Source organism: Pseudoflavonifractor sp. (assembly GCF_050943825.1).
GTDB lineage: Bacteria > Bacillota > Clostridia > Oscillospirales > Oscillospiraceae > Pseudoflavonifractor.
The window spans coordinates 110,274-167,944 of the sequence record NZ_JBMNPX010000004.1; the positions used below are offsets into that span (position 1 = coordinate 110,274).

Below are 57,671 nucleotides of genomic sequence, written 5' to 3' on the forward strand. Positions count from 1 at the left end.
GAAGCTGAAGGACGCCGCCGCCCGTGGCATGGCCCTGACCAACACGGTCATTCTCTTCTTTGACCTGGTCATGCTGCTCTCTACCGCCCTGCTGTTCCAGGCTGGGCTGGTGGGCTTTGACGGGGTGCTTATCCCCCTGGTGGCCCTTATGAGCTCCTTCGGCCCGGTGGTGGCTCTGGCCAACCTGGGCAGCACCCTCCAGAATACCCTGGCGGCCGGCGGCCGGGTGCTGGACCTGCTGGACGAGGCTCCCCTGGTGGAGGAGGTGGATGGCAAGGCCCCTGTGTCCTTCTCCGGCGGCAGCTGTGAGCACGTCACTTTCTCCTATGGTGATGAGACCATCCTCTCCGACCTGAGCCTAGATGTCCGCAAGGGCGAGATTCTGGGCATCATCGGCCCCAGCGGCAGCGGAAAATCCACCCTGCTGCGGCTGCTCATGCGGTTCTGGGACGTAAATCGCGGCTCCGTAAAGCTGTCCAATACCGACGTGAAGGACATCAACACCGCCAACCTGCGGCAGATGGAGGCCCTGGTGACCCAGGACACCCACCTGTTCCACGACAGCATCGCCAACAACCTGCGCATCGCCAAGCCGGATGCCACCCAGGAAGAGCTGGAGGACGCCTGCCGCAAGGCTTCGGTCCACGACTTCATCCTCTCCCTGCCCAAGGGATACGACACCCCGGTGGGCGAGCTGGGGGACACCCTGTCCGGCGGCGAACGGCAGCGGCTGGGTCTGGCCCGTGCCTTTCTCCACGGCGCGCCCCTGCTGCTGCTGGATGAGCCCACCAGCAACCTGGACAGCCTGAATGAAGCGGTTATCCTCAAGGCTCTGAAAGAGGAGCAGGGAAACCGGACCGTGGTGCTGGTGTCCCACCGGGCTTCCACCATGGGCATCGCCCACCGGGTGTGCCGGGTGGCCAACGGGAGAGTGAGCTGATGGGCGCTGACATCGAGGCCAAGCGGCAGCGGGAAAAGGCCATAGTCAACGAGATGATCGCCCTCTACTGCCGGAAGAAGCACGGCACAAGAGGCGGCCTGTGTCCCGACTGCGCCGCTCTGGCGGCCTACGCCCAGCAGCGGAGCGACCGCTGTCCCTTTATGGAGACCAAGACCTTCTGTTCCAACTGCTCTGTCCACTGCTACAAGCCGGAGATGCGGGAGAAAATCCGGGATGTGATGCGCTTTTCCGGCCCCCGGATGCTCTTTGTCCACCCTGTGGCCGCCATCCGGCACGTCATGGAAACCAAACGAGAAAAACGACGACTGGAGGAACTGGGATGAAAAAAGTTCTGTATGTCATTCTGGGCTGTATCGGCCTGGGCCTGGGCGCCCTGGGCGCCGCTCTGCCCCTGCTGCCCGCCTTTCCCTTCCTGATGCTCTCCGCCTTCTGCTTTGCCCGCAGCTCGGAGCGGCTCCACAGCTGGTTCACCTCCACCAGGCTCTACAAGAACAACCTGGAGAGCTTTGTCCGGGGCAAGGGCATGACCTGGCGTACCAAGCTGCGGATCATGGGCGTGGTCACCCTGACCATGGCCTTCGGCTTTGCCATGATGGGCCGGGTGCCGGTGGGCCGGATCATTCTGGCCATCGTGTGGGTGTGCCACATTCTGTACTTCATCTTCGGCATCCGCACCATCCCCGCCACTCAGGTCACGGAGGAGTCTGAAGAGGATATCTGGCAGGATGAGAACGCGGCGTGACAGGACCTTTTCCGGTCAACCTCCCCTGCATTAGGAATTTCGGTTGAGAATCCTTCCCATTTATCCTACTGTTTTATATGGTTTTCCGATTGACTTCTTTCCTGCCCTTTCTTATACTTTGGTATGAGAAAAATTGGGCGGCCCGGAGATTGCTGCATGCCGCCCCAGATAAAAAGGAGCGATTGCTATGGGTACCATTCAACTGGCCGAGCACCTCTACTCCGTGGGCGTGCTGAATCCCGGCCTGCGTATTTTTGACATCATTATGCCCGCCCCCTACGGCACCAGCTACAACGCCTATCTCCTCACCGGCGAGAAGAATGTGCTGATTGAGACCGTTCACGCCGACTACTGGGACGAGTACCGCTCCAACATCGAGCAGGTGCTCCCCCTGGAGAAGATCGACTATCTGGTTATGAACCACAACGAGCCCGACCACTCGGGCAGCGTGGCCAAGCTGCTGGAGGCCTGCCCCAACCTTACCATCCTGTGCACTGCCGCCGGCAAGAAGCACCTGACCGACATCACCAACAGCACTGCCCTGCCCTTCCAGGTGGTGAAGCAGGGTGACAGCGTGGACCTGGGCGGCGGCCGCACCCTGGAGTTCCTGCCCTCCGCCATGCTCCACTGGGCCGACTCCATGTTCACCTGGTGCCCCCAGGACAAGGTGCTCTTCACCTGCGACTTCCTGGGCGCCCACTACTGCGAGCCCACCATGCTGGACCGCAACGTCCACGACCAGCACGCCTATCTGGAGATGGTGCGCCACTACTACAACTGCATCTTCGGGCCCTTCAAGCCCCATGTGCTGGCTGGCCTGGAGAAGATTAAGCCTCTGAATCCCGCCATCATCTGCCCCAGCCACGGTCCCTGCCTCACCGACCGCATGGGCGACATTGAAGAGCTCTACCGGCTGTGGAGCACTCCCGCTGCCAAGACCGAGAAGCTGGCCGCCGTGCTCTACTGCTCCGCCTATGGCTGCACCGCCGCCCTGGCCAGCGCTGCCGCTGAGGCCCTCCGCCAGGCTGGAGTGCATGTAGAGGTCCGGGATGTGGCCACCACGCCCTTGAGCGAGACCGCCACCCTGGCCAACGAGTGTGACCTGCTGGCTGTGGGTGCCCCCACCATCAACCGCGACGCTCCCAAGCCCATCTGGGACGTGCTCACCTCTATCGACGCCATCAACTGCGCCAAGAAGCCCGCCTTTGTCTTTGGCTCCTACGGCTGGAGCGGCGAGGGCCCCGAGATGCTGCGCACCCGCCTCTCTCAGCTGCGGTTCAGCGTGCCCGACGCTGCCTTCCGCTGCACCTTCACCCCCGCCCAGGCTGACCTGGACGCCGTGACTGCCCTGGCCAATGAGGCCGCCGCCAAGCTGGGTTGAGCGCTTACTCCCACTTGAACAAAAAACGGACGGAATTGCTTTCGGCAATTCCGTCCGTTTGCTTTTACACCGGAATAAAAAACGCCGCCGGCATTGCCGGCGGCGTCTGATGTTCTGCAATTAGTCCAGCAGGTTCTTCTCGGTGGAGGGGTCAAAGAGGTGCACCAGCGCCTCGGGGAAGGTGAAGTTGACCTCAGCGCCGAAGGGGATACCGGCCCGGTGCTGGGCGGGCAGGTCGGTGGAGGGAATGCGGAGCACGACCTCCTTCTCGCCGGCCACCACGTGCAGGTGGACCTCGCTGCCCATCATCTCGGACACATCCACATGGGCGGTGACAGTGCCCTCGCCGGTGGAGTGCTTCAGGATGAGGTGCTCGGGGCGGCAGCCCAGAATCACGTCCATGGACTCACGGCCCTTGGCAGCCAGACCGTCCTGGATGTCCTTGGCCAGGTTGACCCGGGTACCGGCATAGTCCACATAGTAGCCGCTGCCGTCCTTGACCAGCTTGGCGTCAAAGAAGTTCATCTGAGGCGTACCGATGAAGCCGGCCACGAAGACATTGGCGGGGTGATCAAAGACCTGCTGAGGCGTGCCGATCTGCTGGATGAAGCCGTCCTTCATGATGACGATACGGTCGCCCAGAGTCATAGCCTCGGTCTGGTCGTGGGTAACATAGATAAAGGTGGTGTCGATGCGCTGACGGAGCTTGATGATCTCAGCGCGCATCTGGTTACGCAGCTTGGCGTCCAGGTTGGACAGAGGCTCATCCATCAGGAACACCTGGGGCTCACGGACGATGGCGCGGCCGATGGCCACACGCTGACGCTGGCCGCCGGACAGAGCCTTGGGCTTACGCTCCAGGTACTGGGTGATGTCCAGAATCTCGGCAGCCTCGCGGACGCGGCGGTCGATCTCGTCCTTGGGCATCTTGCGCAGCTTGAGGGCGAAGGCCATATTCTCGTACACGGTCATGTGGGGATAGAGCGCGTAGTTCTGGAAGACCATGGCGATGTCGCGGTCCTTGGGCTCCACGTCGTTGACGCGGCGCTCACCGATGAACAGATCGCCCTCGGAGATGTCCTCCAGGCCGGCGATCATACGCAGGGTAGTGGACTTGCCGCAGCCGGAGGGGCCGACCAGGACGATGAATTCCTTGTCTGCGATCTCCAGGTTGAAGTCGTGGACAGCCACCACGTTCTTGTCGTAGATCTTCTTTACGTTCTTCAGGCTCAAAGTTGCCATGTACACAGGCCGTGACTGCAATGCCTCCGCAAATACAGCCTTGCACCCGGGGAGCGAAACCCCGCATGCTTTACGGCAGGTCTCCACACTGCCGCACCGCCGGCCCGGCGGATTTTGGTCTCCTCCTTTTTTACGGGGAGACGGGCCTATATTAAATTATGTAATTTAAAATTGGAGTAGTCCCGCCTCGCCTGATTGAATATGCAGGCCGCAGTGCAACCCGATCATGGACAGTTTAGCACAAAAGCAGCAGCCAGACAATCTCGATAAATCGGCCAAATTTTCCGATTTGTTTTTGGGCAAAATACCATTTCTTCCTCTTTTGTCTCCGGCGCAAAGCCTCCGTCCCTTGACAGCGCCGCCCTTCTCTGGTATTCTGTCAGTGCGCTATATGACTGACGGAAGTGGGCTGACCACGTGGAGTATAGCGGACATGAGCCGACCGTCTGGGCACGCTGCGCTTTCGCGCGGTGTGCCCTTTTTGCATCCCGAAAACAGGAAGAGAGATTTTAAGGAGGCGCGGTTAGAGATGAAAACCGACATTGAGATTGCCCAAGCGTGCACCATGCTGCCCATCACCCAGGTGGCCGAGGAGCTGGGCGTGAGCCAGGAGGTGCTGGAGCCCTACGGCCGCTACAAGGCCAAGCTGGACCCGGCGGCCATCAGCGCCCTGCCCCGGAAGGGACGGCTGATTCTGGTCACCGCCATCAACCCCACCCCCGCCGGCGAGGGCAAGACCACCACCAGCGTGGGTCTGGCCGACGCACTCCACCGGCTGGGCAAGAAGGCTGTGCTGGCCCTGCGTGAGCCCTCCCTGGGCCCCGTGTTCGGCATCAAGGGCGGCGCCGCCGGCGGCGGCTACGCCCAGGTGGTGCCCATGGAGGACATCAACCTCCACTTCACCGGCGATTTCCACGCCATCGGCGCGGCCAACAACCTGCTCTCCGCTATGCTGGACAACCACATCCAGCAGGGCAACGCCCTGGACATCGACGTGCGCAAGATCACCTGGAAGCGCTGCGTGGACATGAACGACCGCCAGCTGCGCAATATCGTCTGCGGCCTGGGCGGCAAGGTCAACGGCGTGCCCCGTGAGGACGGCTTCGACATCACCGTGGCCAGCGAGGTCATGGCGGTACTCTGCCTGGCCACCGGCCTGAAGGACCTGAAGGAGCGGCTGGGCCGCATGGTGGTGGCCTACACCCGGGACGACAAGCCCGTCACCGCCCGTGACCTGAAGGCGGACGGCGCCATGACCGCCCTGCTGAAGGACGCCATCAAGCCCAATCTGGTCCAGACTCTGGAGCACACCCCCGCCCTCATCCACGGCGGCCCCTTCGCCAACATCGCCCACGGCTGCAACTCCATCACCGCCACTGACGCCGCACTCCGGCTGGGCGACTACGCCGTCACCGAGGCCGGCTTCGGCGCCGACCTGGGCGCTGAGAAGTTCCTGGACATCAAGTGCCGCTACGGCGGCCTGACTCCCTCCGCTGTGGTTGTGGTAGCCACCGTCCGTGCCCTCAAGCACCACGGCGGCGCGGCCAAGAGCGAGCTGGGCACCGAGAACCTGGCTGCCCTGGAGAAGGGCCTGCCCAATCTGCTCCAGCATGTGGAGAACATCACCCAGGTGTACGGCCTGCCCTGCGTGGTGGCCATCAACCGCTTCCCCACTGACACCGAGGCCGAGCTGGCCCTGGTGGAGGAGAAGTGCCGGGCCCTGGGCGTCAATGTGGCCCTCAGCGAGGTGTGGGCCAAGGGCGGCGAAGGCGGCGAGGCCCTGGCCAAGGAGGTCATGCGCCTGTGCGAGACCCCCGGCAACTTCCGCTTCTGCTACGACGCGGACAGCTCCATTGAGGAGAAGCTGGATGCCATCGCCCGGAAGATCTACCACGCCGACGGCGTGGACCTGACCTCCAACGCCCGCAAGCAGCTGAAACAGCTCACCGACCTGGGTTATGACAAGCTGCCCATCTGCATGGCCAAGACCCAGTACTCCTTCTCCGATGACGCCGCCCTGCTGGGCGCTCCCCGCAGCTTCCGCATCACCGTGCGGAATCTGAAGGTGGCTGCCGGTGCCGGCTTCCTGGTGGCCCTCACCGGAGACATCATGACCATGCCTGGGTTGCCCAAGATGCCTGCTGCCGAGAATATCGACGTGGACGAGAACGGCAGAATTACCGGTCTGTTCTAATCAAGAAACCGTATATCACAAACGGCTGTGCCGGCGCAATGCGCCGGCACAGCCGTTTTGTCTTTTCATTTACCGGATGCGTGCCGTGCTGCCGCGGACCTTCAGAATCGGGGTGAGCTGGGAAATGGGCTTCTTCCCCTTCGGATTCTGGAGCAGCTGAAGCATTCCGTCCACCGCGTGCTCTGCAATTTCACAGATAGGCTGCGCCACAGTGGTGAGCGGCGGGTCAATGATATCGGAAAAGGCGATGTCATCCACTCCCACCACAGACAGGTCCCGGGGAATGGACAGATTATAGCTGCGGCACTCCTTATAGACGCCGTAGGCAATCATATCGTTAAAGGCAAAAATCGCCGTGACATTCTGTCCCAGCAGGCAGGGCAGTGCTCTGTTGCCGCACTCGATGGACAGCGTATCGCAGAAGAGCAGCTCCGTGTCCACCGGAATTCCGTACTCTGCAAAGGCTTTGCGGTATCCCGCGTAGCGCTGCACGTTTACGTTCAGGGTAATGGGCCCGGAGGCACAGCCGATCCGCCGGTGGCCCAGCTCCAACAGATGCTTGGTGGCCAGATAGCCGATTTGCGTCTGGTCCACTGCCACCGTGACATGGTTTCCGTCATCCGTGACACGGTCCACGTACACCACCGGGATATCAATATCCTTCAGCAGCTCCTGACACTTCACGGTCTCCTCTGCGTCCTCAAAGTCCAGCTGAGCCAGCACAATCCCGTCTACCCGGCGGTCGGAGAAAATGCGCAGGTACTCCCGCGTGATCTTGGGATCGCCGCCGGTATTGCCGATAATGACATTCAGATTTTCATGGCGCAGCCGCATTTCAATCTGATTGGAGAGCGCCGCAAAGAACGGGTTATTGGAGTCGGGCAGAATAAGTCCGATGGTATTGGTTGTCTTTGTCACCAGGCCCACCGCCAGCTGATTGGGCCTGTAACGCAGCTCCTTCACCGCCCGGAGCACCTTTTCCCTGGTATCGTGAGAGATGGAGACCGGCTTCTCATTCAAAATCAGGGAGACAGTGGAGGGAGATACTCCCGCGGCCCTTGCCACATCTTTGATTGTTGTCCGCATTCCGCTCATCCTTCCTGCGACACTTCTCTTTTTGTACTGTACAACAATGTTATTGTTAAAACGATTTTAGTCTATCTATTCAAAACAGTCAAGCCAAAACTATACAAAGTGTCGAAAAATATGGATTTTGAACAATTACAATTGACACAGTTCGTACAATTATGATACCATGCAGGCAGACAAAAGTCGAAAAACCGCAGACCAAGGTGGCATTTTATTTTTTTGGCTATTAAAACGTTTTAATAGTTGAAAAAGCAGCAAGCAAAGGAAACGGAATACTATAAACATGGAGGGTCACAAATGAAAAAGAACAGTATCAAGCGTCTCGTCTGCCTGCTCCTGGCTGCCATGCTGCTGGCCGTTATGGCCGGATGCAGCGACTCCCCTTCCGGCGATAACGGCGGAAGCGATGATGGAAAGACCAAAATCGTTCTGCTCCTGAACGGCTACCTGGGCGACCTTGCCTGGTACGACTGCTCCGCTGCCGGCATCCAGGCCATCCAGGACAAGTACCCCGACGAGGTGGAGACCAAGGTCATCGAGATGACCACCGACAAGTCCAAGTACGACTCCATCATCGCCGACACCCTCAGCGAGGACTGGGACATTGTCATCGCCGGCTCCTGGACCATGATGGAGTACATCGAGGCCGCTGCCGCCGACTACCCCGAGATGGAGTTCTGGTTCTTTGACGAGCCCATCGAGGGCATCGACAACGTGTACAGCATGTCCTACAACGCCAACGAGGGCGCCTTCCTGGCCGGTATGGCCGCCGCCAGCGTGTCTGAGACCGGCGTCATCGGCTTCATCGGCGGCGAGGACTCCACCGTGGTCAACGACTCCCTGGTGGGCTATCTGGAGGGTGCCGCCTACGTCAACCCCGACATCAAGGCCATCGTGTCCTACACCGGCAACTGGGACGACTCCGCCAAGGGTAAGGAGCTGGCTCTGGTGCAGTACAACGCCGGCGCCGACGTGGTGTTCCAGCTGGCCTCCAACGCCGGTGTGGGCGTGTTTGAGGCCGCCAAGGAGACCGGCAACCTGGCCATCGGCTCCGATACCGATCAGTCTCTGATCTTCGCCGAGAGCGATCCCGACAAGGCCGCCACCATCCTCACCAGCTCCCTCAAGCGGGTGGATACCTCCCTGCTGCGGGCCTATGAGCTCTACAAGAGCGGCGAGGTCCCCTACGGCACCTGCGAGCGCCTGGGTCTGGACAAGGAGTGCGTGGGCATCGTGGAGAACGACAACTACCTGGCCCACGTGGATGAGGAGTCTGCCGCCGCCATTGCCCAGGCCAAGCAGGACATCATTGACGGCAAGATCACCGTCTCCTCCGCCTACGGCATGACCACCGAGGAGCTGGCTGAGTTCAAGGCCCAGTACATCAAGTAAGAACCGATAAGCTATCAGATGCAAGTCTGCCGCCTGTTGGAAGAGAGTCATTCTCCGGAGTGACTCTCTTCCGGCCCTTAGGCGTCTAAACCTACAACAGCAGAAAGAGGGTGACCTTCTCCGATGAGTGAAATCTTGCGGGTCGAGCATTTGATGAAGGTATACGGAAATGGTGTCATGGCAAACAAGGACATCAATTTTTCCGCTGAAAAAGGCGAAATTCACGCCATCTGCGGCGAGAATGGCGCCGGAAAGTCCACACTGATGAAGATGCTCTACGGCATCGAGCAGCCCAGCGAGGGCGACATCTATGTCAAGGGTGAAAAGGTCCATCTCACCTCCTCCGCCAAGGCCATTGAGCACAGCATCGGCATGGTGCACCAGCACTTCATGCTGGTGCCCTCCCTGACGGTGGCGGAGAACGTGGTGCTGGGCGTGGAGCCCAAGCGGGGCCTCAGCTTTGATGCCAAGAAGGCCATCCAGATGACCGAGGAAATCGCCCAGAAGTACAATCTGCCCGTCCCCGCCCGGGAGAAGGTGGAGAACATCTCGGTGGGTCTGAAGCAGCGGGTGGAGATCATCAAGGCCCTGCTCAAGGGCGCGGAGATCCTCATTCTGGACGAGCCCACCACCGTCCTCACCCCCCAGGAGACCGAGGAGCTCTTTGTGGAGCTCAAGCACCTGCGGGACCAGGGCCACACCATTCTCTTCATCTCCCACAAGCTCTACGAGGTGAAAAAGCTGTGCGACCGGGTCACCGTCATGCGCAACGGCCGGATGATTGGCACCCGGAACATTGCCGACGTCACCGAGGCCGACATCTCCAGAATGATGGTGGGCCGCGACGTGGTGGAGGTCATTGAGAAGGACAAGGCCAAGCCGGGCGAGACGGTGCTCAAGCTCCGTGGCGTCACCTGCCACAACAGTACCACCGGCCGGAAGCTGCTGGACAACGTGTCCCTGGACGTGAAGAAGGGCATGATTCTGGGTCTGGCGGGCGTGGAAGGCAACGGCCAGCACGAGCTGCTGGAGGCCATCGCCGGCGTGGAGCGTCTCTCCTCCGGCACCATCACCCTCAACGGCAAGGACCTGACCAACCACTCCATCCGGGAAATCCGCGAGGCGGGCATCTCCCATATCCCCGAGGACCGCATGGCGGAGGGCACGGCCAAAAAGCTGAGCATCTCCAACAACATCCTGGCCGGACGCCACCGCAAGGCCCCCTTTACCGGCAAGATCCTCTTCAACACCAAGGAGATTAAAAAAGAGGCCGACCACCTGATCGAAGAGTACCACGTCAAGTGCAGCGGCAGGGACCAGGAGATCGGCATGCTCTCCGGCGGCAACATCCAGAAGGTTGTCGTGGCCCGTGAGTTCTCTGTGGAGCCCGAGGTCATCCTGGTGGACCAGCCCACCCGGGGCATCGACATCGGCGCGGCCACCTTCATCCGCAACCGTCTGGTTCAGCTCCGGGACGAGGGCAAGGCCATTCTGGTCAACTCGGCGGATTTGAACGAGGTGCTGGGCCTGTCCGACAGCCTGGCCGTGTTCCACAACGGCCGTATCTCCGGCTACTTTGAGGACTCCTCCACCCTGACCGAGGAGGAGCTGGGCCTGTACATGCTGGGTGTGAAAGAACAGTCTGCGGAAGAGATAGAGGAGAAATTCCATGGATAAACTGAAACAAAAGCTCCACAAGCCGGGGATGACCCAGGAGGCGCTGGAGCGGCGCTTCTCCCTCATGCGGACCTCGCTGGCCATCGCCATCGGCATTCTGCTCTCCATTGTTATCATCCTGATCGTCAGCGATGACCCCCTGCTGGCCATCAAATACCTGCTCATCGGGCCTCTCCTGAGCCTGAACAACTTCTACAGCCTGTTCACCATGTGGATCCCCATCGTCATCACCGGCCTGGCGGTCTGCATCATGTTCAGCGCCAACCAGTTCAACCTGTTCGCTGAGGGCGGCTTCTTCTTCGGCGCGGTGGTGGCTGCCGCGGTGGCTCTGTCGGTGGATCTGCCCGCCGGCATTCACCCCGTGGTGTGCATCCTGGCCGCCGCGGTGGTGTGCGGCCTGCTGGGTGCCATCCCCGCCCTGATGCGGCACAAGCTGGGCGCCTCCGAGATGGTGGCCTCCCTGCTGCTCAACTACGCCTGCCTCCAGCTGGGCCTGTTCATTATCAGCTACTTCTTCCGGGACCCCAACGCGGGCAGCGTGGTCTCCCGCAAGTACCCTGACAGCGCCAAGCTGCTGGAGCTCATTCCCCGCAGCAACATTCACGTGGGCATCATCGTTGCCATTGTGCTGGTGGTGCTGACCTACTACTTCATGTACTACACCCGCTGGGGCTATGAGATCCGTCTGGTGGGCGAGAACGAGAAGTTCGCCAAGTACAGCGGTATCAGCATCGGCGCGGTGACCATCGGCTCCCAGGTGCTGGGCAGCGCCCTGGCCGGCGGCGCCGGCGCCATCGAGACCCTGGCGCTCTACTCCCGCTTCTCCTACACCGACCTGACCGGCCACGGCTGGGACGGCGTGACTCTGGCCATTCTGGCCGGCCGCAACCCCAAGTACATCCCGCTGGCCGCCCTGTTCCTGGCCTACCTGCGCAAGGGCGCCGATCTGATGTCCATGCGGGCGGGCATGCAGACCGACTTCGTCTCCGTGATTCAGGCCGTCATTCTGGTGTTCCTGCTGGCGGAGCAGTTCCTCTCCGGCTACCGGCAGAAGAAGACCTACGCCCTGAGCAAGCAGCTGGAAGCTGCCCAGGAAGAGATGGGAGGGTGAAACAATGAGTGAAATCTTGGAACTGGTATTCAGCGCATCCTTCGGCTTTTCCGTGCTCCGTCTGACCACCCCCATCCTGCTGGCCGCCCTGGCCTCGGTCATCTCGGAGCGGGCCGGCGTGGGCAACATCACCATGGAGGGCACCATGCTCATCTCCGCCTTCACCGGCGTGGTGGTCTCCGCCTATACGGGCAGCGCCTGGCTGGGCTTTGCCGCCGGCATTGCGGCGGGCGCCATCAGCGGCTATCTGCTGGCCTACATCATCTTCAAGCTCCAGGTCAACGACATTCTGGCCGGTATCGCCATCAACCTGCTGGGCAGCGGCGGCACCGTGTTCTTCCTCTTCGCCCTCACCGGCGTGCGCGGCATCTCCACCTCCCTGAGCAGCAAGGTGATGCCCTCGGTGGACATTCCCTTCATTAAGGATATCCCCGTGCTGGGCGAGATCATCTCCGGCCACAACATCGTCACCTACATGTCCTTCGTCATGGTCATTCTGGTGTGGTTCATCCTGTTCCGCACCCCCCTGGGCCTGCGTATCCGGTCCGTGGGCGAGAACCCCGACGCAGCCAAGTCGGTGGGCGTCAACGTCTACCGCACCAAGAGCATCGCCCTGACCATCGCCGGCGTGCTCTCCGGCATGGGCGGCGTGTATATGTCCATGGGCTACGTGTCCTGGTTCGCCAAGGACCTGACCGCCGGCCGCGGCTGGATCGGTATCGCCGCAGCCGCCATGAGCGGCCAGCACCCCGTGGGCGCGGCAGTGGCCTCCCTGTTCTTCGGCGTGGCCGATGCCACCGCCAACACCCTTCAGACCATCAACCTGCCCTCCCAGCTGGTGCTCATGATCCCCTATGTGGTCACCCTGCTGGCCATGTGCGTGTACGCCTACTACCGGCTGCAGAAGAAGAAACGCCTTGCCAAGGGTAAGGCCAGCCTGGCCAAGGCTCCCGCCCAGTAAGCCGGGAGAAGGAAAGGAGCGACCAATTTTCATGGAACAGTTTACCAATCAGCGGGTGCTGGATATGATCCGCTCCATGAGCGCGGAGGAGAAGCTCCTCTGCGTCCACGGCCAGCTGTGGGACCCCTACCGCGCCAATCAGGCGGGCTTTGTCCGGGGCAACAAGCGGCTGGGCATCCCCGACCTCCTGATCTCCGACGGTGAGCAGGGCGTCAACATCAGCTTTGAGACCACCGTGTTCCCCGCCAAGGTGAGCCTGGCCTCCACCTTTGACCGGGACAGCGCCTTCCTCTATGGCCAGGCCATGGGCCGGGAGGCCAAGTCGGCGGGCATACACCTGATTCTGACCCCCCGGGTCAACATCGCCCGTGATCCCATCTCCCTCAAAGGCACCAGCAACGGCGGCAACTACCAGACTTACAGCGAGGACCCCATCCTCAACGGCGAGATGGGCGCCCAGGAGGCCATGGGTATCCAGGACAAGCACCAGGCCCTGGCCAACCTGAAGCAGATGTTCGCCTCCAGCACCGGCGCCGCCCAGGGCGCGGGCAACTGCGTGCTGGACGAGCAGACCATCCACGAGCTGTATATGCTGCCCTACGAGCTGGTCATGCGGGCCGGGGTGGCCAGCGCCATGACCAACTACAACCAGATCAACGGCACCTGGACCTATGACTACGGCCACATGATGAAGGACTGTGCCAGAGGCGAGTGGGGCTTCAAGGGCTTCATCTTTGACGACTGGTACTGCCTCTACGACCCCAACTCCATCCGCCACGGCGCCACTCTGGAGATGCCCGGCGAGGACTACTACGACGAGGGCAGCGAGCTCTCCACCTACGGCAAGCGGCTGCTGGAGGCCATCGAGGACCCCAACCAGCCTGTGACCATGGAGGACCTGGACCGGGCGGTCTACTACTACCTGGACACCCTGGACCGCTTCGGTATGCTGGACGAGCCCCAGCGGGTCCCCGGCGACATCGACGCCGGCACCAAGGCCCACAGCATTCAGGTCTGCCAGCAGGTGGCGGAAAAGGGCGCTGTGCTGCTGAAGAACGAGGACAATATTCTCCCCATCTCCTTTGAGGGGAAGAAGGTGGCCCTCATCGGCCCGGGCGCCGCCCAGCAGGTCATGCCCACCTTCAAGGAGTCCCCCTACGGCTTCGACGACCGCCGGACCGGCCTCTATCCCCTGCTGAAGGAGCGTCTGGGCGACGCCGTCACCTTCTCCGTGGGCGACGATCTGGACGGCGTGGTGGTGCCCTCCCGCTGCCTGCGGCCCGCCCCCGACGCCCAGGAGAACGGCATCCAGCGGTATGTGGCCCGCTTCACCTACGAGACTCTGAGCAACGGCGACCTGGAGGACTACCCCCGTCCCGACAGCTTTGTCATCGATCCCAACGTGGACTTTGACAGCGAGCATCCCCTCCCCGCCCTGCCCCGTGAGCAGCGCAGGGGCTTCTTCAAGGAGACCCCCAAGGAGTACTACATGTGGCACGGCTACCTGACCCCGGAGGAGACCGGCATGCACCGTCTCAGCCTCCAGAGCAAATTCCCCGGGCTGGAGGCCTTCCACCGCAACGGCGTGGAGAACGGCGACCTGTCCATCTCCACCTCGGGCAACCTGTACATTCGTGAGGTGGGCAGCGACCGCTGCCTGGAGCGCATCGGCATGGGTACCCGCATCTCGGCCAACGGCATTGCCAACCCCTTCTCCGAGGTGGTCCCCTGCTCCGACGGCTGGAACAACGCCGGCGGCGCCGTCTACCTGGAGAAGGGCAAGCAGTATGAGCTCTACTTCAACCACACCTGTGTCTATCTGGAGCCCCTCAGCGTCCGGCTGGCCTGGACCACCCCGTCCATGTACGAGGCCGCCATGGCCAAGGCGGAGCAGGCCGCGGCCCAGGCGGATGTGGCCATCGTCTTTGCCTGGCACCAGAGCGTCAACGACACCCTGTCACTGGAGGAAAACCAGGACGAGCTCATCCACCGGGTGGCAAAGGCCAATCCCAACACCGTGGTGGTGCTCAACAACGGCGACCCGGTGCTCATGCCCTGGCGGGACGAGGTGAAGGCCATTCTGGAGATGTGGTTCTCCGGCCAGGAGGGCTCCCGGGCCACTCTGGCGGTGCTGGAGGGCAAGGCCAACCCGGCCGGCCGCCTGCCCGTCACCTTCCCCAGGAAGCTGGAGGACATCGCCGCCCGTGACCCGGAGCATCCGGAGCGTTACGCCGTGTCCGGCCGCATCAGCGAAAAGGACGCCGTCCACCCCAACACCGCCTACTTCACCGAGGGCCTGCTCAACGGCTACCGGTGGTTTGACGAGACGGGCAAGGAGCCCCTCTACCCCTTCGGCTACGGCCTGAGCTACACCACCTTCCAGTACAGCGCGCCCACCTGCGCCTGGAAGGGCGAGGACCTGGAGGTGTGCTGCACCATCCGGAACACCGGCGACCGGGACGGCGACGAGGTGGCCCAGTGCTATCTGGGCCGGCCCGGCGAGATTCCTCCCGGAATCCAGACCGTACCCAAGCTGCTGACCGACTTCCGCCGGGTGTCCCTCAAGGCCGGTGAGGAGAAGACCGTCCGCTTTACCCTCCCCCGGCGCTGCTTCCAGTACTACGACAAGACCACACAGACTTTCCAGACGTTTACCGGGGCACGGCAGGTGCTCATCGGGGCCTCCTCCCGTGATATCCGTCTGACGGCAGAGGTGCGAGTATGAAGAAAAACGGTATTATGCACGCGGAGCTGATGCACCAGATCGCCGCGCTGGGCCACATGGAGACCTTCCTCATCGGGGATGCGGGTATGCCCATCCCCAAGGGCGTACCCATCATCGACCTGGCCCTGTGCCGGGGCATCCCCTCCTTCACCGACGTGCTGGACGCGGTGCTGGCCGAGACCAAGGTGGAGTTTTACTATGTGGCGGAGGAGACCGCCCAGCAGAACAAGTCTCTTCAGAGCCATCTGGAGCAGGTTCTGCCCGGCGTTCCCAGTGAGAGTATGCCCCACAGCCAGCTCAAGGAGCTCAGCCGCAGCTGCAAGTTCGCCATCCGCACCGGGGAGTGCTCCTCCTTTGCCAACGTGATTCTGCGGGCGGGGGTGACCTTCTGAGATGAAGGTGCTCAACTTTGGCTCCCTGAACATCGACTATGTCTACCAGGTGGACCATATGGTCCGGGCCGGTGAGACCCTGGCCTCTGACGGCCGGGAGGCCTTTCCCGGCGGCAAGGGCCTGAACCAGTCCGTGGCCCTGGCCCGGGCGGGAGTACCGGTGTACCACGCCGGACTCATCGGCGGCGATGGCGGCATGCTGCTGGACGTGTGCCGGGAAAACGGGATTGATGCCCGGTTCATCCGGGAGATGCCCGGCCCCAGCGGCCACACCATCATTCAGGTGGACAAAACCGCCCAGAACTGCATCCTGCTCTACGCCGGCAGCAACGGGCAGATGACTCCCGACTTTGTGGACGAGGTGCTCTCCCACTTTGACCGGGGCGACCTGCTGCTGCTCCAGAACGAGATCAACCTGCTCCCCTATCTCATCGACAGGGCCTATGACCGGGGCATGACAGTGGTCCTCAACCCCTCCCCCATCGGCCCGGCCCTGAAGGAGTGCGACCTGTCCAAGGTGTCCCTGTTCCTGCTCAACGAGATTGAGGGCAGTGTGCTCTCCGGCTGCGACAGCCCCGAGGGCATCATGGACTACATGAGAAAGACCTACCCCAGCGCCCGCACGGTGCTGACACTGGGCAAGGACGGCTCCTGGTACTTTGACGCGGACACCGCGCTCCGGCAGCAGGCCTATACTGTGGACGCGGTGGACACCACCGCCGCCGGCGACACCTTTACCGGCTACTTCCTCAGCGCCCTGCTGAAGGAGCTGCCCGTGGCCCAGGCTCTGGAGCTGGCCTCCCGGGCCTCCGCCCTGGCGGTCACCCGCAAGGGGGCCGTGCCCTCCATCCCCCTCTGGGACGAGGTGCAGGCCTTCGCACCCCAATCCTGACATCTTCCTACCCTCTTATTTTTCTCCCCGCAAAAGAGAACCGGCAGGCCAGGCGGCCTGCCGGTTCTCCTATTTCCTTTTTGTATGTACCAGTATCAGCCCTGCTTGGCCCGGTCAGCCTGAATCAGGCGCTTAATGGCCTCCACGCCCACACGGACGGCGGAGGACACGTCGTGACTCTCGTCCTGGGGCAGGCCGGCGGCGTCTCTCTCCTGGTTCCAGATGACGTGGAAGGCGGAGCCGCAGCGCACACCCAGGGCGGAGGCGCAGCAGAACAGGGCCGCCGACTCCATCTCAGAGGCCAGGACGCCCAGCCGTTTCCAGGCCTCCCACTTGGCCTGGAGCTCATAGGAGACAGGCATACGGGCGGGGTCGTGCTGGCCATAGAAGGAGTCCTTGCACTGGACCACGCCTGCGTGCCACACGTGGCCCATGTCCCGGGCGGAGTCCACCAGTGCGGTGAGGACCTCATAGTCGGCCACGGCTGGGAACTCAATGGGGGCGTACTCCCGGCTGGCGCCCTCGTGGCGGATAGCGCCGGTGGCGATGACCACGTCGCCGGACTTCACGTCCAGCCTGATGCCGCCGCAGGTGCCCACCCGGACAAAGGTGTCGGCGCCGATCTTGGTCAGCTCCTCCATGGCGATGACGGCGGAGGGTCCGCCGATACCGGTGGAGCAGACCGATACCTTCTCACCCAGCAGGGTGCCGGTATAGGTAGTGTACTCCCGGTTGGACTGGATTTTCACCGGGTTGTCGAAATGAGAGGCGATAACCTCGCAGCGGCCCGGATCGCCGGGCAGCAGCACATAACGACCCACGTCCCCCGCCTTGCACTTGATGTGAAACTGAAGCTCATGTTCGTGCATATTGCTCACCTCATATCTTAAATTTCTTGCTTTTTTATTCATTATACCCGCTCTATTCTCCCTTTCGCAACCCCAGTTGTCCATTTTTCCGTTCTGCATCCGGTCGCTTTTCCATGCCCTTTTGGATGGATTTTCCCTTTTTTCTGGCAAAATCTCTTCGTGCCCTTTACGGATGCCCTGAATTGCGCTAATATGTTGATAGTTTCCCGCTGTTTCAGCGGTGTTCTCTATGTACCATGTCACAGAAACATGTTTGAAGTAAATAGGAGAGAGTGTGCGTGAAGATTATTATTGTAGGCGACGGAAAGGTGGGCTTTACTCTGGCGGAACACCTGTCCCGCGAGAATCACGACGTCACCATCATTGACACCCACGACGAGGCCCTCCAACGGGCGTCCGATACGCTGGACGTTATGTGCGTCAAAGGCAACGGCGCGTCCCTCGCCACCCTGCGGGAGGCGGAGGCAGAAAATGCCGACATTCTCATCGCCGCCACCAATCTGGACGAGATCAACATGATCTGCTGTCTCACCGCCAAGCGGCTGGGCACCAAGTATACCATCGCCCGGGTGCGCAACGTGGAATACGCCGTGGAGCTGGCCACGCTGAAAAAGGTGATCGGCATTGACATGATCATCAATCCGGAAAACGCCACTGCAGTGGAAATTGCCCGCCTGCTCCGCTTCCCCTCCGCGGCCAATCTGGAGACCTTCTACCGCGGCCGGGTGGAGCTCATCGGTTTCCGGGTCCAGTCGGACGACTTTATCTGCGGCCGCCCTCTGTCCGAGCTGAGCCGCCAGGTCAAGGACCTGCCCATCCTGTTCTGTGCGGCGGAGCGCGGGGACAAGAGCATCATCCCCGACGGCTCTTATATCCCCACCGCCGGCGACAAGCTCTACCTTATTGGCCAGCCCGCCGGCATGACCCAGTTTTTCAAGCTGCTGGGCCGGTACGCGCCCAAAATAAAGGACGTGTTTGTGGTGGGCGGCGGGCGTATCTCCCACTACCTCACCGCTCTGCTGGAGGGTATGGGCCTGCGGGTGAAGCTGGTGGAGCGGAGCATGGACCGCTGCCGGGAGCTGAGCGAGCTTCTCCCCCACACCATGATCATCTGCGGCGACGGTACCGATCAGGAGCTGCTGGAGTCGGAGAATGTGGCCGCCTCCGACGCCTTTGTCGCCCTGACTGACCGGGATGAGGACAACCTGATCATCTCCCTGTACGCCATGCAGCTGGGCATCTCCAAGGTGGTGGCCAAGTCCAACCGTCAGAACTACGCCGGCATCGCCCGGGCCGTGGGTCTGGACAGCGTCATCTCTCCCAAGCTCATCACCGCCAATCAGATCCTCCAGGTGGTACGCGGCATGGAGAACTCCAAGGGCAGCGTAATGACCGCCCTGTACCGCATCGCCGAGGGCAAGGTGGAGGCCATGGAATTCGTGGTCAACGAGACCACCCGCCACCTGAAGACCCCGCTGAAGGATCTGCGGCTGAAAAAGGGTATCCTTATTGCAGTGATTGTCCACCAGGGCCGGGTCATCATCCCCCAGGGCTCCACCTGTATGGAGCAGGGCGACACCGTGATCATTGTCTCCGGCGACGAGGGCATCCTGGATGTCAACGACATTTTCGACGATTCCCTGCTGGATGCGGGCGTCATAGGAGGAGCTGGGCTGTGAATTTCAAGCTGGTCTTCCGCATCACCGGCCGTACCCTTCTGGTGGAGGCCTGCTGCATGCTGCTGCCCCTTCTGGTCGCCCTTCTCTACCACGAGTCCCCCATGCCCTTTGTCCTGACCATTGCCATTCTTCTGGTGGTGGGCGGACTTCTGTCTGCGTTACCCTCCTCCAACCACTTCTTCCCCCGTGAGGGCTTCTTCGCCGTTGGCCTTATCTGGCTGCTAATCTCAGCCTTCGGCGCACTGCCCTTCTGGTTTTCCGGGTATTTCCCCACCTATGTGGACTGCCTGTTCGAAGCCGCCTCCGGCTTCACCACCACCGGCGCCTCCATCCTTCCGGCGGTGGAAAACCTGCCCAAGGGCATCTTGTTCTGGCGCTCCTTCATCCACTTTTTGGGCGGCATGGGCGTGCTCATCCTCACCATCGCCCTGATGCCCTCGCTGGGCAGCCGCACCCTCCACCTGATGAAGGCGGAGAGCCCCGGACCGGTGGTGAGCAAGCTGGTACCCAAGACCAGCCAGTCCTCCAAAATTCTCTACGGCATTTACTGTGCCATGACCGCCATTCAAATTCTATGTCTCCGCCTCACCGGCATGGAGTGGTTTGACTGCATCGTCAACGCCTTCGCTGTGGCGGGCACTGGAGGCTTCTCGGTGCGCAACACTTCCATCGGCGCTTATGGCAATCCCGCCGCCGAAATTGTCCTCACCGTGTTTATGCTGCTCTTTTCCATCAACTTCGCCTTCTATTTCCTGATCCTGTGCGGAAAAATCCGTCAGGCCCTCCGCAGTGACGAATTCCGCTTCTTTATGGGCGTGGTGATCGTCAGCACTGTGCTGATTACATGTAATCTGTGGTTTACCGGAGGCTACTTTACATCCCTGGGGGACACCGTCCGCGCCGCCGCCTTCCAGGTGTCCACTATCATCTCCACCACCGGCTTCTCCAGCGTGGACTTTGACCTGTGGCCGGAGTTCTCCCGCTTCCTGATCGTCATCCTCATGTTCATTGGCGCCTGCGCCGGCTCCACCGGCGGCGCCCTCAAATGTTCCCGGGTGCTGGTGCTCTTCAAATGCATCCGCCGGGAGATTAATCAGGTGATCCACCCCCGCTCCGTCAATGTGGTCAAGCTGGACGGCAAGGTGCTGCCGGAAGACACCCTGCGCTCCATCCTCCTCTTCTTCGCCGCGTACATGCTTGTTGTCCTGGCCGCCGGGCTGGTGGTGGCCCTGGACAATTTCTCCTTTGGTACCACCTTTACCGCCGTGGTCTCCTGCATCGGCAACGTGGGCCCCGGCCTTGAGCTGGTGGGCCCCATGGGCAACTACTCCTCCTTCTCCCTTCTGTCCAAGCTGGTGCTCACCCTGTGCATGATCATCGGCCGTCTGGAGCTGCTCCCCATCCTGGTTCTCTTCAGCAAGAGCGCCTGGAGCCGCTCCTGAGCACGCCCTTCCCGTTTTCCCCGGCAAAGGTCTAACCCCGCCTGGATCCCAACCTCCGGAGGATGACAGCCATGAAAACCACCAAGGAGCTTATCCGGAATACCGCCCGTGATCTCTTCAATGAGCGCGGCTATCGTGCAGTCTCCATGCGCAACATTGCCGATGCGCTGGGTATCAGCGTGGGCAATCTGACCTACCACTACCCCCACAAAGAGCTGCTGATAGAGGCCATTATGGACGCTGAGCTGGGCACCATGCCCGCCGAGCCTGAGTCCGGTCTGCCCGGGCTCAATCACCTGCTGGAGCGGATGCTGGAGTCCTTTTTTGAGACTCCCTTCTACTTCAACGACCCGGCGCTGTACAGCTCGGTCCCCTCTCTCCAGACCCGTCACGCTGCCAGCGTGGATGCTCTGTTTGCCGTCCTGCGGGACACCATTGCCGGATGCACGGAGCTGGGCCTGTTTGTCCCCGCGCTGAGCGGCAGCCGTCTGGAGCAGGTAACCCGCCTGCTCATGCTGGCCCACACCGGCTGGGCCCAGCACAACGCCACCTGGCCCGCCTCCTATTTCATCTCAGTTTCGGAGATGATGGAAACCCAGTGGGCGGTTCTCATCCCCTATCTGACCCCTGCCGGTCAGGCGGCCTACGACGCCCTGACACAGCGGGCGGAGGACTGATATCTCTGTAAAATAAAAGGAGCGGTCCGCAGCAGCATGCTGCGGACCGCTCCTTTTTATCTTGCCTTTTAATTTTCTTCCACGTAGTCACCGTTCTGGATGCGCTCATAGAGGGTCTTGAGCATGTCCAGATAGGTGGGCGTCTCGGCCAGGGTGGCGCCGGAGACAGCGTCAGGAGTCTGCCAATAGCCCTCGTCGTTCTGGGTCATACCACCGTCGGCGTAATAGTCGTAGTCAAAGCCGTTCTCCAGCACAAAGTCCTTGATGGCCTGCATATTGCCGGGGAAGGTGATGGGGCTGGGCCAGAAATCAGTGCCGTGGCCGTTGGTCCCCTTGGCGGTGATTTGATAGGTCATGGCCACGTTTTCGTCGTCGGCGCCGGTGACGCTCTGGGCGCTCTTGAGGATGTAGGCAGGCTCTGCGGAGGCGTCCACATACCACTTGCCGCCCTCCTCAGTGGCCACATAGTCGTTCATCTTCACGGTCTGGCCGTCAATGTCGGCGGAGTAGACCACGGCCACCTCGCAGGCGGGGTCGCTGCCCAGCTCGCCGGTCCACACCACATCGCCGTTCTGGATGTACTTGGCAAAGTTACACTCGGTCTCACCGGAGGTGAAGGTGATAAGGCCGTCCTCACCCAGCGCGGAGATGACCGCCTCGTCGGTCATGTTGCCCCAGCCGCCGGCGGCGCCGTTGTCGTCCCAGGGCAGCATGGGCTCATAGAACTGCACCGCATAGGCCTGATTGTTGTCCAGATCCCAGTAGAGGGTGGCCTTGATGACGCAGTCCTGAGCGGAGGTCACGTCCTTGGTGTAGATGCCGTAGGTGGTGGCGCTGACAATCTTGCGGTCGCTGGGAATCTCCACGGGCTCGGCGCCGGTGGGGTAGGAGGCAGTCTCCCCGCCCTCGTCGCCGCTCTCGGCCTCAAAGGGATTGGCCTCCGGGTCCAGAGCGTTGAGCACAGCGGCGCGGCAGCCGTCGCTGGTGTAGGTGGCACCGGACACGCCGTCAATCTCAGCGCCATTGGCGGCCACCACCTGCTCCGCCAGCTCCTCCAGGGCGGCGCCGCCGATTTCGGCGGTCTCGTCGGGGCCGTCAAAGCTGGCGGCAGTAATGACGCCGTCCTCCACCGTCAGGGTGGCAGTGATGACGCCGCCGAAGCCCTGGCCCTGGCCGGTCAGGGTCTCACTCTGGGCTGCGGAACTGCTGGCAGAGGGCTGAGTGCTCTCCTCAGCTGCGGGCGCAGCGCAGGACGCCGTGCTCAGCAGCAGTGCGGCGGCGGCGCATGCGGAAATCCATTTCTTGTTCATGGCAGAATGCTCCTTTCATTTTAGTACTGTCGTACTAATTTGATGAAATCATATCACGCACTCTTTTTTTCTGCAAGCACCATTTTTCACCCTTGCGTTTTGCAAAGTGCCAATTTGAAACGCTTTTTTTGCACAAACAAAGCGTTTTTCTTTTTTCATCCCCAGCTTTTTGTCAAATTTTTATCTAACTCGTCAGTTCCCACAGTCTTTTCCTCTTTGCCGCTCATATTTTTTCTTTCGCATGATTACAAATCTACTTTTTCTTCGCTCTCAAAAATTTTTAATGTAGGCAAGTTCTGTTTGGTGATTTTCGTCATAAATTTCTTTTGCAAACCTTATTATTTTATTGATTTTATTGAAAGCGTTTTTACCCCCCTTACTTTTTGTAAATAACTCCTTGCAAAATGAACTGATTATGGTAAGATTAATGTGTCATCAGCAAAGGGAAGGTCGAATCTAATGATGTTGTCACTCGCTTAAGCCAACCATTATTTTTTCTTTGGCTTCCCTAATATGTAAAGGAGTGGGAATTTTGGACGTACAGAATCTCTTCTGGCTGGGCCTTCTTGGCGCTGCCATAGCGCTGCTCTTTGCTGTTTTCCAGGCGCGGAAGGTGCTCCGTTTTTCAGAAGGCACTGACCTGATGAAAAAGATCGCCGCCTCCATCCGCAAGGGCGCCAATGCCTATCTGAAGCGGCAGTACACCACCGTGGCCAAGATCTTCGCCGTGGTATTTGTCATCCTGCTGGTCCTGGCTGCGACCCATCTGCTGGACAACTGGTTCATCCCCTTTGCCTTCCTCACCGGCGGTATCTACTCCGCCCTGGCCGGCTTCATCGGCATGAAGATTGCTACCAGCTCCAACGCCCGCACCGCCAACGCCGCCCACGAGAGCCTGAACCGGGGCCTGAACGTGGCTTTCTCCTCCGGCGCGGTTATGGGCTTCACTGTGGTGGGCCTGGGCCTGTTTGATATCTCCGTCTGGTTCCACATTCTCAAGTACATCGCCCACTTTGAGGCCGCTCAGATCGCCTCCACCATGGTCATGTTCGGCATGGGTGCCTCCTTTATGGCTCTGTTTGCCCGTGTGGGCGGCGGCATTTTCACTAAGGCCGCCGACGTGGGCGCCGACCTGGTGGGCAAGGTTGAGGCCGGCATCCCCGAGGATGACCCCCGCAACCCCGCCACCATCGCCGACAACGTGGGCGACAACGTGGGCGACGTGGCCGGCATGGGCGCCGACCTGTACGAGTCCTATGTTGGCTCCATCCTGGCCACCTTTGCCCTGGGCGCTGCCGCCTACGCCGGCGGTGACCTGACCTGGAACGCCATGCTGCTGCCTCTGCTGGTGGCCGTGGTTGGCGTGGTGTGCTCTGTTATCGGCTCCTTCCTCATCCGCACCAAGGAGAACGCCGACCAGCGCTCCCTGCTGGCTACCCTCCGCAAGGGCACCTACACCGCCGCTATCCTGGCTGCCGTGGTTGCCGCCCCCCTCACCTACTGGCTCATGGGCTCCTGGGGTCCCTACATCGCCATCCTGGCCGGTCTGATCGGCGGCTGCGCCATCGGCTACTTCACCGAGTACTACACCTCCGACACCTATAAGCCCACCCAGAACCTGGCCAACTCCACCGAGACCGGCGCCGCCACCACCATCATCGGCGGTATCTCTCTGGGCATGGTGTCCACCGCCGCCCCCATCATCATCATCTCCATCGCCGTTATCGTGGCCTTCCTGGCCTCCGGCGGCACTCTGTCCACCAACAGCCCTGACTATGCTGCCCTGTTCAGCAAGGGCCTGTACGGCATCGGCATCGCCGCCGTTGGCATGCTGTCCACCCTGGGCATCACCCTGGCCACCGACGCCTACGGCCCCGTGGCCGACAACGCCGGCGGCATCGCCGAGATGAGCGGCCTGGGCGCTGAGGTCCGTACCCGTACCGACGCTCTGGACTCCCTGGGCAACACCACTGCCGCCACCGGCAAGGGCTTCGCCATCGGTTCCGCCGCCCTCACCGCTCTGGCCCTGCTGGTCAGCTATGTGGACGTGGTTAACGTCAAGCTGTCCACCCTGGGCAATGGCCGCGTGCTGGACCTGTCCCTCACCAACCCCGCCGTGCTGGTGGGCATCTTCATCGGCGCTATGCTGACCTTCGTCTTTGCCGCCCTCACCATGAGCGGTGTGCAGCGTGCCGCCCAGTCCATCGTGGTGGAGGTCCGCCGCCAGTTCAAGGAGATCGCCGGCATCATGGAGGGCAAGGCTGACCCCGACTACGCCTCCTGCGTGGACCTGTGCACCCGCGGCGCCCTGCATGAGATGGTTGCCCCCTCCCTGCTGGCCATCGTGGTGCCTGTTGTCACCGGCCTGATTCTGGGCGCTGAGGCCGTTGTGGGCCTGCTGGGCGGCGTCACCGTCACCGGCTTCGTGGTGGCCGTGTTCATGTCCAACGCCGGCGGCGCCTGGGACAACGCCAAGAAGTACATCGAGAGCGGCACTCACGGCGGTAAGGGTTCCGACTGCCACAAAGCTGCCGTCATCGGCGATACCGTGGGCGACCCCTTCAAGGACACCTCCGGCCCCTCCCTCAACATCCTCATCAAGCTCTGCTCCACCGTGTCCATCGTGTTCTCCGGTCTCATCGTCAAGTTCTCCATCTTTGGCTAACACCAATAAAATAAAAAGAGGAGCGCCTGCTGTGCAGGCGCTCCTCTTTTCGTTTTTCTCACGTCTTGTTCCGCTTAATCCGGACAATCATCCAGATGACGCCGGCCGCCAGCAGGACGGCTACCACGCAGTTGGCAATCATCAGCCCGCTCTCCCAGGGGGCAGCGGTATAGGAGATGATGGTGCCGGGGACGATGCCGTTCATGGCATTGGAGTGGACCACAGCGTAGAGGATGTTGTGGCAGGACTTGCGGAGGTTGTTCAGCGCCGTGGGGCTGGAGGTGTCCTCCATGCTCTTCATGGCGTCGGTGGAGAGAATCAGGTCGGTGCCCGCGGCAATGGCCTGGTCGGGATACATGTACTCGTAGAGGTCAAAGTCGGTGATGGCCAGGCCCTCAAAGCCCCACTCATCCCGGAGTACGGTCTGCATCAGAGCCTCCGAGCCGCCGGCCCAGGTGGCGCCCAGCCGGTTGTAGGAACTCATCACCGCGGTGCAGCCCGCCATCTCCTGCTGGGACATGGTGCCCAGCTCGTCGGAGATATAATTCACAGTCTGCTTGGCGTTCTTCACGGTATACTCGAAGGGTTTGAGATAGATCTCCCGCATGGCCTGCTCGTTGACCCAGGAGCTGACGCCGTTGTTGACCCGGTTGGTCTCCTGGTCGTTGACGGCGAAGTGCTTGATGGTGCAGTAGACGCCCTTGCTGCTGGCGCCCGACACGGTGGCAGCCCCCATCACGCCGGAGAGGAAGGGGTCCTCGGAGTAGTACTCAAAGTTGCGGCCGCCGAAGGGACTGCGGTGGATGTTCATGGCGGGGGCGTACCAGCCGGTGACGCCGTTGTCAATGGCCTCGTTGCCCACCATCACGCCCATCCTGTAAGCCAGGTCGGCGTTCCAGGTGGAGGCAATGACCACCTCGGAGGGGTAGGAGGTACAGCTGAGGGAGGTCATGTAGGAGTTGATGCCGGCGGGGCCGTCATAGTCCTCGGTAGCGGGCTTGCCGATGGAGGACATCTCCACCGTGGCATACATGCCGTTGAGCACCAGCTTGACCATGTCCTTCTCCTCCAGCTGGTCCAACAGCAGGTCCCAGGAGGGATCGTCGTAGGGCAGCCCCCTCAGGTCGATGAGGGACAGACCGTTGTCCGCACCGGTGGTGGGCTCTTCCGCCTCCGGGTCCTCATGGTCGGCTGCCTTGTAGACCTGATAGCCCTCAATGACGGCGTCGCTGGCGGTCATATCCGCGCCGGTAGGCGCGGTGGGGAAGGTGCCGGCAAAGTCGGAGCGGCTCATGTTCAGGGCATATCCCTCGGTGGGAGTATCGGTGAACATGGCGGACACATCGTCAAACTGGTTGGTGACGGCGGAATAGTCGGAGGCGCGGTGATTGTCGCCGCTGTACACCTGTTTGCCGCTGACGGTATAAGAGATGGGCTCACAGCCCTCCTTGACGGTGTGGGAGTCGGTCTGGAGAGTGATGAGGTACTCGCCCTCGTCCAGCACATAGACTTTCTCCGTCTTGTAGTCGTAGGAGGCCATGTCCTCCACGGCCAGGGTCAGGGTGACAGTCTCACTCTGTCCGGGCTCAATGACACCGGTCTTGGCGAAAGCCCCCAGCACCACGCTGGACTTCTCAATACCCCGGTCGGCATAGTAAGGCGCGGAGTAGTAGAGCTCCACCACGTCCTTGCCCGCCACAGAGCCGGTGTTGGTGACGGTGACCTCCACGGTGATATTGCCGTCCACGCCGCCCAGCTCCTGGTTAGAGATGGCCCAGTCAAAAGTGGTATAGCTCAGGCCGTAGCCAAAGGGGTATACCACGGCTTCGTCGTAGTCGATGAAGCCCTCCACAGCGGCGGTCTCGTAGTAGCGGTAACCCACGTAGATGCCCTCCTCGTACTGGACGAAGGTACCCACGCCGCTGACGTTGGAAGCGCTAATATTCTCATACTGGTAGTGGCCGAAGTTGACGAAGGTGGGGTCCTGGGTGAAGTCGGCGGGGTAGATGTCCACGGTCCGGCCCGAGGGATTCACCGCGCCGGAGAGCACGTCGCCCACGGCGTTAAAGCCGGTCTGGCCGGGGGAGCCCACCCAGAGAATGGCATCCACATTCTCGTCATCCTCCAGCACGCCCAGCTCCATGGAGGTAGAGGCGTTGATGAGGACAATGACCTTGTCAAAGTGTTCCTCCGCCAGGGCCAGCATGTCCTTCTCGTCCTGGTTGAGCTCCAGCTGGTGCTGGCCGTCCATATAGTTGTCGTCCCAGCCCTCCATGTCCTGGGTCAGGTCGCCACCCTCGCCGCCGCCCCGACCGATGACCACGATGGCGGCATCGCCGTAGGAAGAGAAGCTGGAAATAGCGTCAGCGGTGTAGTTCTCCACCGGCATCTCACCGATGTAATAGGTGGAGGTAGATGGATCGTCCATGGTGATGATGCCCTTGGGGTGGTCGTAGACCCGGCTGGCGCCCAGGGCCGTCAGCTCTTCCTTGTAGGAGGCATAGCTGCTGAGGATGGCGTAGACCGTGTCGTTGATCTCATACCCGGCCTGCTCCAAACCGGCGCGCAGGTCCACCACCGAGCTCAGGTCCACCGAGCCGGAACCGGAGCCACCGTACACCGGGTCGGCGGCGTCACGGCCCAGCAGAGTCACCTTGGCAGGGGTGGCCAGAGGCAGGGCGCCGTTGTTCTTCAGCAGTACGATGCCCTCGCTCTCAATCTCCTCCACCAGGGCGTCGGCCGCCGCCTGCACGTCCTGGGTAGACTCGTAGTCCAGGGTATAATACTCGCTCTCCCAGTCCTCCGAGCCCTCGGTCTTGGTGATGATAATATCGCCTCCGCCCAGGTACAGGTCTACATAGCCTTTGAAGATACTGGTCAGGATGTTCACCGCCACGGCCAGAGCCAGCACCAGAGCCAGCGCCACCGTCCAGATAGCGGCAAATTTTTTGTTGCTCATCTTCTTTTTTACGCGTTTTTTTCCCATAAATTGTGCTTTCCTCCTTTTTGTGAAAGCGTTCAGGGCATAAAAAGAGCAGAGGGAGGCGGCGGAACCGCTCCCCTCTGCTCATATTTCCGCAAGTTCAGGCGGGGTAGCTGTTCAAAGAGGGTCTTTGAACTTTTGCAGGATCAGCTTTTATCTTGTCTGTCACTTTACCAGTTCAGCCGCAGTCGTAGTCAGCGGCTCAGCGCTGTATGTCTCCGTGCGTTCATCGGAAATTACACCAGACCAGTTCATGCCAAAAGCAAAGTCATAAGCATTTCCGTCAGAGTCTACATAGCACTCCACATCGCGGGGGACATCCTCGTTCTGGGCCTCCACGGCCTCCATGCTGGCAGGCTGCTGGAAAGGCAGCAGTGCGCTGGGCTCTACCTGGCCGGTAATGACATTCATGATAGCCTCAGGCTGGAACCAATCGGGGTCAAAGACAGCACCTTCGTAGCCATTAAACCAGAGCAGAATTGCATCAGCCATGGGCTCAACCTCAGACCAAACCATAGGCCCCTTAGCGGACATGACAACAATTACTTTACAGTCCTCAGACACAACACTGTCTACATACTGCAATGTCTCGTAGTCACTATACTCATTCGGAAGCGCAGCAGTGTTTCCATAGTAAGATCTGTTTTCCTTTACTTCCTGTGTAACAATGCCATAATCGCCAGTATTAATTTCCTGTGTAATCATATCTCCCGCGATGGATTCCTTACGTACGGAGTCAGAATCCGCAGTGTACTGCTCGTACTGAATAGAGGCGGGGAGCCACTGGCCAGTTTCTTCATCGTAGGTGGACTGGACAAATGGCGCTTTCATGCTGACAATAGCATAGTCACACGCTGCAATCTCCTCCGCACTGGCACGGATAATATCGCTCGCCAGATACATCGGCTCACCGTCCTCATCCGTTCCGGAGGGCTCTCCGACAGTGTCAGTTACAACATTGTAATACTGGCTGGCAAGCTCAAGGTCCACAGAAGGCTTGCAGCTCCAGGTATAGCCCAGACGCTTGCTTCCGCTCTGCTGGTATACGTAGGGAATATAAACTGTGGGCTTTTCGGCAGATGCGTCATACTCGTGAATGGTATTGTCCGAATTCTTCAGCATAACAATGGACTGCTCCTGAGTCTCCCGTCCATAGGCATACGCATCCTCTGTATAGACGCTGGCCACTGCCTCTTCCTTGGAGACATAGGGATTCTCAAACAGGCCAACCTGCATCTGGATTGTAAAGAAGCGACGGGCAGAATTGCGGACGTGAGCCAGCGCTTCCTCCTCACCCATGTCCTCAGCCAGGAGCTTATACCCCTCTATTGCGTTGGTAATATCGCTGGTTCCACCAATCTGGTCATTGCCGACTTTAAAGAGAGCGGCAAATCTCTCCGCAACCGTCAGGTCATCCACGCCATAGGAACGGCCATCTTCTGTAATACCCCAATCCGTAAGGATAAATCCGTCGTATCCATTGTCACGAAGCAGATTCAGGGTATTTTCATTAAAGGCGTTACCCACAAACTCGCCCAGCGAACCGTCCTCACTATAAGGAATACCATAGCTGGGCATCAAGCCGGCTGCAGTTTCTGTCAGACCAGGCAGTTCAAAGGCTCCGTCAAAGAAGGGGATAAGATGCGCCTCATAATTGTCTCCAGGGAATACCATGTACTTACCCGTATTGGAATGGTCATCGCGGCCGCCCTCAGACGCACCAGTCGCCGCAAAGTGCTTCACAATGGCAACCACGCTGTCTTCGCCCCATCCAAGATCATTGCCGCTCTCATCAAAGGTGGACTGCATACCGTCGATAAATGCCGCCGCCAGATCACGGTTCAGCGCAGGATCCTCGCTATATGTTCCGCTGGTCCGCCACCAGGTAGGATTGGATGCAAGGTCAATCTGCGGTCCCAGCAGCATGGTAATGCCTACTGCACGGTACTGCTTGGAGGACTCAGCTGCAAGCTCGTGCACCAGATCCATATCCATCGTGGCAGCAACTGCATTCTGACCGATAATGCCGGAAATTGTGGTAGGATCGGTGCTGATGGTCGCTGGAATGCCATAGTCACCGGTTGCCTCACACAATGCCTGGAGCGCATTTGTCCAGTCTGCTGCCATTGCAGTATTCCCTTCCATTGCAGCAGAGCGAGTAGTTCCCGCGCGGCCTCCTGCTTCAATATACTCAAGATCGCTTCCCTCTATCTTACTACCAAAGGAGCTCCAGCCGCCATGGGTCATGAGGGGTGCAATTTCCTCGCCGGAAAGCATATTGGCCAGTTCCGTCGCACGGGTTGTATCATCCAGCCGCCAGTCCTCATAGGCATCCAGCTGACCATTCTTATTCAGATCCTTGAAGGCATAGCCGTCCACCTGAATCAGGCTGACGCCGGAGTCGGGGGAGTAGCCCAGGGTCTCGCCGCCCTCGTTGGTGACCTTCATCCAGCCGTCATCGGTCTCCTCTTCGGACCACTTCACCTCACCAGAGCCCAGTTCCTCAGGGGTAATCGGATATTCACCAGTGGGCTGCGCGCCGCTGCCAGTAGGGGCAGGGCTGCCGCTGCCAGTGGGGGTATCCTGTGTACAGGCACTCATCGTGCCTAACAGCATGGTGCCCGCAAGAAGGACAGCCGCCGCTTTCTTCGCGTAGTCTTTCATTCTTGTTCTCCTTTCCAATCACACAAATTCCGTCTCTCCGGGGCGAGGGGCTTCTCCCGGGAATTGCGCGCCGGCCGCCCGCCTCAGCTTCCGTGACTGCACTATAACACGACAGAAGTCCACAATTCCAGCAAATCACGCAGACTGTCATTCCCACCACATAAATTGCACATTCCAAGGGGCGACATTTGCCTCTTTTTTATTTATAATTACATATGAGAACGGGCACGGTGTACACAACACGGGCAAAAACTGGATTGTTCCCCTGTTTCCAGATTCCACCGCCGTACGCGCAGGCGTGGTCTGTGCTATAATAGCAACATAAAAGAGATTGCCCGGAATTGGTTGGGAGTGTTGAGAGAAGTGGAGAGAAAGACGATGAGAAGTGTGGCTGTGGTGGAGGATAGTGCAGCGGAGGCCGAGACCCTGCGCAGGCACTTTGCCCGCTATACCGAGGAACGGGGCGTCCCCTTCAAGGTGAGCTATTTTACCAGCGGTGAGGAATTTTTGAGCAAATACCGTCCAATCTACGATCTGGTGCTCATGGACATTGGCCTGCCTAAAATGACTGGTATGGAGGCCGCTGCCCGGTTGCGGGAGCTGGACAAGTCTGTGACGCTGATTTTTGTCACCAATATGGCCCAGTTCGCCGTCAAGGGCTACGAGGTGGACGCTTTTGACTTCGTGGTCAAGCCGGTGAGCTATTCCAACTTCTCCCTGAAGCTCCAGCGGGCCCTCAACAAGCTGACCAGCCGCCGGGACACTGAGATTGTCATCTCCCTGTCGGATCAGATGCTCCGCCTGTCCGCCTCGCAGATTAAGTACATCGAGATCTCCGGCCATAACATGGTCTACCACACCACCGATGGTCCCATCCGAGCCTACGGCAACCTGAAGGACGCGGAGGCCGCTCTCAACAGCCCCATGTTTGTCCGGTGTAACAGCTGCTATCTGGTGAACCTGAACTACGTCCAGGCCATTCGGGGCTATACTGCCGTGGTGGATGGGGATGAGCTTCAAATCAGCCGTCCCCGGCGGAAGGCCTTTGTTCAGGCTCTCAACGACTATCTGGGCGGTGGGATATAATGTTTCAAATCACCAACCTCTTTCTCTATAAGCTGGTATTTACCGCTGCGCTGCTTATTGCAGAGGCACTGTTCCTCTTCCGGCAGAAAAAGCGCCCCGGATTTCCCATCCGTATGGCTGCCGGTACGGCGATCATGTTCCTGATAGTAGCGGCGTTCCCCATCCTCAGCTACACTGCTGTGTACAGTTCCCTCATGTTCTCCCTGTTCTTCCTGCTGTCCATTCTGCTGTCCAAGTTCTGCTACGACATCAGCTGGCGGGCCTGCCTGTTCTGCACCGCGGCTGGATACACCCTCCAGCACCTGGCCTCGGTGTGCTATGATCTGGCCACCACCCTGGGCGGTTTTGAACACGCCGCCCAGTTTTACAGCGACAGCGCCGTGGATATCAGCCCCTTCTCCGCCCTTATTTTTGTGGAGGTCTACGGCCTGGTGTACTGGTGCCTGTACCACATCTTTGGCCGCCGCCTGCGGAAAGATGAGGCCATCACCATCAAAAGTCCTGCCCTGCTGGCTCTGCTGGTGCTTATTCTGCTGGTGGAAATCATCCTGAACGCCTTTGTGGTATACCGGAAATATGAGAGTCTGGACCTGGTGTACTATCTGTCCGGCTCCCTGACCAACATCATCTGCAGCATCTCTGTTCTGGTTATTCAGTTCAGCCTGCTGCTCAGCAAGTCCCTGGAGGACGAGCTGGCAGTCGTCAACCAGATGTGGCGCCAGGAGCAGAGGCAATATCAGATTTCCAAAGAGACCATCGACCTCATCAATATGAAATGCCACGACATGAAGCACCAGATCCACACCATCAGCAAGCAGGCTGCCATTGACCCCGCTGCCCTGCGTGAGATGGAGGAGACCATCTCCATCTACGATTCCATCGTCAAGACGGGCAACCAGGCCCTGGACATCATCCTGGCGGAAAAGAGCCTGTACTGCCAGAAGAACGGCATTTTCATCAGCTATATGGCTGATGGCGAGAAGCTGAGCTTTATGAGCGGCTCAGATATCTACTCCCTCTTCGGCAACATGCTGGACAACGCCATCCAGACCGTCATCCAGTTGGAGCAGGACAAGCGGGTCATCGGCGTCACCATCCGGGCGGAAGGTGAGCTGCTGTCCATCAACTCCCACAACTATTACAGCGGTGACGTCCGCATGGAGCATGGCCTTCCCGTCACCAGCAAGGAGGACAAGAATTACCACGGCTTCGGCGTCAAGAGCATGGTAATGATTGTGGAGAAGTACGGTGGCACCATCTCTTTCGACGCCCGGGACCAGATTTTTAACCTCAACATTCTCCTGCCTCTCTCTAGCGGCGGACAGGCCATCTGAACGGAGGGGCGGCAGTTCATCAGGGAGGCACTGCCATGAAAAACCTGACAAAATCCGGCATCCGCAGGCTGCGCCGTACCCTGCTGCCCATCATGGCCCTGCTGCTGGCCCTCTCCTGTACCCTGACTGCCGGTATGTACGCCAACGCCTCCACCCTCAACGGCCTGTTCGGCCGGGGCGGACGGACGGTGCGTCCCCTGGAGCAGTCGGAGGATCTGGCTGCGGACTACTATGTCCAGGCGTATTCCTCCAAGGCGGAGGCTCTGGAGGCCGCCCGGGCGGTGTCGCTGCAAATCAGCGATGAGGGCATTGTGCTGCTGAAAAACAACGGCCTGCTCCCCCTCTCGGACAGCGCTATTCTCTCACCGATGGGCCTGCGGTATTACCTGCCCTACTATGGCGGCAGCGGCTCCTCCGCCATCGGCTCCGACGAGGAACACACCATCACTCCCGCTCAGGGGCTGCACAGTGCCTTTTCCTCCTTTAACACCGTCCTGGAGAAACGGCTCTCTCAGGCCGCCAATGCCGCTGAGTCTCCGGCTGACAACTCCAATCTGATCGCCGCCACGCCCCTCAAAGGCGAGGTGGAGGAGAACACCCTCTATGAGTTTTCTGCCTCCGTCTATGGTGAGCTGGGAGACACCTGCGCTGGTACGGTAGGCGTGGTGTTTCTCGGCCGCCAGACCGGTGAGGACTGCGACGCCTCCACCTCGGCCTATGATGATGGCACGCCTCATATGCTCTCACTCACCGCCTCCGAACAGGATATGCTCTCCTTTGCCAAGGCCCACTGTGAGAGCGTCATTGTGGTTCTTGCCACTTCCTCTCCCATGGAGGTGGCCCAGCTGGAGGATGACTTGGCCATTGACGCTATCATCTGGCTGGGGGGCGCAGGCAGCACCGGCTATGAATCCCTGGGGCGGATTCTCTCCGGCCAGGTGAACCCCTCCGGGCGACTGCCCGACCTGTGGGATTCCGACTTTACCCAGGCCCCCACCTTTGCAAACCAGGACGACGGCTCCGACCGTTTTGTCTACACCAACGCCTTCACCACCCTGATCATCAGGGACAGTTGGAACGAGAACGTTTGCCCGCCCTTCCGTGAGTATGAGGAGGGCATCTACCTGGGCTACCGGTACTACGAGACCGCCTGGGACACCGGCTTTCTGAAGGATTACGACAACCGCACCTCCGGCGTTCTCTATCCCTTCGGGTACGGTCTGAGCTACACCACCTTCTCCCAGGAGATTGTGGGCTTCAGCGACGGAGGCGATGATATCTCCCTCACCGTCCGGGTAACCAACACCGGTACCCGGTATTCCGGGAAGGAGGTGGTACAGGTCTACTTCACTCCGCCCTATACCGACCTGGATCAGGCCTACGCCATCGAGAAATCCACGGCGGTGCTCATCCAATTCGCCAAGACAGATCTGCTTGCTCCGGGGGAGTATGAGGACATCTCCCTCTCCTTTGCCAAGGAGGACATGGCCTCCTACTGCTATACCCGGGACAACGGCGACGGCACCACCGGCTGCTACATGCTGGAGGATGGGGCATACACGATCTCCATCCGCGCCAACTCCCACGATATACTGGACAGCCGTACCGCCACGGTACAGGACACCATCTGGTATGACAACAGCAATCCCCGCCAGTCCGAGCTGGACGCCCAGGCAGAGCTGGATGACAGCGGGCAGCCCCTGCCTCTGCCCGCCAATTCCGGTCAGGCCGCAGTGAATCAGTTTGAGCAGCTCAATTCCTATATGTCCGACCCTGACGTCAGCAGCGCGGTACGTCTCTCCCGGGCTGACTGGGATGGCACACAGCCCACAGCCCCTGCTGACGCTGACCGGGTAGCGTCGGACAAGGTGGCCGGGTGGATTGCCGCCGCTGACACCACCAGGCCCGCCGCTGACAGCCTGGAGGACAAGAGTTCCCTTCCCATCCCAGCCTCAGGCGCGGATAACGGTCTGGTGCTTGCCGACCTGCGGGGTAAGCGCTACTGGGATCCCATGTGGATTCTGCTTCTGTACCAGATCACCTATGACAACCCGGAGGAGCTGCGGCTGTGTCTCTTTCAGGACGCCTATGGCACCGGCGCCCTCTCCGATATCGGCAAGCCGGAGTCGGTGGAGCACGATGGCCCCCAGGGCCTCACCCTGGCCGACGTCAACGGTCAGAACTGGATCAAAGATGTGTGCGGCTACCCCGCCGCGCCGGTGATGGCCGCCACATGGAATCAGGCACTGATGTATGACTTCGGCTATATGGTGGGCCAGGAGGCTCTGCTCTCCGATATCAACGGCTGGTATGCGCCCGGGCTGAATATCCATCGCTCCCCCTTCGGCGGTCGGGCTTCCGAGTACTTCAGTGAGGACCCTCTGCTCTCCGGCATGCTGGGAGCACAGGTGATCTCGGGTGCCGGGGATGCGGGCCTGAGCTGCGCGGCCAAGCACTTCGTCCTCATGGACACTGAGGCCCACAAGAACCCCCACACCTGCGTCTGGCTCACCGAACAGGCACTGCGGGAGATCTACCTGCGCCCCTATGAAATTGCCCTCAAAACCGCCCGCAAGACCATCCGCTATATCGGCGAGGAGGACGGCGTCACACATATCCGTACCATGCGGGCCGGGGACTTTCTCATGGCCGGAGACTGTGCCGTGGGCCCCCTGTGGTCAGCGGCCAATCCGGCCCTGCTCACCGGTGTGGTCCGTGGGGAGTGGGGCTTCCAGGGGACCATTATCTCCGATATGCACCTGAGCGGCAGCGACGCTCAGGTGGACCGGCTCCTCCAGGCCGGATGCGACCTGCTCATGTCCACCTCCTCCGGTTCCCCTCTCAATGCCACCGATTACCAGTCTCCCGCCGGACAGCGGCTGCTCCGTATGGCGGTAAAAAACCTGTGCTACACACTGGTCAACTCCAACCTGATGCAGGGCGCCGCCCCCGGTTCCCTCATCGAGTCCTCCCCCGCACCCTGGGAGCTCTGCCTCGCCGTGTTCAACGGGACCGTGGCACTCACACTGGCTGCCATGGCTGTTCTCCTGGTATGGACCGCCTGGTATGCCCACAGGCGGCTGTAACCGGAAGGCCTTTCCCTCTGGGAAGGCCTTCCGGTTTTTACTTTCTGTCCGCCTCGCGTTTTAGACAAGTTGAGCACGCCTTTTTTGTACATTAAGTTGAAAAATTTTCGGAGCGATTGACTTTTTTCAGGCTCTATGCTACGCTTTGGCCAAGCTGAGTTCCATATAGGTGTGTTACTGGCAACAGGCACTAACCTTATACTATTGCATGCATGTTAACGTGATATGTAATAGTTGTCGGTTAGTGCTTTTTTCACGTAGAGCGGCCGGCAGGAACCGAATCACAAATGCGCCAAAATGTGATTAGGAGGTAACACACAATGAGGGAAAAATTCTTTGGCGTACTGCAGCGGGTGGGCAGGTCCTTTATGCTCCCCATCGCCATCCTGCCGGTGGCAGGACTGCTGCTGGGTCTGGGCAGCTCGTTCACCAACGAGACCACCCTGGCCACCTACAATCTGCTGGGTGTCATGGGCCCCGGCACCGTCCCCTACTTCATCTTCTCGGTTCTGAGTAAGTGCGGCGGCGTTATCTTTGATAATCTGCCCCTCATCTTCGCCATCGGCGTGGCCATCGGTATGGCCCGGCAGGAGAAAGAGGTGGCCGCCCTGGCCGCCGCAGTCTCCTTCCTGGTGATGCACTCGGCCATCTCCGCCATGATCACCCTGACCGGCGGCACCGAAAGCCTGCTGGAGGGCTCCACCACCTCGGTGCTGGGCATCACCTCTCTGCAGATGGGCGCCTTCGGCGGTATTATCGTGGGTCTGGGCGTAGCCGCACTCCACAACCGGTTCTATAAAGTCCAGATGCCCCAGGTGCTCTCCTTCTTCGGCGGCACCCGTTTCGTGCCCATCATCAGCACCCTGGTCTTCGCCCTGGTGGGCATCCTCATGTTCTTCATCTGGCAGCCCATCCAGGAGGGCATCAACGCCCTGGGTATGCTGGTTTACAGCTCCGGCTACTTCGGCACCTTCCTGTTTGGCATGATTAAGCGTCTGCTCATCCCCTTCGGCCTGCACCACGTGTTCTACCTGCCCTTCTGGCAGACCGCCGTGGGCGGCACCATGGAGGTGGCCGGTACCGTTGTGGCTGGCGCCCAGAACATCTTCTTTGCCCAGCTGGCCGACCCCACTGTCACCCACTTCTCCACCGCGGGCACCTGGTGCTTCACCGGTGAGTTCGTCCTCTATATCTTCGGTTTCCCCGGAGCTGCTCTGGCCATGTACCGCTGCGCCAAGCCGGAGCGGAAAAAGCAGGTGGGCGGCCTGCTCCTCTCCGCCGCTCTCACCTCCATCCTCACCGGCATCACCGAGCCTCTGGAGTTCTCCTTCCTGTTCGTGGCTCCTGTGCTGTTCGTCATCAGCTCGGTCTTCGCCGGTCTGGCCTACATGCTGTGCCACATTCTCAATATCACCGTTGGCCTCACCTTCTCCGGCGGCTTCATCGACCTGGCCCTCTTCGGCATCCTGCAGGGCAACGAAAAGACCAGCTGGCTGCTGATTATCCCCCTGGGCATCATCTTCTTCCTGGCCTACTACTTCCTCTTCTCCTTCCTCATCAAGAAGTTCAACTTCAAGACCCCCGGCCGTGAGGATGGCGATCAGGAGACCAAGCTGTACACCAAGGCCGACTACAACGCACGCAAGTCCGGCGAGAGCACCGGCAGCGGCGACCAGGTGTCTGCCGCCATCGCCCAGGGCCTGGGCGGCGCTGCCAATATCAAGGACGTGGACTGCTGCGCCACCCGCCTGCGCTGCACCGTGATTGACGGCAGCAAGGTGGATCAGGCCATCCTGAAGTCCACCGGCGCGGCCGGTGTGGTTCAGAAGGGCCAGGGCGTGCAGGTGGTGTACGGCCCCCAGGTGAATATCATCAAGGCCAATCTGGAAGACTACCTGCGCAGCGGTACTGCCCAGCAGGCCGCCCCCGCCGTGGAGGCTGCTCCCACTGAGGCACCCGCCCCGGAGGCGCCCGCCGCCCATGGCGCGCTGGTCAAGACCATCGTCATCGGCAGCCCCTTCCACGGCGAGTCCGCCCCCGTCACCGCCTCCCCCGACCCGGCCTTTGCCGAGAAGATGATGGGCGACGGCGCCACCGTCATCCCCTGTGAGGGCGTGGTCACCGCCCCTTGCGACGCCACCATCAGCTTTGTCTTTGACACCAACCACGCCATCGGCCTGGAGCTGGAGGACGGCGTGGAAATGCTCATCCACGTGGGCATCAATACCGTGGCCCTCAAGGGCGAGGGCTTCCACGCCCTGGTCAAGGAGGGCGATCAGGTGAAGAAGGGCGACCGCCTGCTGGAGTTCGACCTGGACTTCATCCGGGAGAACGCCACCTCCGTGTCCTCCCCGGTGCTCTTCACCTCCATGGAGGACAACCAGGCGCTGCGGCTGCTGAAGGCCGGACACGTGAAGCCCGGCGAGGATCTGCTGGCTCTGGATATCTACGAATCCTGACAAACAAGCGCGTTATCTGTGTAGGAGCGTGAGCGTGTGTACCGGATCACAAAAATTCTCAACCATAACACGGTTCTGGCCCTCAATCAGGAGGACAACCTGGAGAACCTGGTGATGGGCAAGGGTGTAGGCTTCGGCCGCAAGCCGGGTGAGCGGGTGGACTTTGCGCCCGACGCCACGGTGTATCAGCTCTCCCAGAAGTGCGACCGGGGCAACCCCAGAGATCTGGTCAAGCGCATCGACCCGCTCTATCTGAATATCGCAAACGCCATCATTCTGGACGCCAAGAATACCTTCGGCCAGGTGGACACCAGCATCCTCATCCCCATGGCCGACCACATCGCCTTTGCTGCCCAGCGCATCCAGAAAAACGCCCCCATCGGCAACCCGCTGACCCAGGACATCAAGGCCCTCTTCCCCGACGAGTTTCAGGTTGCCCGCCGGGGCGGAGACCTGATTGCCGAGCAGACCGGCCTCCGGTTCAGCGACGACGAGCTGGGCTACATCGCCCTGCACATCCATTCCGCTCTGGAATCCATGCAGGTCTCCCAGGCGATGCAGACGGCGGCCATCATCCGCACCTGTGTGGATCTGGTCCAGCAGGCTGCCGGCGTAACGCTGGATGTAAATTCTCTCTCCTACAACCATCTGATGAGCCACATCAAGTATATGGCCGCCCGGCTGCTGAAGGGTGAGCGGCTGAGTATGGACGTCAACCACATCATGCGGGTGTCCTGCCCCCGGGCTTTCGACATCTCGGAGGAGATCTGCCGTCAGCTGGAGCGCACCCTGGGTCACCCGGTGGATGAGGTGGAGATCGGCTATCTGGCCATGCACGTTCAGCGCGTGTTTGATACGGAGTCTTCCGCTCCGAAGCAATAAAATCTATATCAAAAATAAAGGAGTTTTGCTGTTATGAAGAGCTTTACTTATGTAATTCAGGATCCCCTGGGCATTCACGCCCGTCCCGCCGGCCTGCTGGTCAAGGCCGCCAAGGAGTTCGCCGACACCGAGATCACCCTCACCAAGGGCGACAAGACCGTGAAGGGTACCCAGCTGATGAAGCTGATGGGCCTGGGCGTCAAGACCGGCGACTCCGTCACCGTGACCGCCGAGGGCGCCTCCGAGGACGCCGCCATCGCTGCCATGGAGCAGTTCTTCAAGAGCAATCTGTAAGCACAGCGTTCCGCCCGCCGTCCCATCGGGGCGGCGGGCGGTTTGGTTTTCACGGAAAGGGGAGCTAGTACATGAAGATTTTACAGGGTCAGGGCGTGTCCAAGGGCATCGAGAAGGGCACCATCTACTTCTATCACCGGGTCAGCGCTGTGGTGGAGCAGCAGATGGCCCAGGACCCGGCGGCGGAGCATGCGCGGCTGGAGGCCGCCAGAGCCCAGGCCATGGAGCAGCTGGAGGCCATGGCGGAGAAGGCCAGAGCCCAGGCCGGCGACGACGCCGCCATTCTGTTTGAGACCCACGCCATGTTCCTGGAGGACGAGGACTTCACCGGCGCCATGGACGAGCAGCTGGATGAGGGATACACCGCCGAGTACGCCGCCCAGCAGGCCGGGGAGCAGTTCGCCGCCATGCTGGCCGCTATGGACGACCCCTACATGCAGGCCCGGGCGGCCGACGTGCGGGACGTGACCGGGCGGCTGCTGAACATCCTCACCGGCGTGGCCGAGGGCGGTATCAACTCAGAGGTTCCGGTCATTCTGGCCGCCGACGACCTGGCCCCCTCCGAGACCATCCAGCTGGACAAGAGCAAGATTCTGGCCATTGCCACCCAGGGCGGCTCCGGCAACAGCCACACCGCCATTCTGGCCCGCACCATGGGTATCCCCGCTGTGTGCGGCCTGGGCGATGCCCTGAGCGAGGATCTGGACGGCCAGGAGGCCTATATCGTGGGCGAGACCGGCCAGCTGGTCTTTGAGCCGGACGAGGAGACTCTGGCCGGCCTGGAGGCCCGTCAGCAGAAGCAGGCCGAGATGCGGGAGCTGATGCGCAGCATGGTGGGCCAGAAGGACGTGACTCTGGACGGCCGGGAGATGATGGTCTACTGCAACATCGGCTCCCCCGAGGACATCCACGCCGTGCTGGCCAACGACGGCCAGGGCGTGGGCCTGTTCCGCTCCGAGTTCCTCTACCTGGCCACCGAGGACTATCCCACCGAGGAGGCCCAGTTCCGGGCCTATAAGCAGGTGGCCGAGGCCATGAAGGGCAAGCGGGTGGTCATCCGTACCCTGGACATCGGCGCCGACAAGCAGGTGGACTACTTCCACCTCAACAAGGAGGAGAACCCGGCCATGGGCCTGCGGGCCATCCGCATCTGCCTCAACCGTCCCGAGGTGTTCCGCACCCAGCTGCGCGCCCTCTACCGGGCCAGCGCCTACGGCAAGGTGGCCATCATGTTCCCCATGATCACCAGCGTGTGGGAGGTCAAGGAGTGCCGCCGTGCCTGCCAGAAGGTGATGGACGAGCTGACGGCCGAGGGCATCCCCTTCAACCCGGACACCGAGCTGGGCATCATGATTGAGACCCCGGCGGCGGTGTTCATGGCCGAGGAGCTGGCAGAGCTGGTGGACTTCTTCTCCGTGGGCACCAACGACCTGACCCAGTACACCCTGGCCTGCGACCGCCAGTGCAACGACCTGGGCAAGTTCTTTGACCCCCACCACCCCGCCGTGCTGCGTGCCCTGAAGGTTGCCGCCGACGCCGCCCACAAGGCTGGTATCTGGATTGGCATCTGCGGCGAGCTGGGCGCCGATCTGGAGCTGCTGCCCACCTTCCTGGCCATCGGCATTGACGAGCTGAGCGTGAGCCCCTCCGCCGTGCTGCCCCTCCGGGCCGCCATCCGGAAGAGCATTGCCTCCACCTGCAATCTGGATCTGCTCAAGGGCTGAGCGTTCCTTTATACATCAAAAATCCCCGCCGGCGTATTGCCGGCGGGGATTTTTTGATTTCACTCAGTATTTCTACTTGGTAGAATTACTGTTTGTACTTGTCGGGGTTCTTCTTCTGGCCCTTGCCGCGGACCACAATCCAGGCCACCCCGGCCACAATCAGTACGCCCACCACCACGTCCAGGGCCACCATCCAGGTCATCCACAGGGGCATGATGTCCACAATGGTGGAGCCGGAGGACAGGCCGTTCATGGCGGCGCTTTGGCTGACGGTGTAGCAGATGTCATGAGCGGCATTGCGCAGGTAGGTCATGATCTGGGGGTCGTTCTGGTAGCCGTCGATGTTGTAGAGCTCCTCGCTGGTGTTCATCCACATGTCGGTACCGGCCTGGAGACCGGCCTTGATGTCCATGTAGTCGGGCAGACCGGCCATGTCGGTGATCACCAGGCCGTTGAAGCCCCACTCTTCCCGCAGCAGGTCGGTGAGCAGCTCATGGCTGGCGCCGCACCACTTGGTTCCCACACGGTTGAAGGCGTTCATCATGGCGTAGGTGTGGCCCTCCTTCACCGCGGCCTCGAAGGGAACCAGGTAGAGCTCACGGGCGGCCTGCTCGTTGAAGAAGGTGGCGATGCCGTCCTTGGAGCCCTTGATGCCGTTGGTCTCGTCGATGACGCCCTCGGTGTCGTTGAAGGCGAAGTGCTTGACGTAGCAGAACAGGCCCTTGCTCTGAGCGCCCAGCACGGTGTTGGCGCCCATCTGGCCGCTGATGAAGCCGTCCTCGGAGTAATACTCGAAGTTACGGCCGCTGTAAGCGTTGCGGTGGATGTTCATGGCGGGGGCATACCAGCCCTGGATGTTGGCGTACATGGCGTCGTTGCCCACGGACACGCCCATGTCATAGGCAAGCTGGGTGTTCCAGGTGGAGGCGATGACCACCTCAGTGGGGTAGGCCATGCCCTGGGTGCCGCCTACCAGAGTGGCGGAGATTCCGGCAGGACCGTCCTTCTCCACGGTGGCGGGCTTGAGGATGTAGTCCAGGCTGGGAGTGCCGTAGCCGCCCATGCGGACCATGTAGATGAGGTCGGCGGGGCTGATGGTGTCCAGCAGATCATCCCAGGCGGGGTCGTCATAGTCCACGTCGATGAAGTCGGCCAGGGTCAGCTGCACCTCGGAGGTGACGCCGGAGGCGGGCATGGTGTAGGAGTCCTGATCCTCGGTGTACTGGGGCCGGAGGGCGTCGATCATCTCCTGGGGCAGGTCGATGTACCGCTCGCCGGTGGTCTCATCGGTGCTGTCGCAGAAGGCCACGGGGTAGGTGTCCACCCAGTTGCTCCGGCTCAGGTAGACAAAGTCGGAGTAGGCGTCGTAGCTGGAGATATCGGCGTAGCCGAACAGGTTGGTGACGGCGGTGCCGGTGGCGCTGTCCACCGCGTAGGTGGTGGTGTCCAGGCTGGCGTTGGTCCACTTGGCGGTCATGGACGCATCGCCGTCGGCGGTCATGCCGTCGGCAGTGGTGTAGCCCTTGGCGGCCAGGATGTTGTTCAGGGCGTCGTGGGCGTCGGTACCAACGGTGAAGTAGTAGTCGCCGGCATCCAGGATGAAGGTCTTGGCGGTGCGGTAGTCGTAGGACTTGAGCTGCTCCTTGGGCACCTCAATCTGGACGGTCTGGCTCTCGCCGGGGGCCAGGGCGTCGGTCTTGGCGAAGCCGCACAGCTCCACGGAGGCCTTTTCCACGCCATTGTCCATGTCGTACTGGGTGTAGGGAGACTGGAAGTAGACCTGGACGACCTCCTTGCCGGTGTAGGTGTCGCCGGTGTTGGTGACGGTCACGGAGACGGTGAAGCTGTCGTCGTTCTCCGCCATGGAGAAGTCGCTGTACTGGAACTGGGTGTAGCTCAGGCCGTAGCCGAAGGGATAGAGGACGGTGGAGGCGTAGTCGTAATCGTCGGCGTTGCCGGTGCCCATGACCACGTCCTCGTAGCGGGTCTCATAGTACCGGTAGCCCACGTAGATGCCCTCAGCGTAGACCACGTACTGGTCGGACTCGTTGGAGAAGCCATTGTTAATCCAGAAGTTGGAGCCCGCGTTCTGAGCGGCGGGAGCGCTGGAGGCGTCGTAGGCGTAGGTGTCCACCAGGCGGCCGGAGGGCACCACGTCGCCCACTAGGGCGTCGGCCACGGCGTAGAGGCCGGTCTGGCCCACGCCGCCGATCCACAGGGCGGCCTTGATGTTCTCATAGTCGGCCAGCCAGCCCAGCTCCAGGGCGTTGTTGGCGTTGATGAGCACCACCACGTTGTCAAACTGCTCGTTGACAGCGGCGAGCATATCGGCCTCTTCGGTGCTCAGCTCCAGGTAGTTGCCGGAGTTGCCCTCCACGCCCTCGGTCTCGGCGAAGTTGACGGCGGTCAGGTCGGAGCCCTCGCCGCCGGAGCGGGAGATGACCACGATGGCCGCGTCGCCGTAGTCGGCGAAGGATCTGCCGGCGGAGGACTCCACGTCAGCCCAGGGCACCTCGTTGATGGAGAACTGGCCGCCCTTCCAGTTGGGGGCGCTGCGGGTGTAGCCGTCGGCGCTCTTCTGCTTGTAGAAGTCCCACAGAGTGGTGTTGACGGACAGGCCGGAGGCCTCCAGAGCGGTCTTCAGGTCGGGCACGGTGGAGGTGTCCACGCTGCCCGAGCCGGTGCCGCCGTAGACCATGTTCACGGAGGAGACAGAGAACACGCTCACCTTGCTGTCCTTGGCCAGGGGCAGGCCGCCGTTGTTCTCCAGCAGGACCATGCCCTCGGCCTCCAGAGTCTCGGCCACCTGGCCGCTGTGCTCGGTCAGCTCTTCCTCGGTTTCAAAGTCGCAGGGATAGTAGGTGCTGTCCCCGGCGGACTCGCCGGTCTCCACAATCTTGTAGGTGCTGTGGTTGAAGAAGGTGGAGATGAGGCCCCGGTAGTTGAGGGCCAGCAGGTTGCAGATCATCAGTGTCACAAGCACGATGGCCATAATGGGAATCAGGATGGCCATAAAGCGGCGGTTGGACATCCGCTTCTTATTCATTTTCATTCATCCCCCTTGATGTGTTTCCGCGGATGGCGCCCTCCGCGAACCTTGCGCACAGTATACAAAGGGGCCCGGGCACGGTGCAACTGTTTTGACATAACTGCCCGTTTTTGCAGCATATTCCTTATGACTGACTATTCCAGCGGGAAGAGCAGCCGCAGGTTGAACACCTGATTTTCCACCGAGATATCCATTTCGCCGCCGTACTTCTGGGCGATCATGCGGATGCTCCTGGTGCCGAAGCCGTGGTACTGCTTGTCCGCCTTGGTGGTGACGGGCAGGCCGCCGGAGAACTGGGGCGGCTGAGGGCAGTAGTTGTAGAACTGGAGGGACACGAACATGCCCTTGCGCTTGGCGATGATGCCCACCACCCGCTTCTCCTCGTCCTCCACCTGGGAGAGGGCCTCCACCGCGTTGTCGATGGCGTTGCCGAAGAGGGAGTAGATGTCCTGCTCAGCCATGAAGGACATCTCGCCGCCGTCCACAATGCAGGTGAGCTTGATGTGGTTCTTGTTGCACATAAGACTCTTCTCGGTGAGGATGATGTCGATGGTCTTGTTGCCCGTCTCCACGGCGGAGTCGTAAATGGAGATCACGTCCTCCATCTCCCGGATGGACGCCTCGTCCAGGGAGCTGCTCCGGCCGATCTGGCGGATCTGGTGGCGCAGGTCGTGGCACTTGACGTTGATGAAGTCCAGATTCTCCTTGAACATGTCGTACTGCTTTTTCTCCTGCTCATAGAGACTGTTGACCGTGTCCAGCTCCCGCTCCAGCTGCCGCTTGGACAGCAGGGAGAACTGGACGTACAGGGCCAGCAGGCAGCAGAGGATGTTGTAGATGGAGGCCACGCTCACATAGAAGGAGTTGTTGTTCTCGTAGCTGTAATAGGTGACCACCGCGCTGATGACGATGTCCACCAGCACCACCAGGGCCACCAGCACCAGCATGGAGGTGCTGCGGATGCGCAGGTCCTCGTTTTTGCGGATCATGGAGCCGAAGGTGATGGTCATGAGCCAGTAGACAATGCAGTAGGCGTCCACATATACCAGCGTCAGGAAGAGTCCGGACAGCCGTGCGGCGCTCTCGCCGTACACCTCCACAGGCAGCCCGGCGTTAAGGCCTGTGACCACCACGATAAAGTTATAGACCTCAAAGGCTATGTGCTGCACCGTATAGGCGGCCACAGCGCAGAAGAAGATGTGGAGGAACGGCTCCCGGAAGCACAGCATCAGCGCCCCCACCGACACGGCGAACAGCACGAAGAAGAGCACCGAGCTGTACAGGGCGTTGTACCCCAGAATGGGCGCGGCCACCGACACCGCCATGCACAGCAGGGCGGCCAGGGCAAAGCGGATGGGGTAGTGGTCTTTTTTCTTCAGGCGGAAGGTGAAGAGAAATTCGGCCGCCAGAATCTCGGCCATAAAGACCGACTTGTACCAGAAAAGCTGGGTAACCTCATACATGACTATTCCATACTCCCGATGTACTCATTGAGCGCGCTGAGGAAGGGCTTCCGCCTGGCGTGGCTGATGGCCAGCCAGTCCTCCCCCACCAGTACGCTGAAATCCTTCACCTGCCGGACATAGCGCAGGTTGACCACATAGCAGCTGTTGCACTTTGCAAAGACCTTCTCGGGCAGAAGGGGTTCTATCTTCTTCAGGGACCCGTAGCCGGTGTAGTTCTTGTCCCGGGTGTGGTAGGTGATCCGGTGCTGCATGACCTCGATGTAGGTCACCTCAGAGCACTTCAGGCACACCACCCCGTCCTCCGCCGGCACCAGCAGCTCCCGTTCCTGGCGGCTCTCCAGCCGCTTGACCGCCCGGTCCAGTTTGATGGAGAAGGGGAAGTAGGCCACCGGCTTGACGATAAAGTCCAGGGCGTCCACCTCGTAGCCCTTCACGGCGAAATTGGCCATGTTGGTCACGAAAATCAGAATGACACTCCTGTCCACCTCACGCAGGCGGCGGGCGGCCTCCATGCCGTCCAGTCCGGGCAGCTCAATGTCCATGAACACCAGGTCAAAGCTGGCCTTGTAGCCGGTGAGAAAGTCCACCGCGTCGTTGAAAATGACGCTGTTGCAGGTGGTCCCACGCTCCTGGGCGTAGCGGTCCAGATAGGACGTCAGGGTCCCCGCAGCCTGGGGATCGTCCTCCACAATGGCAATGTTCAGCATCCCGTCTCCCCCCGTTTTCTCTCTTCTTTTTGCTCGTGCATGGGCACGGATTTCTATGGGTACCTATTCTATCACGCCCTGTTCTTTCCATGCAAATCTTTTTTCCCGCCCTGCGGGGTGGGACAAAGTCCTTGATACCCCCCTCTCTCTTTTGCTATACTTACCTCACAGAGAGGAGGGCGCCTATGGCCTTTGAGGTAGTAAAATCCTTTCCCGGCGGCACCAGCATTGGCTTCACCGAGGGGAAGTTTGACCGCTGGTGCGTCCAGGAGCGGGTCTTTGTCTGGACCCGGCGGCCCACCGACGCGGGCTGTTTTGCCCGTCTGCTGGAGCTGGCCCAGCGGTACGGCACAGACAAGGTCATGGCCGACTTTGTCACCGTCTACGACGCCATGGGCGTCAAGCCGCCCCGGGGTGACCTGCTGCCCAGCGACCATGTCCTGGACCTCATCACCCGGCTCTCCGCCGCCTATGGCTCATCCCCCGGAGACGACGTCCGGGCGGACAGGCTCTTCACCACTCTCTACCTGACTATGATCGCCGAGGAGAACAAGGCCAGGGCCGTCCTGGGCAAGCGCATCAAACGGCTTGGCGTGCACCTTGTGCTGCTGGAAGGGCGCACGCCGGAGGAGGCCGCATCCTTCCCCACCGGGAAAAAAGCGGCTGAGCTCAGCGCCCTGTGCCAGTCCTACGGCTTCTAAGGAGGAACATTATGTCAATCCATTGGGATCTTCCCGCCCGGATTCCCGTCCTGCTGGACGGCGACCCGGGCCATGACGACGCCATGGCCTGGATGCTGGCCAAGGCGTCCCCTGCCCTGGATATCCGGGGCATCACCTCGGTCTGCGGCAACCAGACCATTGAAAAGACCACCTACAACGCCCTGCGGGTCATGACACTGCTGGGCATTGACGCGCCCATGGCCAAGGGCCGCCCCGGCCCCCTGGTGGCCGAGCCCATGGTGGCCCCCAGCGTCCACGGCGAGTCGGGTCTGGACGGCCCCGTCCTGCCCGAGCCCGACCGGGAACCTCTGCCCTGCTCGGCTGCCGAGCTGATGGCAAAGGTGCTCTCCGAGAGCCAGGATCCGGTGTACCTGGTGCCCACCGGCCCCCTGACCAACGTGGCCTCCCTGCTCCTGTCCCACCCGGAGCTGAAGGAGAAGATCGGCGGTATCTCCCTCATGGGCGGCGGCATTGCCCACGGCAACTGGACCCCTGCCGCTGAGTTCAACATTCTGGTAGACCCGGAGGCCGCCGACATTGTGTTCCGTTCCGGTGTACCCATCACCATGGCCGGGCTGGACGTGACTGAAAAGGCCCTCATCTTCCCCGAGGACTTTGAGCGGGTGCGGGCCGTTGGCAACCCGGTGGCCCATATTGTGGCCGAGTGGCTGGAGTTCTTCTACCGCTTCCATCGTGAGAAGGGCTACGCCGGCGCCCCCGTCCACGACGCGGTGGCGGTGGCCGCCCTGGTGGCGCCCGATCTGTTCACCGTGGAGGAGATGCACGTGGACATCGAGGTGGCCGGAGACTACACCAGGGGCGCAACGATTGGCGACCGGCACCACCTCACCTCCGCCGCCCCCAACGCCCGGGTTATCATGGGCGTGGATCGGGACGGCTTTGCCGATCTGCTGGTGGAGGCCGTAAAAGCATATGGGGAGGGACAGGCATGAACAAGCGACCCGTTATTATCGACTGCGACCCGGGCATTGACGACGCCATGGCCCTGCTGGCCGCATTCCGCGTTCCGGAGTTGGATATCAGGGCCATCACCCCTGTTGCTGGCAATGTCCCCCTGGCCTACACCGCCCCCAATGCCCTGAAGATTCTGGCCCTGGGCAGCCGGGAGGACATCCCGGTGTACCCCGGCGCGGACCGTCCTCTCTCCGGTGAGGTGAGAGACGCGGCGGACGTCCACGGCGCAGACGGCCTCATGGGCTGGCCCATGCCCCAGCCCAAGTCCGCGCTCCGTGAGGAGAAGGCCTGGGACGTGATCTGGCGGGAGGCAAAGGCTCTGAACGGGGCGCTGGAGCTCATCGCCACCGGCCCCCTGACCAATCTGGCCATTGCCCTGGCCAAGTATCCCGACCTGCCCAAGTACATCAAAAAGCTGACCGTCATGGGCGGGGGCGCCTGCTTCGGCAACGCCACCCCCGCCGCCGAGTTCAATATCTACGCTGACCCGGAGGCCGCCGAGATGGTGTTCCGTTCCGGCATGCCCATCGCCCTGTGCGGACTGGACGTGTGCTACCGGGCCAGCCTGTTGGAGGAGGATATTGCGGCGCTGGAGGCCATGGGCTCCGTGCAGGCCGCCTTCTCCGCCGCACTCAGCCGCCTGGAGCTGTCCTGGGCCCTGCCCGGGGTCACCGGCGCACCCATGTACGACCCCTGTGCCATGCTGTACGCCATTGACCCCGGCATCTTCACCTCCGTCCGCTGCTGGGTGGGTGTGGAGCGCTCCGGCGTCCACACCCGGGGCAAGACGGTCACCGACGCCTTCAGCGACGCCAAGCGCACCCCCAACGTGGACCTGGTGCTGGATGTGGACCGGCCTGAATTTGCCCGGCGGCTGCTGAACCTGCTGGGTGAATACGGCAGATAATCGGAAAGGAAGGATTCTCGTGAATACCGCACGGCTCAACCGCGTTTTGGAAAACATGGAGCGGGAAGGTCTGGACCAGATCATCGTCACCTCCACCGCCTCGGTCTACTACCTCACCGGCTACTGGGTGGAGCCCATGGAGCGGATGCTGGCCCTCTACCTGCGCCGGGGGGCCGCCCCCATTCTCTTCGGCAACGAGCTCTTCGCTCTCCAGCCCCAGGAGGGACTGGAGCTGGTGCTCCACACCGACAGCGACGACCCCACCGCCCAGCTCTGTGCCGCCCTGACCCCCGGCACTCTGGGCGTGGACAAGTTCTGGCCCAGCAAGTTCCTCATGTCCCTGCTCACCGCCCGGCCCGACGTGCGCCCCGTGCCCGGCTCCGCGCCCGTGGACGACGCCCGCACCTGCAAGGACGCCGACGAGATCGCCGCCCTCCGCGCCGCATCCCGCATCAACGACCAGGTGGTCACTGCCGCCATCGCCGCCCTGAAGGAGGGCGTGCGGGAGGACGAGATGGCCGCCCTGGTGGAGCAGCTGTTCCGGGACCACGGCGGCGAGCGTTCCTCCGAGGGGCAGCTGGTCTGCTTCGGCCCCAACGGCGCCGACCCCCACCACGGCCCCAACGCCACCCGGCTGAAGGCGGGCGACTCGGTGGTGCTGGACCTGTTCAACCCCATCGGCCGCTACTGGTGCGACATGACCCGCACCGTGTTCTTCCGCTCGGTCAGCGACGAGGGCCGCAGGGTCTATGAGACGGTCAAAGCCGCCAATGAGGCCGCCGAGGCCATGATCCGCCCCGGTGTGCTGCTGTGCGACATCGACCGGGCCGCCCGCTCGGTCATTGAAGAGGCCGGCTACGGCCCCTACTTTACCCACCGGCTGGGCCACGGCTGCGGCCTGGACTGCCACGAGCCCCCGGATAACAGCCCGGTGAGCAGGGTGCCCGTCCGGCCCGGCATGGTGTTCTCGGTGGAGCCGGGCATCTACCTGCCCGGGAAGCTTGGGGTACGCATCGAAGACCTGGTGCTGGTCACTGAGGACGGCTGCGAGGTGCTCAACCAGGCCGCCAAAGAGCTGCAAATCGTATAAAATTTCATGGCCGTGCCGCCGTAGGCGGCACATGGCCGATTTTGCTATGCTTTGCATAGCAAAAAAACGGTGGAGAGCTATGCTCTCCACCGTTTTTTTATGTGTTCTGGTTCTGCCAGTCCGCCGGATAGACAAAATAGAGGAACCGGGCGTGTCCCGCCACCGAGAAACGGATGGCGCTGCCCTTGGGGATATAGATAATCTCCCCCGGCCCTGCGGATACGGTGCCCCGGTCGGTCTGGATGTCCAGCCGCCCCTCAATCACATAGTCCATCTCGTCATAGTTCAGCGTCCAGGGGAAGGTGGTGTCGGTCATCTCCATGATGCCCGCACCCAGTCGGGGGCTCTCGTCAAGGGTGAACAGGTCCCGTGTATAGACCCTGTCCCCAGCCCGGCCGGTGTCCATCCGGTGCTCCTCCGTCACCTTCAGCTGAGGCACCGGAACCTTCTTCACTGCCTCCCCTGGGACCTCCCCCAGTTTCTCCAGCAGCACCTGGCGCACCAGGGCCTCCAACGTCTGTTTATCCACGGCTTGCCTCCTTTCTGGTCAGCAGCATGGCCACCGCCACGGCGGACACGCCGCCCACCAGCTTGCCCACAATCATGGGGAAAATCATGGACGAGTCAAAGCCTGCGGTAAAGCCCAGGTGATCGCCGAACACAAAGGCCGCCGACACGGCAAAGGCCACGTTGATGACCTTGCCCCGGTGGTCCATGTCCTTCAGCATGCCGAACATGGGGATATTGTTGGCCAGGGTGGCCACCATTCCGGCGGCGGCGATGTCGTTCATGCCCAGCAGGTGTCCCAGCTTCATCAGGGGCTTGCGGAACACCTTGGTGATGACGTACACCAGAGGGAACGCTCCCGCCAGCACCACGGCGATGTCGCCCACCACGGTGAAGCCCTCCTCAATGGGGGTGAGGCCGGGCAGAATGGTGATGGGGGTCAGCTTCTGGACAATGGCGATAGCCAGGCCCACGGTGATGATGACCACCACCGCCCTGCCGAACACCTGAAAGCCCTTGACCATGCCGTTTGGGATCTTCCACAGGCCGATGGCAATGAGCACGGCGATGAGCACGATGGGGATCAGATTGCGCAGCACCATGCCGATGTTAAACCCGGCCGCCAGGCCGCCCACCAGGGAGCCCAGAGGAATTGTGACCACGCCTGCCAGCACGCCGGAGGCCAGAGCGGGCCGGTCCTCCTTTTGAATGATGCCCAGGCCCACGGGAATGGTGAACACAATGGTGGGCCCCAGCATGGCGCCCACGATGAGGCCGCCGAACTGCCCCGCCTCTTCCGTCAGAGCCAGCTCCTTGGCCAGGGGCGCGCCGCCCATGTCGTTGGCCAGAATGGTACCCACGAACATGGCCGGGTCGGCCCCCAGGAACTGGTACACCGGCACCACTACCGGTCTCAATACGTCGGCCAGCACCGGCGCCAGGCAGATGATGCCGATCATGGACAGCGCCAGGGCGCCCATATTCATAATACCCTCTTCAAACTTCTCCCCCAGGCCGAAGCGGTTGCCCAGAATCCGGTCCACCGCGCCCAGGACCATGAAGAGGACCATTAGATAGATGATAATCTCGTTGATGGACAAATTCATTGCCCCTTTCCTGTTCTCTCAGGGCTAGGTCTGGTCCACGATGCCCACCACGGCGGCGTCCACCGGGACGTCCTTCCCGGCGGCCACACGGGCCGCACCGCCGGTGGCCACCAGCACCCGCTCTCCCTCACCCGCGCCCACGCAGTCGGCGCAGATGAGGAGCTGTTCCCCCACCCGGACGGTGAGAAAGGACTTGCCGAAGAGGCCGGGGGACTTCTTGGTGGACCAGATATTACCCTCTACCGTACCCAGCAGCACGGCCGCCCCCTCCTCTCCGGATACCCAGCTCCCGCAGCTCCCGCTCCATGGCGGTAAAGCGGACGTAGATCCCCCGCTCGGCAGTGCGGGCGTATTTCTTGTACTCCAGGGCCCCGTCGGCCAGGTAGACCCGCCGTCCCTCCAGCAGAGCCAGAAGAACCGTCCGTTCCTCCTCCGTCAGGGCCACGCCCAGGGAGAGGAGGGCCATCTGCTCGATGGGGAGATGGGTGATGATCAGGTCTCCGCCCCGCTCCTCCAGCGTCACAGGCCCTCTCCCCCTGTCACAGGGATGGCCCGGTCCCCCCTGCGGAAGCCGCAGGCGTTGGCCTCGTCCCCGGAAAGGCCGGCCTTTCCGGGGACCCCGTTTGGAATCTGTTCGGGCAGAGTGAATCTGCCCTCCATCGAGGTTTTGCTGGGCAAAACGCTCGGGACGCGCCATTCGGCGCGATCACGACGAGGCTGGTCAGCTCTCTCTCCCTCGCAGCCAGGCAGTGGAATGGCCCGGTCCCCCCTGCGGAAGCCGCAGGCGTTGGCCTCATCGTAGTCCAGGTGGACGGCGGTGGAGAATTTGGGGGAAATGCGTACCTCCACCGCCTCAAAGGTAACCGGACGGCTGGTGAGGGTGCGGAGCCGGATGTCCTGCTTGTCGGACAGACCCCACCGTGCCGCGTCCTGGGGCGTCATGTGGATGTGCCGCTTGGCGGCGATGACACCCTGTTTCAGGGTGAGTTCCCCCGCCGGTCCCCGGAGCACAATGCCCGGCGTACCGGCTGTGTCCCCCGAGATGCGCACCGGGGGCGTGATGCCCAGGGCCACCCCGTCCGTGAGGGAGATCTCCACCTGGCTCTCGGGCCGCTCGGGGCCCAGCACCACCACGTTGCCCAGCTGGCCTTTGGGGCCCACCAGGGTCACCCGCTCGGCACAGACGAACTGCCCCGGCTGGGACAGGTCCCGCACCTTCTCCAGCCGGTGGCCCGGTCCGAACAGGGCCTCCACATGGGCCCGGCACAGATGGACATGCCGTCCGCTTGCCTCCAGGGGCACGGTCAGCCTCTCCACCACCGCCTCCGCCAGCCGTTCCAGCGCTGTGTGTTCCATTTACTTCACCTCCCGGGGATACTTCCCCGCCTTGAGCTTGATCATCATGATCCACATCAGGGAGGACAGGCGGTTTAGCCCCAGAATCATGTCCGGCCTCTTCACGCCGCCATCGGCGTCCCGGAAGGCGGCATAGGCCGCCAGCTCGGTGCGCCGCACCACGGTGCGCACCTTGTTCACCGCCAGAATGGCGGGGGAGTCGGTGTAGTGGGGCATGAAGTGGGGCTGACCCAGGTACTTCTCCGGGTAGTGGGAGTACTCCCGCAGCTCCGCCGGGCCGTACCCGCACAGCGCAATCTCCCCCACCGGCTCGTCCAGCACGTCGAAGCGGATGAACCGCCGCACAAAGGTCAGCACCTCCTCCAGCTCCTGTGCCAGAGCGGGATAGCCCGCCCTGGCACAGGTCTGCTGGGCCAGGAGAATCTCCGCCTCCAGGCTGTCAATGCAGCCCCGGAAGGCGATGCGGGGGTGGTCCTTGTCCACCAAAATGTTGCCCTTCAGGTGGGTCATGTGCTCCGGCTTCTCCACCAGCACCGCCCCGGACAGGGTACAGTACTTGGGCCGCTCCCCCGTCTCCTCAGAATTGCCCTGGGGATAGACCACCTCCACCCCCTTTTCTTTTAGCCAGTCCCGGGCGGCAGGGGTGAGAACCTCCCCCGCCCGGACCACCACCGGCCCTCGGGTGCCGCCGCCGGACATGCGGCGCACGTCCTCCTCGGTCAGCAGCGCCACGGCTTACTGCCCGTCGTACTCGCCCTTGCCGTGGGGCAGGACGGAGTCCACCTCGGCGTGGGGGCGGGGGATGACGTGGACGCTCACCAGCTCGCCCACCTTCTCCGCAGCAGCGGCGCCGGCGTCGGTGGCCGCCTTGACGGCTCCCACGTCGCCCCGGACCATCACGGTCACCAGGCCGCCGCCCACCTGCTCCTTGCCCACCAGCTGGACGTTTGCTGCCTTCACCATGGCGTCCGCCGCCTCAATGGCGGCCACCAGACCGCGGGTCTCCACCATACCAAGTGCATTTGTGTTAGCCATTTTCCTGTCTCCTTTTCCGTTGTGCGCCCCGGAAACGGGGCCTTTTGTATGATTCCCACCCTGAGGCATATTCTGTCCCCCGGGTGTTTTTTCCACATCTGCCCGGCCCATTGTGGAAACCGGGTTTTCCTTTTCCTCCGTCCGGGCGGCACGTTCCCGCTTTCTGCGGGGCTTCTTCTCCGCTTTTTCTTCCACAGCCTTGACGGGCATGTGGGGCGCGCCGCCCACGGTTCCAGCAGGTTCGCCGTTTGGGGCGGTTACCGGGTGCTCCACGGCCTCCTCCCCCTCGGCCCCGGCGGGCTTGGCCGCCATCAGGCTGTTGGTCAGATTCTGCACCTCCTGCAAAAGGTGCTCCTGGGGGTTGAGCAGCACGCCGTCGGCGTTGACCTCGCTCATACGTTCAGCCTCCTCATGATCAGGCGTACCAGCTCGTCCATGGCGGCGGCGTCAACCGTCCCACGGGCTTCCGTGCGGCAGGCCGAACCTCCCCGGAGCTCCTCCAGCTCTTTGACGCCCCAGGCCACCCGCTTGATGTTGATGAGGTCCAGGGGGCCGATGTTGTTGGAGCTGGAGGAGCCGCCCACCGCGCCGCAGCCCAGTGTGAGGGCGGGGAACAGGCAGGTGCTGGCGCCGATGCCGCCCAGGGAGGAGGGCGTATTCACCAGCACCCGGCTGGCGGGCACGGCGGCGGCGAATTTCTTGACCACGTTCTCGTCCTCGGCGTGGATGGAGAAGGTGTGGCCCGCGCCCTCCCACTCCAGAATCTCCACGCACCGGCGGAGAGCCGCCTCCTCGTCGCTCTCCACGTAGAGAGCCAGAATCAGCCCCAGCTTCTCATTGGAGTAGGGGTAGCCGGGACCCACGCCAGTCTCCCGGGCCACCAGCACTCTTGTGCCCGCCGGGATGCCGGACAGTCCGGCCAGTGCGGCCACCTGCTCCACGCTCTTGCCCACAATGGCCGGGTTCATGGTGCCGTTGGGCCGGAGGATGCACTTGGAGAGGGCCTTGTGCTGCCCGTCGCTGAGGATGCAGGCCCCCTGGCGCGTTAACTCCGCCGTCACGGCGCTCTCCATCTCCTTGGTGACCACAATGCTCTGCTCACTGGCACAGATGGTGCCGTTGTCAAAGGTCTTGGAGTCCAGAATCCGCTTCACCGCCATGGGTACGTCTGCCGTGCGGTGGATATAGGCCGGGCCGTTGCCCGCGCCCACGCCGATGGCCGGGGTGCCCGAGGAATAGGCCGCCTTGACCATGGCCCCGCCGCCCGTGGCCAGGATGAGCCGGGTATCCCGGTGCTTCATCAGGGCGCTGGTGGCCTCCATGGTGGGGGTGGAGATGCAGGAGATGCTCCCCGTGGGAGCCCCCGCCCCCTCCGCCGCCCTGCGGACCACCGCCACCGTCTCCCGGATACAGTTGAGGGCGCTGGGGTGGGGGGAGAAGATGATGGGGCTGCCCGCCTTGAGGCAGATCATGGCTTTGTAGATGACAGTGGAGGTGGGGTTGGTGGAGGGCACCAGCCCGGCCACAATGCCCACGGGCACGCCGATGTCGATGATGCGCTTCTCCCGGTCCTCGGCCAGGATGCCGATGGTGCGCTCGTTCTTGATGGCCTCGTAGAGGGTGAGAGCGGCGAAGCGGTTTTTCAGCTCCTTGTCCTCTTTTTTGCCAAAGCCGGTCTCCTCCACGGCCATGGCGGCCAGCCGCCCGGCGTGCTCCGCGCCCGCCGCCGAGATGGCGGCCACAATTTTGTCAATCTGGCCCTGGTCCATCCGGGCCAGAGCCCGCTGGGCCTCCTTGGCCGTCTTAATCAGGTCCCGGACCTCCTGGACCGACTGTAAATCCTTATCCAGCTGCATGGAATCCCTCCTAAATTTCCCGGGGCCGGGCCGCAATTGCCTTCACTGCCTCGGCAAAGGCCGCACAGGCGGCATTGCAGGCACTCTGGGTGCCGGTGAGCAGACCGCCGCCGAAGTTGGTCTCGCTGGGCGGCTCATAGAGCGTCACCAGCTCCACGTCCGCCGCCTTCAGCGCCTCGTCCAGCCCCACCACCGCCTCCAGGGGCGGGGCGATGAGGTAGGCCAGCGCCTCCCCCTCGACCACCCCCGCTGTCTGGGACAGGTAGGTGCCCGTGCGGGAGACAGTGTGGGCAAAATAGACCACCGAGCCGTCCTCATTGGCGGAGCGGAAGCCGCCGCCCTCCTGGAGGAAGGCCACCGCCGCCCGCAGGCCGCTCTGGACCTCCGCCGGGTTGGGCCCGGCTAGAATACCGATGACCTCACCGGCCAGTTTGGTGGAGGCATTGGCCGCCCCCGCGTACAGACTCCGGCCGTACACCACCTCCACGGCGGCGGCCTTGGTGGCCTCGTCCAGGGCGCAGTAGGTCATGTCGTCGCAGTCGGTGGTGAGGATGCCGATGGAGCGGTGGCCGTCGGGCAGGGCCAACTGTTTGGCCAGCCCCTCGCTGACGTTGGCGATGGTGTGGGTGGCCAGTACCTTGACAGGAATCAGCTCATCAATCATGGTTCCGCCCCCTTACAGCTTCAAATCAATGCCGGAGGCTTTCTTCTCCAGCATGGTGTGAATCAGTTCCGCGATGTGTGCGCCTGCCTCCACCGCTGTGGTTCCCTGCCGGTGGATGTTGGAGACCACCGTGCGCTTGGACTCGGGGATACCGATGTGGGGCTGGTAGGTGATATAGGCGGACATGGACTCAGCGGTCACCAGTCCGGGCCGCTCCCCCACCAGCATGCACACCACCTCCGCGCCGGTCATGTCGCCGATGTGGTCGGAGGCTCCCACCCGGCAGAACTTGACGAAGAGCGCCGGCCCCGCCTCCAG

At 61.6% G+C, this 57,671-nt stretch carries 46 protein-coding genes and 1 riboswitch (2 of these 47 cut by a window edge); of the genes, 27 read left to right on the top strand and 19 right to left on the bottom strand.

From position 1 onward, the window contains the following. The 4 genes from ACOX7T_RS05845 to ACOX7T_RS05860 all read left to right on the top strand — a co-directional run. Positions 1 to 940 carry the 3' portion of an amino acid ABC transporter ATP-binding/permease protein gene (locus ACOX7T_RS05845; RefSeq protein ID WP_433440791.1) on the top strand. Its footprint begins 731 nt before the window's first position, so only the last 940 of its 1,671 coding nucleotides appear in the window; its start codon lies beyond the left edge, outside the window; its stop codon occupies positions 938 to 940. Then, positions 940 to 1,284: a nitrous oxide-stimulated promoter family protein gene (locus ACOX7T_RS05850; RefSeq protein ID WP_433440793.1), complete on the top strand. Its 345-nt coding sequence runs from the start codon at positions 940 to 942 to the stop codon at positions 1,282 to 1,284. Before ACOX7T_RS05845 ends, ACOX7T_RS05850 begins: the two co-directional genes overlap by 1 nt. Continuing rightward, the gene (locus ACOX7T_RS05855; RefSeq protein WP_433440795.1) at positions 1,281 to 1,703 is read left to right on the top strand and encodes a YbaN family protein; all 423 of its coding nucleotides are present in this window, start codon (positions 1,281 to 1,283) and stop codon (positions 1,701 to 1,703) included. The genes ACOX7T_RS05850 and ACOX7T_RS05855 overlap by 4 nt, the downstream gene beginning before the upstream one ends. A gap of 187 nt (positions 1,704 to 1,890) precedes the next feature. Then, positions 1,891 to 3,084 (top strand): FprA family A-type flavoprotein, encoded by a 1,194-nt coding sequence (locus tag ACOX7T_RS05860; RefSeq protein ID WP_433440797.1) that lies wholly within the window; start codon positions 1,891 to 1,893, stop codon positions 3,082 to 3,084. Between the two features lie 120 nt (positions 3,085 to 3,204). Here the strand turns inward: ACOX7T_RS05860 and ACOX7T_RS05865 are convergent, their stop codons facing one another. Then, entirely contained in the window at positions 3,205 to 4,326 is a 1,122-nt protein-coding gene (locus tag ACOX7T_RS05865; RefSeq protein WP_433441010.1) for an ABC transporter ATP-binding protein, read from the bottom strand. A gap of 381 nt (positions 4,327 to 4,707) precedes the next feature. After that, a riboswitch (ZMP/ZTP riboswitch) is annotated at positions 4,708 to 4,785 on the top strand. Between the two features lie 70 nt (positions 4,786 to 4,855). Between ACOX7T_RS05865 and ACOX7T_RS05870 the strand changes: the two genes are divergently transcribed. Then, positions 4,856 to 6,520 (top strand): formate--tetrahydrofolate ligase, encoded by a 1,665-nt coding sequence (locus ACOX7T_RS05870; protein WP_433440799.1) that lies wholly within the window; start codon positions 4,856 to 4,858, stop codon positions 6,518 to 6,520. Positions 6,521 to 6,589: 69 nt separating this feature from the next. Here ACOX7T_RS05870 and ACOX7T_RS05875 read toward each other — a convergent pair whose 3' ends face one another. Beyond that, positions 6,590 to 7,606, bottom strand: coding sequence for a LacI family DNA-binding transcriptional regulator (locus ACOX7T_RS05875; protein ID WP_433440801.1), 1,017 nt, complete (start codon positions 7,604 to 7,606; stop codon positions 6,590 to 6,592). Positions 7,607 to 7,906: 300 nt separating this feature from the next. Between ACOX7T_RS05875 and ACOX7T_RS05880 the strand changes: the two genes are divergently transcribed. The 7 genes from ACOX7T_RS05880 to ACOX7T_RS05910 all read left to right on the top strand — a co-directional run bounded on the left by ACOX7T_RS05880 (position 7,907) and on the right by ACOX7T_RS05910 (position 16,759). Next, positions 7,907 to 9,001: a BMP family ABC transporter substrate-binding protein gene (locus ACOX7T_RS05880; RefSeq protein ID WP_433440803.1), complete on the top strand. Its 1,095-nt coding sequence runs from the start codon at positions 7,907 to 7,909 to the stop codon at positions 8,999 to 9,001. 177 nt (positions 9,002 to 9,178) lie between these two features. After that, on the top strand, positions 9,179 to 10,678 hold the full coding sequence (locus ACOX7T_RS05885) for an ABC transporter ATP-binding protein (protein ID WP_433440804.1): 1,500 nt from the start codon (positions 9,179 to 9,181) through the stop codon (positions 10,676 to 10,678). Then, complete coding sequence (locus tag ACOX7T_RS05890; protein ID WP_433440806.1) at positions 10,671 to 11,789, top strand: ABC transporter permease; 1,119 nt, start codon at positions 10,671 to 10,673, stop codon at positions 11,787 to 11,789. The genes ACOX7T_RS05885 and ACOX7T_RS05890 overlap by 8 nt, the downstream gene beginning before the upstream one ends. Before the next feature lie 4 nt (positions 11,790 to 11,793). Next, positions 11,794 to 12,750 (top strand): ABC transporter permease, encoded by a 957-nt coding sequence (locus ACOX7T_RS05895; protein WP_433440808.1) that lies wholly within the window; start codon positions 11,794 to 11,796, stop codon positions 12,748 to 12,750. A 31-nt stretch (positions 12,751 to 12,781) separates the two neighbouring features. After that, positions 12,782 to 15,475 carry a beta-glucosidase family protein gene (locus ACOX7T_RS05900; protein ID WP_433440810.1) on the top strand — a complete coding sequence of 898 codons (2,694 nt, stop codon included), beginning with the start codon at positions 12,782 to 12,784 and terminating at the stop codon, positions 15,473 to 15,475. Beyond that, positions 15,472 to 15,867, top strand: coding sequence for a D-ribose pyranase (rbsD, locus tag ACOX7T_RS05905; RefSeq protein ID WP_433440812.1), 396 nt, complete (start codon positions 15,472 to 15,474; stop codon positions 15,865 to 15,867). Before ACOX7T_RS05900 ends, rbsD begins: the two co-directional genes overlap by 4 nt. A 1-nt stretch (position 15,868) precedes the next feature. Further along, on the top strand, positions 15,869 to 16,759 hold the full coding sequence (locus tag ACOX7T_RS05910) for a ribokinase (RefSeq protein ID WP_433440814.1): 891 nt from the start codon (positions 15,869 to 15,871) through the stop codon (positions 16,757 to 16,759). 95 nt (positions 16,760 to 16,854) lie between these two features. Here the strand turns inward: ACOX7T_RS05910 and udp are convergent, their stop codons facing one another. After that, on the bottom strand, positions 16,855 to 17,628 hold the full coding sequence (gene udp, locus ACOX7T_RS05915; protein WP_433440816.1) for a uridine phosphorylase: 774 nt from the start codon (positions 17,626 to 17,628) through the stop codon (positions 16,855 to 16,857). Positions 17,629 to 17,906: 278 nt separating this feature from the next. Between udp and trkA the strand changes: the two genes are divergently transcribed. The 3 genes from trkA to ACOX7T_RS05930 all read left to right on the top strand — a co-directional run bounded on the left by trkA (position 17,907) and on the right by ACOX7T_RS05930 (position 21,426). Continuing rightward, positions 17,907 to 19,307: a Trk system potassium transporter TrkA gene (gene trkA / locus ACOX7T_RS05920; protein ID WP_433440818.1), complete on the top strand. Its 1,401-nt coding sequence runs from the start codon at positions 17,907 to 17,909 to the stop codon at positions 19,305 to 19,307. Then, positions 19,304 to 20,749, top strand: a complete 1,446-nt coding sequence (locus ACOX7T_RS05925) for a TrkH family potassium uptake protein (protein ID WP_433440820.1) — start codon at positions 19,304 to 19,306, stop codon at positions 20,747 to 20,749. Before trkA ends, ACOX7T_RS05925 begins: the two co-directional genes overlap by 4 nt. Before the next feature lie 71 nt (positions 20,750 to 20,820). Further along, the gene (locus ACOX7T_RS05930) at positions 20,821 to 21,426 is read left to right on the top strand and encodes a TetR/AcrR family transcriptional regulator (protein WP_433440822.1); all 606 of its coding nucleotides are present in this window, start codon (positions 20,821 to 20,823) and stop codon (positions 21,424 to 21,426) included. Positions 21,427 to 21,494: 68 nt separating this feature from the next. Here the strand turns inward: ACOX7T_RS05930 and ACOX7T_RS05935 are convergent, their stop codons facing one another. After that, complete coding sequence (locus ACOX7T_RS05935; RefSeq protein WP_433440824.1) at positions 21,495 to 22,736, bottom strand: FMN-binding protein; 1,242 nt, start codon at positions 22,734 to 22,736, stop codon at positions 21,495 to 21,497. 523 nt (positions 22,737 to 23,259) lie between these two features. Here ACOX7T_RS05935 and ACOX7T_RS05940 point away from each other — a divergent pair. Then, positions 23,260 to 25,401, top strand: coding sequence for a sodium-translocating pyrophosphatase (locus ACOX7T_RS05940; RefSeq protein ID WP_433440826.1), 2,142 nt, complete (start codon positions 23,260 to 23,262; stop codon positions 25,399 to 25,401). 58 nt (positions 25,402 to 25,459) lie between these two features. Here the strand turns inward: ACOX7T_RS05940 and ACOX7T_RS05945 are convergent, their stop codons facing one another. Together ACOX7T_RS05945 and ACOX7T_RS05950 are read right to left on the bottom strand one after the other, a co-directional pair. Further along, the gene (locus ACOX7T_RS05945) at positions 25,460 to 28,387 is read right to left on the bottom strand and encodes a glycoside hydrolase family 3 C-terminal domain-containing protein (RefSeq protein WP_433440828.1); all 2,928 of its coding nucleotides are present in this window, start codon (positions 28,385 to 28,387) and stop codon (positions 25,460 to 25,462) included. Positions 28,388 to 28,549: 162 nt separating this feature from the next. Next, positions 28,550 to 31,048 (bottom strand): glycoside hydrolase family 3 N-terminal domain-containing protein, encoded by a 2,499-nt coding sequence (locus ACOX7T_RS05950; RefSeq protein WP_433440830.1) that lies wholly within the window; start codon positions 31,046 to 31,048, stop codon positions 28,550 to 28,552. 378 nt (positions 31,049 to 31,426) lie between these two features. Between ACOX7T_RS05950 and ACOX7T_RS05955 the strand changes: the two genes are divergently transcribed. From ACOX7T_RS05955 to ptsP, 7 genes are all read left to right on the top strand, one after another. After that, positions 31,427 to 32,134, top strand: coding sequence for a LytR/AlgR family response regulator transcription factor (locus ACOX7T_RS05955; RefSeq protein WP_433440832.1), 708 nt, complete (start codon positions 31,427 to 31,429; stop codon positions 32,132 to 32,134). Then, entirely contained in the window at positions 32,134 to 33,468 is a 1,335-nt protein-coding gene (locus ACOX7T_RS05960; protein WP_433440834.1) for an ATP-binding protein, read from the top strand. Before ACOX7T_RS05955 ends, ACOX7T_RS05960 begins: the two co-directional genes overlap by 1 nt. A gap of 35 nt (positions 33,469 to 33,503) precedes the next feature. Next, the gene (locus ACOX7T_RS05965) at positions 33,504 to 36,554 is read left to right on the top strand and encodes a glycoside hydrolase family 3 C-terminal domain-containing protein (protein ID WP_433440836.1); all 3,051 of its coding nucleotides are present in this window, start codon (positions 33,504 to 33,506) and stop codon (positions 36,552 to 36,554) included. Between the two features lie 320 nt (positions 36,555 to 36,874). After that, positions 36,875 to 39,013 (top strand): glucose PTS transporter subunit IIA, encoded by a 2,139-nt coding sequence (locus ACOX7T_RS05970; protein ID WP_433440838.1) that lies wholly within the window; start codon positions 36,875 to 36,877, stop codon positions 39,011 to 39,013. 36 nt (positions 39,014 to 39,049) lie between these two features. Next, entirely contained in the window at positions 39,050 to 39,895 is an 846-nt protein-coding gene (locus tag ACOX7T_RS05975; RefSeq protein ID WP_433440840.1) for a PRD domain-containing protein, read from the top strand. Positions 39,896 to 39,928: 33 nt separating this feature from the next. Then, positions 39,929 to 40,189, top strand: a complete 261-nt coding sequence (locus ACOX7T_RS05980; protein ID WP_006570641.1) for an HPr family phosphocarrier protein — start codon at positions 39,929 to 39,931, stop codon at positions 40,187 to 40,189. Positions 40,190 to 40,260: 71 nt separating this feature from the next. Next, positions 40,261 to 41,913, top strand: a complete 1,653-nt coding sequence (gene ptsP, locus ACOX7T_RS05985; protein ID WP_433440842.1) for a phosphoenolpyruvate--protein phosphotransferase — start codon at positions 40,261 to 40,263, stop codon at positions 41,911 to 41,913. A gap of 85 nt (positions 41,914 to 41,998) precedes the next feature. Here ptsP and ACOX7T_RS05990 read toward each other — a convergent pair whose 3' ends face one another. The 3 genes from ACOX7T_RS05990 to ACOX7T_RS06000 form a co-directional block, all read right to left on the bottom strand. Next, on the bottom strand, positions 41,999 to 44,965 hold the full coding sequence (locus ACOX7T_RS05990; RefSeq protein ID WP_433440844.1) for a glycoside hydrolase family 3 N-terminal domain-containing protein: 2,967 nt from the start codon (positions 44,963 to 44,965) through the stop codon (positions 41,999 to 42,001). Positions 44,966 to 45,096: 131 nt separating this feature from the next. Next, on the bottom strand, positions 45,097 to 46,425 hold the full coding sequence (locus tag ACOX7T_RS05995) for an ATP-binding protein (protein ID WP_148319261.1): 1,329 nt from the start codon (positions 46,423 to 46,425) through the stop codon (positions 45,097 to 45,099). Positions 46,426 to 46,427: 2 nt separating this feature from the next. Continuing rightward, the gene (locus ACOX7T_RS06000) at positions 46,428 to 47,135 is read right to left on the bottom strand and encodes a LytR/AlgR family response regulator transcription factor (protein WP_433440847.1); all 708 of its coding nucleotides are present in this window, start codon (positions 47,133 to 47,135) and stop codon (positions 46,428 to 46,430) included. A 185-nt stretch (positions 47,136 to 47,320) separates the two neighbouring features. Between ACOX7T_RS06000 and ACOX7T_RS06005 the strand changes: the two genes are divergently transcribed. The 4 genes from ACOX7T_RS06005 to ACOX7T_RS06020 are packed head-to-tail and all read left to right on the top strand — an operon-like array spanning position 47,321 to position 50,829. Then, entirely contained in the window at positions 47,321 to 47,836 is a 516-nt protein-coding gene (locus ACOX7T_RS06005) for a DUF7004 family protein (RefSeq protein ID WP_433440849.1), read from the top strand. Positions 47,837 to 47,847: 11 nt separating this feature from the next. Next, positions 47,848 to 48,810, top strand: coding sequence for a nucleoside hydrolase (locus ACOX7T_RS06010; protein ID WP_433440851.1), 963 nt, complete (start codon positions 47,848 to 47,850; stop codon positions 48,808 to 48,810). Then, the gene (locus tag ACOX7T_RS06015) at positions 48,807 to 49,739 is read left to right on the top strand and encodes a nucleoside hydrolase (RefSeq protein ID WP_433440853.1); all 933 of its coding nucleotides are present in this window, start codon (positions 48,807 to 48,809) and stop codon (positions 49,737 to 49,739) included. Before ACOX7T_RS06010 ends, ACOX7T_RS06015 begins: the two co-directional genes overlap by 4 nt. A gap of 19 nt (positions 49,740 to 49,758) precedes the next feature. Next, a complete protein-coding gene (locus ACOX7T_RS06020; protein WP_433440855.1) occupies positions 49,759 to 50,829 on the top strand; it encodes a M24 family metallopeptidase in 1,071 nt (356 codons plus the stop codon). A gap of 97 nt (positions 50,830 to 50,926) precedes the next feature. Here ACOX7T_RS06020 and ACOX7T_RS06025 read toward each other — a convergent pair whose 3' ends face one another. The 10 genes from ACOX7T_RS06025 to eutC form a co-directional block, all read right to left on the bottom strand. Next, positions 50,927 to 51,358, bottom strand: coding sequence for a cupin domain-containing protein (locus tag ACOX7T_RS06025; protein WP_433440857.1), 432 nt, complete (start codon positions 51,356 to 51,358; stop codon positions 50,927 to 50,929). Beyond that, a complete protein-coding gene (gene eutH / locus ACOX7T_RS06030) occupies positions 51,351 to 52,436 on the bottom strand; it encodes an ethanolamine utilization protein EutH (protein WP_433441012.1) in 1,086 nt (361 codons plus the stop codon). Before eutH ends, ACOX7T_RS06025 begins: the two co-directional genes overlap by 8 nt. 30 nt (positions 52,437 to 52,466) lie before the next feature. Then, the gene (locus ACOX7T_RS06035) at positions 52,467 to 52,700 is read right to left on the bottom strand and encodes a EutN/CcmL family microcompartment protein (protein ID WP_148319272.1); all 234 of its coding nucleotides are present in this window, start codon (positions 52,698 to 52,700) and stop codon (positions 52,467 to 52,469) included. Further along, complete coding sequence (locus ACOX7T_RS06040; RefSeq protein WP_295369463.1) at positions 52,675 to 52,965, bottom strand: hypothetical protein; 291 nt, start codon at positions 52,963 to 52,965, stop codon at positions 52,675 to 52,677. The genes ACOX7T_RS06035 and ACOX7T_RS06040 overlap by 26 nt, the downstream gene beginning before the upstream one ends. Beyond that, positions 52,962 to 53,798, bottom strand: coding sequence for a phosphate propanoyltransferase (gene pduL / locus ACOX7T_RS06045; RefSeq protein ID WP_433440860.1), 837 nt, complete (start codon positions 53,796 to 53,798; stop codon positions 52,962 to 52,964). The genes ACOX7T_RS06040 and pduL overlap by 4 nt, the downstream gene beginning before the upstream one ends. Continuing rightward, entirely contained in the window at positions 53,799 to 54,530 is a 732-nt protein-coding gene (locus tag ACOX7T_RS06050; RefSeq protein ID WP_433440862.1) for an ATP-binding protein, read from the bottom strand. Between the two features lie 3 nt (positions 54,531 to 54,533). Continuing rightward, positions 54,534 to 54,833, bottom strand: coding sequence for an ethanolamine utilization microcompartment protein EutM (gene eutM, locus ACOX7T_RS06055; protein ID WP_148319385.1), 300 nt, complete (start codon positions 54,831 to 54,833; stop codon positions 54,534 to 54,536). A gap of 392 nt (positions 54,834 to 55,225) precedes the next feature. Further along, complete coding sequence (locus tag ACOX7T_RS06060) at positions 55,226 to 56,689, bottom strand: acetaldehyde dehydrogenase (acetylating) (protein WP_433440864.1); 1,464 nt, start codon at positions 56,687 to 56,689, stop codon at positions 55,226 to 55,228. 10 nt (positions 56,690 to 56,699) lie between these two features. Then, positions 56,700 to 57,353, bottom strand: a complete 654-nt coding sequence (gene eutL, locus ACOX7T_RS06065; RefSeq protein ID WP_433440866.1) for an ethanolamine utilization microcompartment protein EutL — start codon at positions 57,351 to 57,353, stop codon at positions 56,700 to 56,702. Between the two features lie 12 nt (positions 57,354 to 57,365). Then, positions 57,366 to 57,671, bottom strand: partial view of an ethanolamine ammonia-lyase subunit EutC gene (gene eutC, locus ACOX7T_RS06070; RefSeq protein WP_433440868.1) — the final stretch only. The gene runs 606 nt beyond the window's last position; 306 of the gene's 912 nt are visible here — the last part of the coding sequence; the start codon falls outside the window, past its right edge; the stop codon is at positions 57,366 to 57,368.

Coding starts and splice junctions, on each gene's coding strand:
- ACOX7T_RS05850 (WP_433440793.1), top strand. CDS start 940: ATGGGCGCTGACATCGAGGCCAAGCGGCAGCGGGAAAAGGCCATAGTC.
- ACOX7T_RS05855 (WP_433440795.1), top strand. CDS start 1,281: ATGAAAAAAGTTCTGTATGTCATTCTGGGCTGTATCGGCCTGGGCCTG.
- ACOX7T_RS05860 (WP_433440797.1), top strand. CDS start 1,891: ATGGGTACCATTCAACTGGCCGAGCACCTCTACTCCGTGGGCGTGCTG.
- ACOX7T_RS05865 (WP_433441010.1), bottom strand. CDS start 4,326: ATGGCAACTTTGAGCCTGAAGAACGTAAAGAAGATCTACGACAAGAAC.
- ACOX7T_RS05870 (WP_433440799.1), top strand. CDS start 4,856: ATGAAAACCGACATTGAGATTGCCCAAGCGTGCACCATGCTGCCCATC.
- ACOX7T_RS05875 (WP_433440801.1), bottom strand. CDS start 7,606: ATGCGGACAACAATCAAAGATGTGGCAAGGGCCGCGGGAGTATCTCCC.
- ACOX7T_RS05880 (WP_433440803.1), top strand. CDS start 7,907: ATGAAAAAGAACAGTATCAAGCGTCTCGTCTGCCTGCTCCTGGCTGCC.
- ACOX7T_RS05885 (WP_433440804.1), top strand. CDS start 9,179: ATGGCAAACAAGGACATCAATTTTTCCGCTGAAAAAGGCGAAATTCAC.
- ACOX7T_RS05890 (WP_433440806.1), top strand. CDS start 10,671: ATGGATAAACTGAAACAAAAGCTCCACAAGCCGGGGATGACCCAGGAG.
- ACOX7T_RS05895 (WP_433440808.1), top strand. CDS start 11,794: ATGAGTGAAATCTTGGAACTGGTATTCAGCGCATCCTTCGGCTTTTCC.
- ACOX7T_RS05900 (WP_433440810.1), top strand. CDS start 12,782: ATGGAACAGTTTACCAATCAGCGGGTGCTGGATATGATCCGCTCCATG.
- rbsD (WP_433440812.1), top strand. CDS start 15,472: ATGAAGAAAAACGGTATTATGCACGCGGAGCTGATGCACCAGATCGCC.
- ACOX7T_RS05910 (WP_433440814.1), top strand. CDS start 15,869: ATGAAGGTGCTCAACTTTGGCTCCCTGAACATCGACTATGTCTACCAG.
- udp (WP_433440816.1), bottom strand. CDS start 17,628: ATGCACGAACATGAGCTTCAGTTTCACATCAAGTGCAAGGCGGGGGAC.
- ACOX7T_RS05930 (WP_433440822.1), top strand. CDS start 20,821: ATGAAAACCACCAAGGAGCTTATCCGGAATACCGCCCGTGATCTCTTC.
- ACOX7T_RS05935 (WP_433440824.1), bottom strand. CDS start 22,736: ATGAACAAGAAATGGATTTCCGCATGCGCCGCCGCCGCACTGCTGCTG.
- ACOX7T_RS05945 (WP_433440828.1), bottom strand. CDS start 28,387: ATGGGAAAAAAACGCGTAAAAAAGAAGATGAGCAACAAAAAATTTGCC.
- ACOX7T_RS05950 (WP_433440830.1), bottom strand. CDS start 31,048: ATGAAAGACTACGCGAAGAAAGCGGCGGCTGTCCTTCTTGCGGGCACC.
- ACOX7T_RS05955 (WP_433440832.1), top strand. CDS start 31,427: ATGAGAAGTGTGGCTGTGGTGGAGGATAGTGCAGCGGAGGCCGAGACC.
- ACOX7T_RS05960 (WP_433440834.1), top strand. CDS start 32,134: ATGTTTCAAATCACCAACCTCTTTCTCTATAAGCTGGTATTTACCGCT.
- ACOX7T_RS05965 (WP_433440836.1), top strand. CDS start 33,504: ATGAAAAACCTGACAAAATCCGGCATCCGCAGGCTGCGCCGTACCCTG.
- ACOX7T_RS05970 (WP_433440838.1), top strand. CDS start 36,875: ATGAGGGAAAAATTCTTTGGCGTACTGCAGCGGGTGGGCAGGTCCTTT.
- ACOX7T_RS05980 (WP_006570641.1), top strand. CDS start 39,929: ATGAAGAGCTTTACTTATGTAATTCAGGATCCCCTGGGCATTCACGCC.
- ptsP (WP_433440842.1), top strand. CDS start 40,261: ATGAAGATTTTACAGGGTCAGGGCGTGTCCAAGGGCATCGAGAAGGGC.
- ACOX7T_RS05990 (WP_433440844.1), bottom strand. CDS start 44,965: ATGAAAATGAATAAGAAGCGGATGTCCAACCGCCGCTTTATGGCCATC.
- ACOX7T_RS05995 (WP_148319261.1), bottom strand. CDS start 46,425: ATGTATGAGGTTACCCAGCTTTTCTGGTACAAGTCGGTCTTTATGGCC.
- ACOX7T_RS06000 (WP_433440847.1), bottom strand. CDS start 47,135: ATGCTGAACATTGCCATTGTGGAGGACGATCCCCAGGCTGCGGGGACC.
- ACOX7T_RS06005 (WP_433440849.1), top strand. CDS start 47,321: ATGGCCTTTGAGGTAGTAAAATCCTTTCCCGGCGGCACCAGCATTGGC.
- ACOX7T_RS06010 (WP_433440851.1), top strand. CDS start 47,848: ATGTCAATCCATTGGGATCTTCCCGCCCGGATTCCCGTCCTGCTGGAC.
- ACOX7T_RS06015 (WP_433440853.1), top strand. CDS start 48,807: ATGAACAAGCGACCCGTTATTATCGACTGCGACCCGGGCATTGACGAC.
- pduL (WP_433440860.1), bottom strand. CDS start 53,798: ATGGAACACACAGCGCTGGAACGGCTGGCGGAGGCGGTGGTGGAGAGG.
- eutM (WP_148319385.1), bottom strand. CDS start 54,833: ATGGCTAACACAAATGCACTTGGTATGGTGGAGACCCGCGGTCTGGTG.
- ACOX7T_RS06060 (WP_433440864.1), bottom strand. CDS start 56,689: ATGCAGCTGGATAAGGATTTACAGTCGGTCCAGGAGGTCCGGGACCTG.
- eutL (WP_433440866.1), bottom strand. CDS start 57,353: ATGATTGATGAGCTGATTCCTGTCAAGGTACTGGCCACCCACACCATC.